Origin of the sequence: Streptococcus suis (genome assembly GCF_002964045.1) — a bacterium.
GTDB classification, from domain to species: domain Bacteria; phylum Bacillota; class Bacilli; order Lactobacillales; family Streptococcaceae; genus Streptococcus; species Streptococcus suis_U.
This window is the reverse complement of the sequence record NZ_POPB01000581.1, coordinates 1-40924: the sequence shown is the minus strand read 5'-3', so window position 1 is coordinate 40924 and position 40924 is coordinate 1. Positions and strand designations below refer to the sequence as shown.

The following is a 40924-nucleotide window of genomic DNA, read 5'->3' as shown; positions in this document are numbered from 1 at the left end:
TAAGGTAAATATGATAGAATTATTTTAGAAATGATAGATTATTCAAGTTAAGGTGAACGTTTTGTGAATACCTTTATAAGATACACACAGATAGGAAGATAGTTACATACATTTTCTATATGTGTCTAGTTATAAGCGTAAGCTGTGTACCGAGAATGTCTATACTTGACTTTTTATCAAAGCACTGCTATACTGATAGTATTTGTGCTTGACCTACTGGCCAAGCACTTCAAGTGAACTAAAATTTAGTCATAAGTAAATGGTATATAGAAGATGAGAACAATCAGCCTATGAATTGTTTTTTGTATTTTAGACCACAGATATAGAAGGGTTGGAATTGATGGCATATACATTTAAAGTAGGAATCGCTGCAGATGAGCATGATGAATTTATAAAGAACTCTTCATATACTAATCTTTTGCAAAGTAGCCAATGGGCACATGTAAAAAGTGATTGGGAAAATGAAAGGATTGGATTTTTCAAGGATGAAGAGTTAGTTGGAGTCGCTTCTCTTCTTATTAGAAGATTGTTTCTACCAATTGGATTTACTATGATATATATACCAAGAGGTCCAGTAATAGATTATCAAGATAAGGAATTAGTCAAATTTGTATTAAAGACTATCAAAGAAATTGGTAAGAAGAAACGAAGTATTTTTATTAAATTTGATCCCTTTCTTAAAGTTTCAACACAAAAGATTACTGGAAATTCAGAGGAAATTCCATCTACACTAGCAATTAAAGATCTGATGGAGGATATGGGGCTTGTTTGGTCAGGACGAGTTCAAACTATATGGGATACAACTCAACCAACTTTTAATGCAGTATTGAAAAGCAAGGATTTTTCGGAGGAGTTGTTAAGTAAAAGAGTTCGTCAAAATATCCGGACTGCTCGAAATAAAGGAATTGAAATTCGAATTGGTCGGGAAGATCTATTAGATGATTTTTCTGATTTATTGAAAAAAACTGAAGAGCGGAAGTCTATTCATTTACGAGGAAAGGAATATTATCAAAAAATATTAGATTCCTATCCTAACGATTCGCATATTGTAGTGGCCTATTTAGATTTGTTAAAGAGAGACGAGTTGCTATCCCAAGCAGTTGATAAATTAAATAAGGAAGCAGCAAGCTTTACATTGAGTACTAGACCGTCTAAAGTCGATAATTACCAGAAAGAACTCCATAGAATACAGGTGGAAAAAGAATTTATCAAATCCAAGATTGAATCTGGGGTAACATATGCACCGTTAGCTGGAACTTTATCCATTGATTTTGGAGGGACGTCTGAAAATATTTATGCGGGGATGGATGATTCTTTTAGTCACTACCAAGCTCCGCTATTAACTTGGTTTGAAACTGCAAAATATGCATTCGATCGTGGAGTGAAGTGGCAAAATTTAGGTGGGGTAGAGCCATTGTTAGATGGTGGTTTGTATCACTTTAAATCACGATTGAATCCAGTTATTGAAGAATATATAGGAGAATTTGATTTAATTGTTTCACCAATTCTCTATAAGATTTTTCAAGCAATGTTAAAAAATAGAAAACGACTTCAAAATAAAAAATAAAGCTAATCTATATAAAAAATTTAGATATATTTTTGTTTAAACTCCAATTTGTCATAGGCATCAAGAATTTAAAAGGGAGACACCCCATGATTCAACCTATTATGAAAGACATTTTCTTCCTACAACAGAAATCTGAACCTGCGACTCAGCTAGATGTGCAGGTCGGTCAAGATTTGCAGGACACTTTAGCAGTTAACGCTCACGCCTGCGTGGGCATGGCGGCCAACATGATTGGCGTCAAAAAGCGGATTATCATCGTCAACATGGGTTTCACCAACCTGATCATGTACAATCCCGTCCTCATCAGCAAGGCCAATCCCTATCAGACAGAGGAAGGCTGCCTATCACTGGAAGGTAGCCGTCCGACGACACGCTATCAGGAGATTGAAGTGGAGTTTTTTGATGCTTCATGGAAAAAGCAGAGCCTAAAGCTGACAGACTTCCAAGCCCAGATTGTTCAGCATGAACTAGATCATTTGGAAGGGATTATCATCTAGTAGTTACCGAATCTACCGTCAGGTAGATTTTTTTATAGTCATTTGAATTAACTTTGATACATCGTCACTTTCGCCTTGCCATACTTTAGTATAGCCTGCGTCTCAGTTCCTTGTCTGAAAGCTAATTCATTCGACTATAAAAAAGTCTAAAAAGGTCAAACAAAACTATTGACTTTTACTGACCAATGATGTAAAATAAGATTCGTAAGGTAAAGGACCTTACGAATTCTTTGAATAAAAGGTCAGTATAGGTCAAACGAGAACGGTTTGACTTACTCTAGTACCTATTGGTCAGTAAAAGACAAAATTCTAAAGAGGTTAATATGAAAGACAGGATTATACCCTACTAGCGTCATTTAGTTTATCTTTTATTACTGCAGCGAATGAGGAAACTTCGTTTCCTTATTTCCAACTTCAAATAATCTCATGATTATTTGAACTCGCTTTGCTGTACCTTGCGAATGTTACTTACTATCGTAAGTGCGATTTCCAACCTTTAATAGTCCACTGGACTATTGAAGCTACCTGCAGCTTTTGATGCGAACTTTGTTCGCTCTATTTCCCACCTCCAAAGGTTCCCCAAACCTTTAGAGCTAGTACTAAAAGTAAACTAAAAGACTATATCAAAAAGTCAAAAAAGGTCAAACAAAACTATTGATTTTTACTGACCAATGATGTAAAATAAGATTCGTAAGGTAAAGGACCTTACGAATTCTTTGAACAAAAGGTCAGTTTAGGTCAAACGAGAAGGGTTTGACTTACTCTTGGGACTATTGGTCAGTAAAAGACAAACTTCTAAGGAGGTTATTATGAAAGACAGGATTGTTCCATACTAGCTATTATTTTTTTAAAACAAAAGTCAGTAAAAGTCAAAAAAGTAAATTATAAACGAGGTAAAAACTATGAACAACAATTTCAATAATTTTAACAATATGGACGATATTTTCAATCAACTCATGGGCAACATGGGAGGTTACAGCACAGAACGTCGCCGTTATTCTATCAATGGGCGTGAAGTGACACCGGAGGAATTTGCCATTTACCGTCAGACTGGTCGCCTGCCGCAGACAGAAGAAGTGGCTCACACCCAGGCTAAAGGTCAGATAAAGTCAGACGGAATTCTGGCAAAACTTGGTCGCAATTTGACACAAGATGCGCGTGAAGGGAAGTTGGATCCAGTCATTGGACGAAATAAGGAAATCCAAGAAACATCTGAAATCCTGGCTCGCCGTACGAAAAATAATCCTGTTTTGGTCGGTGATGCGGGTGTCGGTAAAACTGCGGTAGTAGAAGGCTTGGCTCAAGCCATTGTCAACGGCGATGTGCCCGCTGCCATTAAGAACAAGGAAATCTTCTCCATCGACATTTCAGGCTTGGAAGCTGGGACTCAGTACCGTGGAGCTTTTGAAGAAAATGTCCAAAATCTTGTGGATGAAGTCAAAAAAGCTGGCAATATCATTCTCTTCTTTGATGAAATTCATCAGATTTTGGGAGCTGGTAGCACTGGTGGAGACTCAGGTTCCAAGGGCTTAGCAGATATTCTCAAACCAGCCCTGTCACGTGGAGAGTTGACCGTCATTGGTGCGACCACGCAAGACGAGTACCGCAATACCATTCACAAAAATGCTGCTCTGGCTCGTCGTTTCAATGAAGTCAAGGTTCATGCTCCGTCCGCAGAAGATACCTACCAGATTTTGAAAGGGATTAAGCCGCTCTACGAAGCTCATCACAATATTGAATTGCCAGATGAGGTTTTGAGAGCTGCGGTTGATTATTCCGTCCAATATATTCCACAACGTAGCTTGCCAGACAAGGCCATTGACTTGATTGATGTGACCGCTGCTCACTTAGCTGCACAACATCCTGTTACAGATATCCAGGCTTTGGAGGCAGAGATTGAACAGGCTAAAGCTTTGCAAAGTCAAGCAGCTGAAAAAGAAGATTACGAAACAGCACTCAATGAAAAAGTCCGCATCGACAAGCTCCAAGAACAAATTGACAACCACACGGAGCAACAGAAAGTGGTAGCGACTGTTAATGATGTGGCTCAGGCGGTTGAGCGAATGACAGGAATTCCAGTTTCACAAATGGGAGCTTCTGACATTGAACGACTCAAGGAATTGAAACATCGCCTGGAGACAAATGTAATTGGTCAAGACGATGCGGTGGAAGCAGTATCTCGTGCCATTCGTCGCAATCGTGCAGGTTTTGATGACGGCAACCGTCCAATTGGTTCCTTCCTCTTTGTCGGTCCGACAGGTGTGGGTAAGACAGAGTTGGCAAAACAGTTAGCGCTAGACTTGTTTGGTAACAAAGATGCCATTATTCGTTTGGATATGTCTGAATACAGTGACCGTACAGCTGTTTCCAAGCTGATTGGTACCACAGCTGGTTATGTTGGTTATGATGACAATTCCCATACTCTTACCGAACGTGTCCGCCGCAATCCGTACTCCATTGTCCTCTTGGATGAGATTGAAAAAGCAGATCCACAAGTGATTACCCTCCTTTTGCAAGTGCTAGATGATGGTCATTTGACAGACGGACAGGGCAACCAAGTCAATTTCAAAAATACCCTTGTCATTGCGACTTCAAATGCAGGTTTTGGTTATGGAATGCCAGAAGTTGAAGAAAATCAAGACATCATGGACCGCATCGCACCATTCTTCCGTCCGGAGTTCCTTAACCGTTTCAACGCTGTTATCGAATTCAAACACTTGAGCAAAGAAGACCTCAAGGCAATCGTGGATTTGATGTTAGCCCAGGTCAATAAGACCCTAGCTAAAAAAGGTATTCACTTAGAAGTGACTGAGGCAGCCAAAGAGTTATTGATGGAAGAAGGCTATGATCAGGCTATGGGAGCTCGTCCATTGCGCCGTGTGATTGAAAATCAGATTCGAGACAAGGTTACGGATTACTATCTGGATCACCTAGATGTGACAAACTTGTTGGCTGATGTAGTGGAAAATGAGATTCAAATCAGCGAGCAAACCTTTTCATAAAATAATCGAATAATATTGAAATTCTGGGTTAAAATGCTCAGAATTTCTTCTTTTGTTTAATGGTAACAAGAGCAGTAGAATGTGCATTTATGGGAGATTTTGAGCAGTTTTACGTAAAAGTTTTAAAAAAAATTGTATAAATCCTTGACAAATGCAAACGTTTGCGTTAAACTATCATTGTACTTGAAAGAAAGGAAAACGTTTTTATGGCGAATCGTACCAGTGGAATTTTAATGCATATTACCTCACTTCCAGGAAAGTTTGGTATCGGTACTTTTGGAAAGCCTGCCTATGATTTTGTGGATTTCTTGGTCGAAACCAAGCAGACCTACTGGCAGCTTCTTCCTCTCACAACGACAAGTTATGGAGATTCTCCCTACCAATCGTTTTCAGCCATCGCTGGAAATACTCATTTAATTGATTTTGATTTGTTGGCAGAAGAAGATTTATTGGCCAACTTTGATTACCAAGATGTGAATTTTGGGGATAATTTAGAAAAAGTGGACTACGCCTTAATCTATGAAGCCCGTCGTCCGATATTGGAAAGAGCTGTAAAAAATTTCTTGACTGATGACAAGCGTAAAGTAGCTTTTCAAGAATTTGAAAAAGCTAATTCGTCATGGTTAAATGACTATGCGGAATTCATGGCTATTAAAGAACACTTTGGAAACAAGGCCCTACAAGAGTGGGATGACAAGAAAGTTGTTGCTCGAAATGAAGAAGCTCTTGAAAAATACCGCTTGGAATTGGCAGACCAAATTGATTACTTTAAAGTCACTCAATATTTCTTCTTTAGCCAGTGGAAACAGCTAAAAGAATATGCCAATCAAAACCACATTAAGATTATCGGAGACATGCCGATTTATGTCTCTGCCGATAGTGTAGAAGTTTGGACCAAGCCACAGCTCTTCAAATTAGATAGTGAGCGCAAGCCGCTTTATGTGGCAGGTGTGCCAGCAGATAACTTCTCTGCAGATGGCCAGCTTTGGGGCAACCCACTCTACGACTGGGAGCAACATGAAAAGACTGGCTACAACTGGTGGATCTACCGCATTCACGAGAGTTTCAAACTTTACGATGTCTTGAGAATTGACCACTTCAAAGGCTTCTCAGATTACTGGCAGGTAGCAGGAGATGCTAAAGTTGCCAAGGTTGGTACTTGGGAGCCAGGTCCAGGCTACAATCTCTTCAAGGCGGTCAAAGAAACCCTTGGTGACTTGCCAATTATTGCAGAGGACCTTGGAAATATTGATGCCAAGGCTCGTAAGTTGCTTGCAGATTGTGGCTATCCAGGGATGAAGATTCTAGAATTTGGCTTCTTCGATGTGACTGGACAGAGCATTGACATCCCACACCGCTGCGTACCAAACTCTGTCGCCTACACAGGCACACACGATAACGAGGTGGTCAATGGTTGGTATAACAATCTAGAGCCTGAACAACAGGAGTTTGTAGATGCCTATACCAACAGAAAGCCGATTGAACCAGTGACCCAAGCCATGCTTCGAACTCTCTTTGCCACTGTCAGCGACACAGCTATTGCGACCATGCAAGATGTTCTTGACTTGGGCGAAGAAAGCCGCATGAACATGCCTTCAACTGTCGGAGGTAACTGGGAATGGCGAATGAAAGCTGAAGATTTAACCCAGGAACGCAAAGACTTCTTAGTCAAAATGACAACACTATATCAACGAGGAAATGAAAATCATGATTAACTTTACAACATTTGCAGAAACAAATACTTCGAAAAAATTAGCTGATTTAACAAACGAAGAAATCTATCTTCAATTGTTAAACTACGTAAAAGAAGCTGCAGCTACAAAACCAAAAAACACAGGTAAACGCAAGGTTTACTACATCTCAGCAGAGTTCCTTATCGGTAAACTCTTGTCAAACAACTTGATAAACTTGGGTGTGTACAAGGACATTCAGGTAGAATTGGCAGCAGCTGGCAAGTCTTTGGCACAAGTTGAAGATGTGGAACCAGAACCATCACTTGGTAACGGTGGTCTTGGCCGTTTGGCATCTTGCTTTGTGGATTCTATGTCAACACTTGGTATCAACGGTGAGGGTGTTGGTCTCAACTACCACTGCGGTCTCTTCAAACAAGTCTTCAAGGACAACCAACAAGATGCAGAGCCAAACTTCTGGATTGAAAATGATTCTTGGTTGATTCCAACAACTATTAGCTATGACGTGCCATTTAAAAACTTCACTTTGAAATCTAAGTTAGATCGACTTGATATTCTTGGTTATAAAAAAGAAACTAAGAACTACCTTAACTTGTTTGACATCGAGTCTGTCAACTATGACTTGATTACAGATGGCATCTCATTTGACAAGACAGACATCAAAGAAAACTTGACCCTCTTCTTGTACCCAGATGATTCAGATAAAAATGGTGAATTGCTTCGTATCTACCAACAATATTTCATGGTATCAAACGCCGCACAACTCTTGATTGATGAAGCGATTGAGCGTGGGTCAAACTTACATGACTTGGCAGACTACGCTTATGTGCAAATCAACGATACTCACCCATCAATGGTGATTCCTGAGTTGATTCGTCTTTTGACTGAAAAACATGGTATTGAATTTGCGGAAGCTGTTGCGATTGTTAAGAATATGACTGGTTACACAAACCACACTATCTTAGCGGAAGCGCTTGAAAAATGGCCACTTGAGTTCCTTGAAGAAGTAGTCCCACACCTAGTTGGTATTATTAAAGAGTTGGATGCCCTTGTCGCACAAGATGTTCCAGATGTTGCCCTTCATATCATCGATGAGTCTGGTCGTGTGCACATGGCTCACATGGATATTCACTTCTCAAACTCAGTCAACGGTGTTGCGGCTCTTCACACAGAAATTTTGAAAAACTCTGAGTTGAAAGGCTTCTACGAGCTTTACCCAGAAAAATTCAACAACAAAACAAATGGTATCACCTTCCGTCGTTGGTTGGAATTTGCTAACCAAGACCTTGCTGACTACATCAAGGAATTGATTGGCGATGAGTACTTGACAGATGCAACTAAACTTGAGAAATTACTTGCCTTTGTAGATGACAAGGAAGTTCATGCTAAATTGGCTGAAATCAAACACAACAACAAATTGGCTCTTAAACGTTACCTGAAAGACAACAAGGGAATTGAGTTGGATGAAAACTCTATCATCGATACACAAATCAAACGTTTCCACGAGTACAAACGCCAACAAATGAACGCCTTGTATGTCATCCACAAGTATCTTGAAATCAAGAATGGCAACCTGCCAAAACGTAAAATCACTGTTATCTTCGGTGGTAAAGCAGCTCCAGCTTACGTGATTGCCCAAGACATCATTCACTTGATTCTCTGCTTGTCTGAGTTGATCAACAACGATCCAGAAGTCAGCAAGTACCTCAATGTTCACTTGGTAGAAAACTACAACGTAACCGTTGCTGAAAAACTTATCCCTGCAACAGATATTTCTGAGCAAATCTCGCTTGCTTCTAAAGAAGCGTCAGGTACTGGTAACATGAAGTTCATGCTCAACGGTGCCTTGACCCTTGGTACCATGGACGGTGCCAACGTTGAGATTGCTGAGTTGGCTGGTATGGACAATATCTATACATTTGGTAAGGATTCAGATACCATTATCGACTTGTACGACAAGGCTGGTTACGTATCTGCAGACTACTACAATGGTGATGCTAATATCAAACGTGCGGTTGACTTTATCGTCAGCGATGAAGTGCTTGCACTTGGTAATGAAGAACGTCTTGGTCGCTTGCACCATGAATTGATTTCTAAAGACTGGTTCATGACCTTGATTGACTTAGCAGAGTACATCGAAGTTAAAGAGCAAGTCTTTGCAGACTACGAAGATCAAGATTCATGGAACAAGAAAGTTGTTCACAATATTGCTAAAGCAGGATTCTTCTCATCTGACCGTACAATCGAGCAGTACAACGAAGATATCTGGCATAGTAAATAATCCAAAACAAAAGAATGTTTCCGAGTGGGAACATTCTTTTTTGGTATGTTTAGTTTTTACCGTTTGGCCATAGATACAAAGGTCACCTTGTCTGGTCGGTAGGTAATGGTGCCGTACTGGAAGGGACGGCCGTCTGCCAGATAGGTGGTGCTGGTAACGGAAACCACCATGTCGTAGCCTGCCAGGTCTAGCAGGCTTTTTTCTTCTTCTGTCGCAAAGCGGAAGGAGATTTCCCGACGGGAATGGGAAATTTCTAAGTCCAGGTCTTCTTCTAAATAGTGATAGATAGAGCTTTCAGCGACTTCCTTACTGAGATAGGGAACGATCCTGCGGTCGAAGTAGGAAATCTCATACTCTAATCGCTCACCGTCGATGGTCCGAACGCGGCTGACACGGTACAGATCCGTTTTTTCATCCACTTCCAATTCCTTCATGACCTCTGGCTGCCCTTGAACGATATAGAGGTTGGTCAATTCGGTCTGGACTTGATGATGGGCAGAGCGGTTGAGTTCACTGACGGTCTTCAATTCAGACACATACGGCTTTCTGATCAGGTTGTGGTCCAATATAATGGAATTTCTCCCTTGACGTTTTTGGATATAGCCATCCATCTCCAACAGCGATAGGGCCTTGCGGATGGTGTCCTTGGAATAGGAATAAATCTCCATCAGCTCATTCTCTGTAGGCATCTCTTGATTGGCCTGCCAGATATTTTGTTCAATTTTTTCCTTGATGTCAGCATAGACTTTCTTGTATTTACTCATTTGGGGTAACTTCCTAGCTTGCTATTTACCGCTAGTATATCATAAAAAATGCCAAAGGTCAGTATTCTAAGTCTAGACAAACTTTTACGGAAGACTGCAAAAATTATTCCGTAAAACTATTGACACTTGAAAACGTTTACGTTATAATAAGGCTACAAGTTGAAAAAGTTTTACGAAGTAAATAGAAAGGAGAGATATGAATTTACTAACAGTCAATGTTCATGCTTGGCTAGAAGATGACCAGCATGAAAAATTGGATATTTTAGCTCAGACCATTGCCCAAAAGCAATATGATGTGATTGCTCTTCAGGAAGTCAATCAGCTGATGACAAGTCCCTTGGTGACCAAAGACTTGCGCCAAGACAATTATGGTTTGGTTTTACTTGAAAAGCTGAAAGATCTTGGAGTGACAGGCTATTCATATTTCTGGTCCAATTCCCATATTGGTTACAATCGATACGACGAAGGAATTGCCTTCTTGACTAAACTACCTGTCTATGAAGTGGATGCCTTCTACTGTAGTCAGAACAAAGATTTGACATCAATCCTTTCTCGCAAGATTATAGGATTGACGGTGGCATATGGGAATGAGTTGATAGATTTGTATTCCTGTCATATCAATCTTCCTGACAGTAAAGAAGAAAATCAGTTGGAGAATATTCGCTCGATTGTGGAACGGACAAGTTCGGGACGTTTGAAAATTCTGATGGGAGATTTCAATACGGATGCCCTGTCAAATCCACAAGCCTATCAAGCAATCAAGGACTTAGGTTTATATGATAGTTATGATTTGGCTGAGAAAAAGGATAGGGGAATCACCGTTGAAAAAGCCATTGATGGGTGGGCAGGTCATAGTCAGGAAAAACGTCTGGACTATGTGTTCTTAAATCAGAAAAGACAGGTTCAATCCAGTCGTGTGATTTTCAATGGAGATAATCTTCCCATTATTTCAGACCACTTTGGTGTGGAAGTTAACATTAGTATTTAAAGGTCAACTGACCAAAAAAATTAGGAGAAACATATGAAAAAATTTCTTAGTTTCGAATTTTGGCAAAAATTCGGTAAATGTTTGATGGTCGTTATCGCCGTTATGCCGGCGGCAGGTCTGATGGTTTCTATCGGAAACTCGATTCCACTAATCAGTCCTGAATCAGAATTGCTCATTCGTATTGGGAATATCATTGCCCAAATCGGTTGGGGGATTATCGGAAACCTTCACTTGCTCTTTGCCTTGGCAATCGGTGGTAGCTGGGCTAAAGAGAAAGCTGGTGGTGCATTCTCGGCAGGTCTTGCTTTTATCTTGATTAACTTGATAACAGGTCACTTCTTTGGTGTGACGACTGACATGCTTGCAGATGCGACTGCGACTGTTAGCACAGTCTTTGGAACTCAAATTCCAGTATCTGGCTACTTTGTCAATATCCTTGGACAACCTGCTTTGAACATGGGTGTCTTTGTAGGGATTATTGCTGGTTTTGTTGGGGCGACTGCCTACAATAAATACTACAACTATCGCAAGTTGCCAGATGTATTGACCTTCTTTAACGGCAAACGTTTTGTACCATTTGTAGTCATCTATCGTTCTGTTCTTGTAGCGCTTGGTTTGGCAATCTTCTGGCCTCTTGTACAAACTGGTATTAACAGCTTTGGTAAATGGATTGCAACCTCACAAGACACCGCTCCAATTGTAGCCCCATTTGTTTATGGTACCTTGGAACGTTTGCTTCTTCCATTTGGTCTTCACCACATGTTGACCATTCCAATGAACTACACATCGCTTGGTGGTACCTATGACATCTTGACAGGTGCTCAAGCAGGTACACAAGTATTTGGTCAAGATCCGCTCTGGTTGGCTTGGATTACAGACTTGATTAACCTCAAGGATGCTGGTGATATGGCTCAGTACAATGACCTTCTTGCCAATGTAACGCCTGCTCGCTTTAAAGTAGGTCAAATGATTGGTTCCTCTGGTATTCTCATGGGCTTGACCCTTGCTATGTACCGCAATGTTGACCCGGATAAGAAGAAAAAATACCGTGGTATGTTCCTTTCATCTGCTGCAGCCGTCTTTTTGACAGGTGTAACAGAACCAATTGAATTTATGTTCATGTTTGCAGCAATGCCACTCTATGTCGTTTATGCTTTTGTACAAGGTGCTGCTTTTGCTATGGCGGATATTGTCAATTTGCGTATGCACTCATTTGGTAATATCGAATTCCTTACACGTACACCGATGGCGATTAAAGCTGGTATCGGTATGGATGCTTTCAACTTTATCTGGGTAACAGCCCTCTTTGCAGTTGCAATGTACTTTATTGCCAACTTCATGATTCAAAAATTCAACCTAGCAACAGCTGGACGCAATGGTAACTATGATACAGAAACAACAGATGTGGTTTCAAATTCAAACGTAGATACTGCGGATGCCAATTCACAAGTGGTACAAATCATCAACTTGCTTGGTGGTCGTGATAATATCGCAGATGTGGATGCTTGTATGACTCGTCTTCGCGTTAGTGTTAAAGATGTGGCACAGGTTGGAGATGAAAATGCTTGGAAACAGGCTGGTGCTATGGGCTTGATTATCAAAGACTCAGGTGTTCAAGCAGTCTACGGACCAAAAGCAGATGTTCTCAAATCAGACATTCAAGACTTGCTAGAATCTGGCGTAGCCATTCCTCGTACGGAAATTGTTGCGACAGAAGAAGTTGCTCCTGAGACTCAGTTCAAAGGTGTGACGGAGATAGTTTACGCAGTTGCTGAAGGTCAAGCCATTGCCATCACAGAAGTGAAAGATCCGGTCTTCTCACAAAAAATGATGGGTGACGGTTATGCAGTTGAGCCTAGCTCCGGCAATGTTTACGCACCAGTTTCAGGTATTGTAACCAGTGTCTTCCCAACCAAGCACGCTGTTGGTATTTTGTCTGACAAGGGTGTAGAAGTCTTGGTGCACGTCGGCCTAGATACGGTTGCACTAAACGGTGCTCCATTCTCAGCTAAGGTAACAGATGGCCAACGCGTTGAAGCAGGAGACTTGCTCCTTGTCGCAGATCTGGATGCCATTCGCTCAGCAGGACGTGAAACAACCATCGTCGTTGCCTTTACAAACACAGCTGAAATCAAATCTGTCAGCCTTGAAAATCTTGGACAAGTAAGCAAAGATAGTCAAGTTGCGACAGTTGAGTTGTAAAAAGTAAAAGACAAGTTCATGCGAGCTTGTCTTTTGCTTTTAAAAATCTTCTCAATCCTTGCCATTTATGGTATAATAAATCGATTTTATAAAATGTAGGAGGTTCCCCATGGGACGTAAATGGGCCAATATTGTAGCCAAGAAAACCGCAAAAGACGGTGCTAACTCAAAAGTTTACGCCAAATTTGGTGTTGAAATCTATGTAGCAGCGAAAAAAGGTGACCCAGATCCAGAAACAAACTCAGCGCTGAAATTTGTTATTGACCGTGCTAAGCAAGCGCAGGTTCCAAAACATATCATTGATAAAGCCATCGACAAGGCAAAAGGAAATACTGACGAAACCTTCGTGGAAGGTCGTTACGAAGGCTTTGGACCAAATGGTTCTATGATTATCGTCGATACTTTGACATCAAACGTAAACCGTACCGCAGCTAATGTTCGCTCTGCCTTTGGTAAAAACGGCGGTAACATGGGTGCATCTGGTTCAGTATCATTCATGTTTGATAAAAAAGGTGTGGTTGTCTTTGCTGGTGATGATGCAGATGCCATCTTCGAATTGCTCCTTGAAGCAGATGTCGAAGTCGATGATGTAGAAGCAGAAGACGGCACAATCACTGTCTATACAGCCCCAACTGATCTGCACAAGGCCATCGTGGCACTTAAAGAATCAGGAATCCAAGAGTTCAATGTCACTGAACTTGAAATGATCCCACAATCAGAAGTATCACTTGAAGGCGATGACCTCGCAACATTTGAAAAACTCTACGACGCCCTCGAAGACGACGAAGACGTCCAAAAAATCTACACGAATGTAGATGGCTTCTAATAAAAATGACTGTCCGGGGGACAGTCATTTTTATTAGAAGGTTGGAAATAGAAATCGTCGGCAGACGATTCTCATTGTACGTGGGACGTCCTAAAAGGTTGGAGATTGGAACTGCCGGTAGGCAGTTTTCTTTTTATCGAAAAATCTAGTAGCACTTTTTTTATATTAAAAGGTTGGAAATAGAAATCGTCGGCAGACGATTCTCATTGCACGTAGGATGTCCTAGAAGGTTGGAGATGAGAACCAGCGGCAGCTGGTTTTCTATTTATCAAAAAATCTAGTAGCACTTTTTTATATTAAAAGGTTGGAAATTCCGAGGGAGTGAAACAGTTCAGTGAACTGTTTCAGCCTGAACCTAGAAATAAGAGAGTGAGGGTGAGAGTGAGGGGGAGATGAGATTGAAATCGTCGGCAGACGATTCTCATTGTACGTGGGACGTCCTAGAAGGTTGGAGATGAGAACCAGCGGCAGCTGGTTTTCTTTTTATCGAAAAATCTAGTAGCACTTTTTTTATGCTAAAAGGTTAGACATTTCGGGGGAGTGAAACAGTTCAGTGAACTGTTTCAGCCTGAACCTAGAAATAAGAGAGTGAGGGGGAGATGAGATTGAAATCGTCGACAAACGATTCTCATTGTACGTAGGACGTCCTAGAAGGTTGGAGATGAGAACCAGCGGTAGCTGGTTTTCTTTTTATCGAAAAATCTAGTAGCACTTTTTTATATTAAAAGGTTGGAAATTCCGAGGGAGTGAAACAGTTCAGTGAATTGTTTCAGCCTGAACCTAGAAATAAGAGAGTGAGGGGGAGATGAGATTGAAATCGTCGACAAACGATTCTCATTAACTTTGCTTTCATACTTTATTGAACACGATTTAAAAGAGGTATAAAGTTGTCCCAATTATATTTAGTTATAAGGTAAAACTATAGCAATCCTTAGTAATTAGCTATTTGAAAGCCTCTATGTTTTCTGATATGATAGAACAGTATTATTTTTAGGAGAAACTATGTCAAATAATTTACTTGTTTTACAATCTGACTTTGGTCTAGTAGATGGTGCCGTATCAGCCATGATTGGTGTGGCTCTTCAGGAGTCACGTGACTTGGTCGTCCACAACTTAACGCACGACATTACACCTTACAATATTTTCGAGGGTTCTTACCGTCTCTTTCAGACCGTAGAATACTGGCCAGAAGGTACAACCTTTGTCTCAGTTGTTGACCCAGGAGTTGGTTCGAAGCGTAAAAGTGTCGTGGCCTTGACGGAGCAGAATCACTATATTGTCACACCAGATAATGGAACGCTTTCCTTCATCAAAAAACATGTTGGTATCAAGGCGGTTCGTGAAATTTCAGAAGTGGCCAATCGCAGAGCCAATACGGAGCATTCCTACACCTTCCATGGTCGGGATGTTTATGCTTACACAGGTGCTAAATTGGCATCAGGTCATATCAGCTTTGAAGAAGTAGGGCCAGAGTTGGATGTAGCTTCTATCGTTGAAATTCCAACTGTTCCGACCGAAATCGGTTAGGACTTTGTAAAAGGTGCCATCGATATTTTGGATGTTCGTTTCGGCTCACTTTGGACCTCCATCACCCGTGAGGAATTTTACACCTTGCATCCTCAGTTCGAGGACCGTTTTGAAGTGACCATTTACAATAACGATATGTTGGTCTATCAAAACCAAGTGACCTACGGCAAGTCCTTTGCGGATGTGCGAATCGGTCAACCCTTGCTCTATATCAACTCGCTCTATCGAGTGGGATTGGCTATTAACCAAGGTTCCTTTGCCAAGGCCTATAATGTTGGTGTCGGTCAAAACTGGCATATTGAAATCAAACGCATTAGTAATTAAAGAATTGTAAGGAGATACTTATGAAAAATAATTCAATCAGAACTGTCGTTGCGACCGGTATCGGTGCTGCCCTCTTTGTTGTTATTGGTTTGCTGATTAGCATTCCTACCTTTGTTCCGAACACCTATATTCAATTGCAATATGCGGTTCAATCGCTCTTGTCAATTGTTTTTGGTCCAATTGTTGGTTTCTTTGTAGGACTAATTGGTCATGCTTTTATTGATGCACTTAGAGGAGGATCACCTTGGTGGTCTTGGGTACTAGCTTCAGCAGTTTTTGGATTGGTGCTAGGTTTTGCCAAAAATCGTCTTCGTGTTCAAGAAGGAATTTTTGAAGGGAAAGATATTTTGGTTTTCAATATTTTTCAAGTTGTAGCTAATGTCATTGCATGGGGGATTATCGCTCCAGTTTTGGATATTGTCATTTACAGTGAAGCTGCCAATAAGGTTTTCACTCAAGGCTTGGTAGCAGGAATTGTCAATAGCATTACAATAGCCATTGCTGGTACAATCCTTCTTGGAGTATATGCTCGTTCGCAAACTAAAACAGGTAGTTTGTCAAAAGATTAAATCATACTAACCTCAAAATTTTTTGAGGTTATTTTTTTATTTCATAACTTATATTATGATATAATAATACAAAAAGAGAAAGTTTAGGAGGTGATTCGCATGGAATGGACAGAAGAATCCTTGCAACCAATTATTCATTCGATTCTAAACCCGGGTGAAGAAGTGCTTTACACGTATCAATCTGAGACAACCCAATCTATTTATGTCTGTATCCTTCTGAATGACTATTACTATAAAGTATTTCGTGTTAGTAATCACCCTTCAAAATCAACTTATAAGCAACCGACTTTCTATGATTTTCATGGTGAATTTTACATGAAGGGGGCTATTCGGAAATTTTTATATCAGGATGGTTCTTGGTATGAACTTAGTAAGCAGAGATATTATATATTAAAATTTCTTCAGAGAGTATGGGAAGAAAATAAGACTATTTTTGCTAGCTGGCAAAAAGAGAAATTTGAAGTACGCTTGCTGATGGAGGAAGAGGATGACTGCTTGGTTCAATATCGATTTCCTGACAATCAAGCCAGGGAAGTCGAACGCTTGCTAGCATCTGGCTTACTCACCTCAATAAGACTGTCGAAATCGACCTTAAAAATAAGGGTGAGTCGATTTGTTTTGCCCTTACTAGAAATGGTAGAAAAACGACAGCTTTATCGGAAAAAACCGAGCAAGTCAATGCTGCAATGGGAACGGTATAAAAGTCAATTAATTGAGTTGCAAAGAACCTATCGAGTGGTTGAAGATGGAAGAGCCAAGACATTTTGGGGTAGAATCGAACTTGGATTAGAGAAGTATTTAACTTCTGGTTTGATTTACTATTGGCAAAGAGTGCTAACAGGTGTCGAATGGCAAGAGGAAAAGAAAGAGATCGAAAAGGTCGTCGTTAAATCATCAGATCCGATTGAAGATAAGTGGAGGAAAAATATAGCTAAAAGACATAAGCGAAAGGTTGGTCAGTTAGTTGAAAAAGAAACACTTGAAAAGTTGGAACAATTAAAATCTGAACTGGATAAATAGAAGTGATTCTTCCATAAGGACACTCAAATTTCCGGTTCAGATTTTTGTTTTTTGACGGTGTAAGCGATATAATGGAAGGTAGCTTTGACTAGAAAAGTCAAAATTCTATCATCTATTGCAAAGATTGAGAAGGAGAAATCATGTCAAAAGACATTCGCGTATTGTTATACTATAAGTATGTTCCAATTGAAAATGCCAAAGAGTATGCTGCAGAGCACTTGGCTTTCTGTAAGTCTATCGGACTAAAAGGACGTATCTTGATTGCTGATGAGGGAATCAACGGTACTGTTTCTGGTGACTACGAAACAACTCAAAAATACATGGACTATGTTCATGCTAATCCATTGTTCAGTGATTTGTGGTTCAAGATTGATGAAGAAAATGAGCAAGCTTTCAAGAAAATGCATGTTCGTTATAAGAAAGAAATTGTTCACCTTGGTTTGGAAGACAACGACTTCGACAGTGACATTGACCCACTTGTAACAACAGGTGCCTACCTGTCACCAAAAGAGTTCAAAGAAGCTCTCTTGGACGAAGATACAGTTGTTTTGGATACCCGTAATGACTACGAGTACGACCTTGGTCACTTCCGTGGTGCCATCCGCCCAGACATCCGCAACTTCCGTGAGTTGCCACAATGGGTTCGTGATAACAAAGAAAAATTCATGGACAAGCGCGTGGTTGTTTACTGTACTGGTGGTGTTCGCTGTGAGAAATTCTCAGGCTGGATGGTTCGTGAAGGTTACAAGGATGTCGGTCAGTTGCACGGTGGTATCGCAACCTATGGTAAAGATCCAGAAGTTCGTGGTGAACTATGGGATGGTAAGATGTATGTCTTTGACGAACGTATCGCGGTTGATGTCAACCATGTAGATCCAGTTGTTGTTGGTAAGGACTGGTTCGATGGTACACCATGTGAACGCTATGTCAACTGTGGCAACCCATTCTGTAACCGCCGCACCCTTATGTCAGAAGAAAACGAGCACAAGTATGTTCGTGGTTGCTCAGCAGAATGCCGTGCTCACGAGCGCAACCGTTACATCACTGAAAACGGCTTGACCCGTCAAGAATGGGCAGAACGCTTGGAAGCGATTGGGGAAACCTTGGCTCCAGCAAATGCCTAATAAAAGAAACATTGCATTGAGAAATCAGTGCAATGTTTCTTTTCTTTTCTTTTGCTGTGTTGGCTGTTGCTTGGTGGGAGCTAGGAACGAAAGAGTTAACCAGTATTTTCCAAGCTAATCCGAATGAATAGAAATAAGTAGTTCACGAAGAAGCGTCCCCTTTAATCGTTCGTCATAGCTCATGGATTGGGAGAATCTGAGGATTCTTCCTTTTTTTCATGCTGGATTTTGATATAATAGGAATTATGAAAAAAGTCATCGAATTCAAGAATTTTTCCTTTAAATACAATGCGCAGACGGATGCGACCTTACACGGTATTGATTTGACCATTTATGAAGGAGAGAAGGTGCTGATTATTGGACCATCTGGTTCAGGCAAGTCCACTCTCGGTCAGGTCTTGAATGGGATTATCCCTGCCATTCATAAGGGAACCCATACAGGGGATTTTGAACTGATGGGGGTCCCTGCCTTTGACCAGTCTATTTACCAAAAATCTCTTATGGTCAGCACCGTTTTGCAAGATACGGATGGTCAGTTTATTGGGCTTTCTGTAGCAGAAGATTTGGCTTTTGCCTTGGAAAATGACATGGAAACCTTGGTGACCATGAAGGAGAGAGTTCATGACTGGGCAGAACGATTGGACTTAAAAGAACTGTTGGACCATCGTCCTCAGGATCTCTCAGGAGGTCAGAAGCAACGGGTCAGTCTTGCGGGGGTCCTAATCGATGAAAGTCCGATTTTGCTATTCGATGAACCCTTGGCCAATTTGGATCCAAAATCTGGACAGGATACCATTGACTTGATTGATCGCTTGCATGCACAAGAGGGAACGACGACTATTATTATTGAACACCGCTTGGAAGATGTCCTCTATCGTCAGGTAGATAGGATTGTACTGATAAACGAAGGGCGGATGTTGTTTAATGGTCATCCAGATCAGCTCCTGCAGACCAGTCTTCTCAAAGAAAATGGCATCCGTGAGCCGCTCTATATTTCCACCTTACGAGCCTTGGGTTATCCCATCCAAACAGCGGCCCAGCTCTCTTCTGTCTGGGATATTGATTTGAAACCATTAGCGATATGCAAACTCCCTGAGGTCAACTTGGACGAAGTGGAAAAGGAGGTTTTGCTTGAAGCCCGCAATGTACAATTCGCCTATTCGGATAGGGTTATTCTCTCAGATATCCATTTGAAGATACATAAGGGTGAGCGTTTGGCCATTGTCGGGAAAAATGGTGCAGGAAAATCAACCTTGGCCAAGGCCTTGTGTGCCTTTATTCAACCCGATGGGGAAATACTGTGGCAGGGGCAATCGATCAAGGATGATTCTGTCAAGGAGAGGGCTGAGCGGATTGGCTATGTCCTTCAGAATCCAAATCAGATGATCAGTCAGACCATGATATTTGATGAAGTGGCCCTTGGCTTGCGAATGAGGGGAGTGGCTGAGAAGGAAATTGAAGCCAGGGTCTTTAAGATTTTAGAGGTCTGTGGTTTGTACCAGTACCGCAAATGGCCGATTTCAGCCCTGTCCTATGGTCAGAAGAAGCGGGTAACCATAGCTTCTATCTTGGTGCTCAATCCTGAGATTATCCTATTAGATGAGCCTACGGCGGGTCAGGACCAACGTCACTATCAGGAAATGATGGACTTCTTGGACCAACTAAATGCCCAGGGGCACACCATTGTGATGATTACCCATGACATGCAGTTGATGTTGGATTACTCGGATAGGGCTATTGTTGTGGTGGATGGACAGATTATTGCGGATGCTAGTCCTGCTGAAATCTTGTCAGATGCACAAGTCATAGAAGAGGCTAATTTGAAAGAAACATCCATATTCCACTTGGCAGAACGTTTAGGCGTTAACCCACTAGAATTGACTTCGTTTTACATGCAAGCAGAAAGGAGGGGGCAATGAGTCAACAACATTTAATTGGTTATCATAAGGGAACAGGCTTTATTTATGATTTGTCTGCTGTGAGTAAGCTCTTATTTTTCTTGATTGTGACCATTCTTGCAATGGTGACCTACGATACACGATTGATTGCCTTTATTGCTCTATTTTCGCTTTCCTTGTTTAAATTGTCTGGCATTCGTTATAAGGATGTTTCCTTGGTCTTGTTGTTGACCATTGTCTTTGCCTTGCTTAACGCTTTGATGGTGCATCTTTTTGCTCCAAGATACGGAGTGGAGCTCTATGGTGCAGAGACGGTTTTGATCTCTGGTTTGGGGCCCTATTCCTTGACTAGTCAGCAACTCTTTTATCTTGTCAATTTACTACTGAAGTATTTTTGTACAGTACCCCTAGCTCTTGTCTTTTTGATGACTACTCACCCAAGCCAATTTGCTTCAAGTTTAAATCAGATTGGTGTTTCCTATAAGGTTGCCTATGCGGTTAGTTTGACCATGCGGTACATTCCGGATATTCAGGAGGAATTCTATACCATTCGGATGTCCCAGGAAGCGCGTGGTTTAGAGTTATCACAGAAGGGCAAGCTAATGGATAGGATCAAGGGGAATCTAGCACTGGTCATTCCCTTGATCTTTAGTTCTTTAGAGCGGATTGATACCATTTCAACGGCTATGGAGCTGCGTCGCTTCGGGAAAAATAAAAAACGGACATGGTACACCTACCAAGCTCTGCAAAGGGTAGATTATCTTGTTCTAGCCCTTATTGTAGTTCTAGTTCTAATTACAATCGGTCTGTTCGTTGTAAACGGTGGTCGTTTTTATAACCCATGGAGATAGAAAAAGGAGTTTCAGTCGAAACTCCTTTTATAGCGGTCGTTTATTAGGCATACCAGCCTTACGTGGAAACTTATTGGGAGTTTCCTTTTTCTTTTCCACAATGGTTAGTGTGCGTGGATCGCCGTTTGGCAATTGATAGTCAACGTTTTCAATGACCTTACCAAAAAGGAGAGTCAAGGCGTTCTTAGCTTGAGCCAATTCGTCCTCAGCGCTAGAGGCTTTGAGGGCAATAAGTTTACCATTGAGTTTTAAGTATGGAATGGTCAATTCTGATAAGATTTGCATACGTGCAACTGCCCGAGCGGTGACAAGATCAAATTTGGCGCGAAATTGCTTGTCTTGGGCAAAATCTTCAGCCCGCCCATGATAGAAATGAACATTCTCCAAACCCAAATCCTCAGCCAACAAATGTAAGAAATTAATTCGCTTGTTGAGAGAGTCAATGATAGTCACATCTAATTGAGGATAAATGATTTTCATAGGCAAACTTGGAAAACCGGCACCAGCTCCGATGTCTAGTAGGCGGAGGGGTTCGTTTTGAATATGCCCTTGCAGAATGGGAGCGATAGAGTCATAAAAATGCTTGAGATAAACATCTTCTTCTTCTGTAATGGCTGTCAAATTGATTTTTTCATTCCACTCCACTAAAAGTTGAAAGTAGCGGTGAAATTGTTGTTTTTGCCGATCAGTTAGTTGAATGCCTTGGTCCGCCAAGGTCTTATAAAATACTTCAGGTTTCATAGCTTTATCATACCATATTTTTTAGAAAGTGGAAAAATTTTTAGCTAATGCTATTCTATAAGCAATAGTCATAAAATGTTTTGAAGGGAAAATTAGTTGAAATTTGGAGTATTACTGAGATGCATACCTTCCGATGTATTTAGTTGCCATCGAATTCGGATGAAAACAAAAGAGAGGCTGGCTGACCCAGTCTCTCTCGTATATTATTGACCATTTGATTGATTCGATGAAGATGTCTCTGTTCCAACAGATCTGTTAATGTTTGAGCTTTCACTTGAAGCTGTCTCTGAATTTGTTGAACTTCCAGATGTATTTGATTCATCGGTAGTTTGGCTAGAAGCTTCAGTTGAAACAGAAGTCTCTGTTTGATTATCTTCCGATTGACCATTTTGAGTGTTGTCATAATAATAATAATAAGTTGTGGAACTTGTTGAGTTATTGAAATTGGAAAGAGATTTACTACCTTTAAGATAGTAATTTGAACCATATTGGACCAATCCACTCGGCATTTCCCAATCAGTAGCGCTATAGTCAGAGTGCATATAAGTCATCATGCTTCGATAGACATCCGACGCTACACGCATACCGTTATCTAATACTGGAGTCATTCGATTTGTGTACCCTGTCCATACAGCCATTGCGTATTGATTAGAATATCCAACAAAGTTTTCGTCAGGTACAACAATGGAACTGTAATTCGCCTCAGGTATATTTGAGAGAATTGTAGTAGTTTCTGAATCTGTATAGTTAGAAGTACCAGTTTTTCCGGCCATTGGAATACCTCTTACAGAAGCATTAAGTCCATATCCCGAAGTCATAACAGATTTCATAATATTTGTCATCATGAAAGCAGTCTCTTCTGTCATTACTCTTGTTCCCTCAGGAGCAAATTCTGTTACAGTACCATCTGAGAATTCAATTTTATTGACATATTGTGGAGCGTAGTAAGTTCCACCATTGGCAAATGAAGCAAAGGCAGCGGCCATTTTTTCACTACTTGCCCCATATTTACGGTCTGAATCAGAAGTATTACTTGAAATGGCATTAGAATAGTGCATTTCAGGATAATCAATTCCCATTTTATTCAAAAACGTGAGAGCTTTGTCAAGACCAGTGGCCTCAAGTGCTTTTACAGCTGTGGTATTTCGTGAATATAACATAGCTGTTTTCAAGTCAATTGTTCCATAATATTGTCTATCCCAGTTATTAACAGGAGTAGTTGTTCCTGGGTAGTTATATGGAGCATCAACAACTGTATCTGCAGTTGAAGTGAAAACGCCATTTTCCAGTGCAGGAGCATAGTCTGTAATTGGTTTCATTGTGGAACCAAAGTCTCGGTTAGTCTCAACTGCTTGGTTTATTCCCAATGAGACATTTGATTCTTGCTTTCTGCCTCCCAACTGAGCGACCACTTTACCATTGGAAACGTCAATTACAGTTGAAGCAACTTGGAGAAGATCATCAGGATAATTGACATACCAATCAGTGTTGTAGATGTTCCATAGTTCTTGCTGTGCTGCGGGGTCTACATTTGTATAAACATCCATGCCTGTTGTCATAAGATTATAACCAGTTTTGGTTTCAACTTCTTCAATAACTTGTTTTATATAATTATCCATGTAGTCTGGGTAAGCAGCGGTATTTGATAAAGGTTGTAAACCATCAGTCACGGGCGTTAATACGGCTTGCTCATATTGAGAATTATCAATATACTTTTCTTCAAGCATTTCAGCCAGTACCATATCGCGACGATTTTTTGCTTCTTCAGGATATGTATATGGATCATATTGATTTGGAGCTTGTGGCATACCTGCAAGTAAGGCTAATTGAGGAAGAGTTAAATCTTTCAGTTCCTTACCAAAGAATGCATTAGCAGCTGTCTTCATTCCATAATTCCCATTGGACATATTTACTTTATTGATGTAGTAAGTTAATATTTCCTGTTTGGTATTTCTACGTTCTAGCTGCAAGGCTAACCAAGCTTCTTGAATTTTCCGTTTGATATTTTGGTCCTGAACGGATGTTGAAAAGTAAGTCAACTTTATGAACTGCTGATCTAATGTAGAACCTCCTTGAAGTCTGCCACCAGTCAGATTATTTACTAAAGATCCAGCAATACGAATCACGTCAACACCACGGTGGTTAAAGAATCGTTGATCTTCGATTGCAACGATGGCGTTTACTAAATCAGTAGGAATTTCCTCTATCGATGCGTTTGATCTTTTTTCTGCTCCTAAATCCGCAATTAGGTTTCCGTTCTTGTCGTAAATTTTACTGGAAACTGTAGCGGTTAAGGATTCTTCGGATAGTTTTGGTGCTGTCGATATATAATAGACAGTTAATAAGGAGCCTGCAATGATAGCTAAGATAGCTCCAGAAAGTAAGATATTTGAGGCAATTAGAAGAGCCTTTTTAATAGTTGTAGTTTTCAAAAGAGTCACCACCTAATAATTTTTTTTCAACAATATCTAGATAAGGGATGCTTGGAAAGCTTCCCATTTTTATCTCAAAGCCGTGTTCTTTAATGTATGCCAAGGGCATGGACTTGCTCCCTTTATCTATTTGATAGAAATGAATGAGGGGAGTGGCGGGTAAAAGATAGGTTTCCTTCAAAGTTGAAAAGTGAAGAAGGACAAAACAAATGCCACCTTGTTTAACAACCTGTTTCATATGCTCAATTTGATGCTCATGAAAGTTTTTCATGGGCATAGATGCCTTTTGCCGTGTTTCTTTAGCTTCGAAATCGATATACCGACTCTTAAAAACACCAGAGTAGTCTGTAGTTGATGCCTGTCTAAAATAGGCCTCGATAATTTTCGCACGACTTCGTTTTGGGTAGTCAACTTTGACAATCTGCACAGGGGTCGGTTTTTTATGGATCACCGCGATTTCATGCGCTAAATAATAGTGATTGCTATCGTTGATAGCCGCTTCAAAAGTCATTCCACGATTTGCAAAATTTACCTGTTGAGCTGGAACAGAACTGGTTCTATTGATTTTTTTGGATACCTTATGGGGATAATTGACCATAGAACTCCTTCTTGATAAAATAAATATCAGCATATTATACCATAATTAGAGAAAAGAGTACAAGAAATGGATACTAAGAGCTTATTGATAACAGGGTATAGACATATTGATTTGGGAATTTTTTCAGAAAAAGACCCACGTTTAATAATTATTAAAGCAGCGATTCGAAGGGATCTTGTTCGATACTTGGAGAGCGGTACAACATGGTTTGTCCTGACAGGACAACTAGGATTTGAGTACTGGTGTTTAGAGGTTTTGGAAGAGTTGAAATCGGAAGGATATGATTTAAAGATTGCGACCATATTTCCTTTTGAAAATCATGGTGAACAGTGGAGCGATGCAAGTCAGGAAAAACTCAGTCGCTTTAAACAAGTTGATTTTGTTAAGTTTGCTTACCCGTATTTTGAACATGCTGGTCAGTTTAGAGATTATAATCAATTTTTAATTGAAAATACAGATGAGGCATATTTATTTTACGATCCTGAAAATGAAACAAATTTGAAATATCTGTATCATCTGATCTTAAAAAAAGAAGGATATAATAAAAAAACGCTTACCTTTGAAGACCTTAACGAGGTAGCTGAAAATTTTTCAAATTCCGAGTAATTTGACTTGATTTTTCCCTATTTTTTTTAATATAATAGGACTAGTGACGTTTTAGATTAGGGAGAGAGAGATGGCCAGTATTAAATTTACAACTAAAGATATTTTTGAGCAAGATTTCAAAATCGGATTTCGTGGATATGACCAAGATGAAGTAAACGATTTTCTTGATGATATTATGAAAGATTATGATGCTTATGAAGCAATTATAAAGGAGTTAAAAGCTGAAATTGCTCGTTTAAAAGCGAAAGTAGCAAGTGGAACGAAAACGGCAGAAATTGAAGAACAACGAGATGCACTTGTGGCAGAGCGTCCTCAATCAGCTACAAATTTTGATATTCTTCGTCGATTAAATCGATTAGAGAAGGAAGTTTTTGGGAAACAAATCGTTCAGGATTAAACAATAGGTAAATGTGCAATTTTTGGATAATCGCGTGGTAGGATTCTATCATGAGGAAAGTCCATGCTAGCACTGACTGAGATGTCAGTAGTGTTTGTGCTAGGCGAATCCATAAGCCTAGGGACGTCTTTTGGCGTTACGGCGGTCGAACGGGCTAAGTCTTCGGATACGTTCTATTAGGCCTGAAAGTGCCACAGTGACGAAGTTTTCAGGGAAACCTGAAAAGTGGAACGCGGTAAACCCCTCAAGCTAGCAACCCAAACTTTGGTCGGGGCATGGGATAGACGGAAATGAACGAATATCCTGACTGTGAAAGCGGTAGACAGATGATTATCGAAGGTGGTAGAACCTAGTATCACCGGAACAAAACATGGCTTATAGAAAATTGCATAAAATAGGTAGCTAGCTTTGCTAGCTTTTATTGTAGAGGAAAATGATGAAAAAACAGTTTGAATTGATAGCGACAGCTGCAGCTGGCTTGGAGGCAGTTGTTGGTCGTGAAATTCGTAATCTTGGCTATGATTGCCAAGTTGAAAATGGTCGTGTTCGATTTCAAGGAGATGTGAAATCTATTATCGAAACCAATCTTTGGCTTCGTTCAGCTGACCGAATTAAAATTATTGTAGGGCAGTTTTCAGCAAAGACTTTTGAAGAATTGTTTCAAGGTGTCTTTGGATTGGATTGGGAAAATTACCTACCACTTGGTTGTAAATTTCCTATTTCAAAAGCAAAATGTGTTAAATCGAAACTGCATAATGAACCAAGTGTCCAAGCTATTTCTAAAAAAGCAGTAGTTAAGAAATTGCAAAAACACTTTTCTCGTCCAGAAGGGGTTCCATTGCAAGAAGTTGGAGTAGAGTTCAAGATTGAAGTGTCTATTTTAAAAGATATTGCAACGGTCATGATTGATACAACTGGTTCTAGCTTGTTCAAACGTGGTTACCGGGTTGAAAAAGGTGGAGCTCCGATTAAAGAAAATATGGCGGCGGCCATATTGCAGTTGTCAAACTGGTATCCAGATAAGCCCTTGATTGATCCGACCTGTGGTTCAGGGACTTTTTGTATTGAAGCTGCCATGTTGGCCAAGAATATTGCACCTGGTTTGAAACGTGATTTCGCATTTGAAGAATGGCCGTGGGTTGATGACCAATTGGTCGCGGATTTACGAAAAAAAGCCCAAGCAGCGATAAAAACAGATTTGGTCTTAGATATTGCTGGATCTGATATTGATGCTCGAATGGTGGAAATTGCTAAGAAAAATGCTTTTGCGGCCGGTGTTGACCAAGATATTGTTTTCAAACAAATGCGTGTTCAAGATTTACGAACGGATAAAATTAATGGTGTTATTATTTCTAATCCACCTTATGGTGAATGTTTATTGGATGATGATGCGATCATAACACTTTATCGTGAGATGGGTCAGACCTTTGAGCCGTTGAAAACTTGGTCAAAATTTATTTTAACAAGTGATGAACAGTTTGAAAAACGCTTTGGTCAGCAGGCTGATAAAAAACGCAAATTATATAATGGTACCTTAAAAGTTGACTTGTATCAATTTTTTGGTCAGCGTGTTAAAAGAGAAATAGTAACAGAACAGTAATAGGAGTAAGTTGTGGTAGAAAAAAATAATAAAAATGTGCCTCAAGATGACGAGAGAGTATTGGATTTTGAGGATGCGAAAGAATTGACAATTGGTGAGGCCGTTCGGAAACATAAAGAAATTGAAGCTGGAGTGACAGATGATGACGGATTGTTAGATCGGTATATTAAACAACATCGAGAGGAAATTGAAGCGCAAAAATTCGAAACGAAGTCTATTCATTTACCGTTAGTTGAGTCAACCCCAGCAGAAGAGGAGGAAATTGAAGCTGAACATCGGGATCGTCCAAATGAGGAAGACCGATTAAAGCCAATTTCAGCGATGGAATTGTTATCAACTGCTGAAAAAGGTAGTGTGACTCCACCAGTTGGATCAATCGAGAAGTCTCTTGACTCTAATGTAGTTGCTCAGGGTGATAAAATTGAATTTTCGGAAATTGTTGAACCTTTGGATGAGCAGATAGAAGACGTAGCTGATGACGATTGGGGACAGGCCGAGGAAGCCGCAAAAGATCGTAAGAAAAAGATGATTTTTTGGTCTGCAGCAGGTCTCTTACTCATTGGTTCAGTTGCTACTGCATTGATGTGGATGAACTCTATAAATAACTCCAACTCCAACACAAGTACTACCTCAACTACAAGTCAATCCACTTCAACATCATCGAGCTCGACAGATGCAAATGTAACGGCGTTTGAACAACTCTACTCAAGCTTTTTCACAGATTCAAGCTTAACGAAATTGAAGAATTCCGAGTTTGGTAAATTGTCGGAGCTCAAAGCCTTGTTAGATAAAATTGATACAAAGTCAGAAAGTTATCAAACTGCCAAGGAGAAGTACGATAACTTAGAAAAAGCAATTGCGGCTATCCAGGCTATCAATGGTCAATTTGATAAAGAGGTTATTGTAGACGGAGAAATTGATACGACAGCCACTGCCAAAGCAGATGCGAGTCTTACTGCTACCAATACAGGGATTAGCTCAGTGGATAGTTTATTAGCATCTGTCGTCAATTTTGGACGTTCTCAACAAGAAGTTGCAGCTGGTTCTGCAGTTACTACAGAGGCAACATCAGACAGTACCCAAGTTGCTTCAACGGACACGGGGGCTAGCACTTCCACAGAAGTAACGGTGGCTAGTGATGCCTCAACTGGCGTGGTTACTGGTTCCTCAACTTCTTATGGCATTCCTGTTTCGGCTGGTGTTACCCTTCAACGTGATCGTAGTCGCGTACCATACGATCAAGCAAAAATCGATGATGTGAATAATGAAGCATGGATATTTACTCCAGGAATCTTGGAAAATATTGTTGCTATTTCACAACAACGTGGCTACATCACAGGTAACCAATACATTTTGGAAAAAGTTAACATTATAAATGGCAATGGTTACTACAATATGTTTAAACCAGATGGAACCTACCTCTTCTCAATCAACTGTAAGACAGGTTATTTTGTTGGTAATGGTGCTGGCAACTCAGATGCCTTGGATTACTAAGCAAAACAAAAAAGCGGCTTGACCGCTTTTTTTGTGTCCAATATTTAAATTGGTTTTCTTTCAAAGGCATCGCTTGAAATACCTTGTGAAACAATCAATTTTGCCCATTCTTTAGCTGAATGTAGGCTGTGGTCCTTGTAGTTTCCACAGGATTCAATGGTTGTTCCAGGGACATCCTCCCAAGTAATTCCATCTGCGATTTCTTCCAAACTTGCCTTGATGACTTGAGCAATTTCTGCAGGGTCTTGCTTGCCCCACATGATCATATGGAAGCCAGTTCGACAGCCGAATGGTGAGCAATCAATCAGGCCATCAATACGCTGACGGATGAGTTTTGCCAAGAGATGCTCGATAGTATGCAGACCAGCTGTATCCATGGCATTTTCATTGGGTTGGATAAGTCGGATATCAAAGTTTGTAATAATATCCCCTTTTGGACCAACTTCTTCTGAAATCAAGCGGACATAGGGTGCCTTAACAATGGTGTGGTCCAATTCAAAACTTTCAACGGTAACTTCTTTTTTCATGTGTTCCTCCAAACTATTTAATGAATTTATTATAACATATTTGTCGATTTGGAATTGTGAAATCGGTTCAATTATGATAAAATAGAAACAGATTTTGTGAAAATCGAATTTTAAAAAAAGAGGTAGAAATATGGGAATCATTGCATTTGTAGTGGCTCTTGTTTCTGCTCTCATTGGTTTAGTAATTGGCTACTTTGCCATTTCTTTGAAGATGAAATCTGCAAAAGAAACTGCAGAATTAACCCTTTTAAATGCAGAACAAGAAGCAAGTAATGTTCGTGGTCGTGCGGAAGAAGAAGCAGAAGCTATTTTGAAGACAGCTGAGCGTGACCGTCAGACCTTGAAAAAAGAATTACTCTTGGAAGCTAAGGAGGAGGCTCGTAAGTACCGAGAAGAAATCGCAGAAGAATTTAAGTCAGAGCGTCAGGAGTTGAAACAGATTGAAGTGCGTTTAACCGAACGTGCCAGCAATTTGGATCGAAAAGATGACAATTTGACCAATAAAGAAAAGACTTTGGAGCAGAAAGAACAAAGTCTAACTGATAAATCTAAACACATTGATGAGCGTGAGCAAGAGGTTGCTAAGTTGGAAGAGCAAAAAGCTCTCGAATTAGAACGTGTAGCAGCACTCAGTCAAGAAGAGGCTAAGGATATTATCTTGACCGATACTCGCGACAAGTTAACGCATGAAATCGCAACCCAAATCCGAGATGCTGAACGTGAGGTCAAAGAGCGTTCGGACAAGATGGCCAAGGACCTGTTGGCCCAGGCTATGCAACGGATTTCAGGTGAATATGTAGCTGAGCAGACTATTACCTCTGTTCACCTGCCAGATGATGCCATGAAAGGTCGGATTATCGGACGCGAAGGACGTAACATTCGTACCTTTGAAAGCTTGACTGGTATTGATGTTATCATTGATGACACGCCAGAAGTCGTTGTCTTATCAGGGTTTGACCCAATTCGTCGTGAAATTGCTCGCATGACTATGGAAACCTTGCTTCAAGATGGTCGGATTCATCCGGCTCGTATTGAGGAATTGGTTGAAAAACACCGTGTGGAAATGGATAATCGCATCCGTGAATATGGTGAGGCTGCTGCTTACGAAGTTGGTGCACCAAACCTTCACCCAGATTTGATCAAGATTATGGGACGTTTGCATTTCCGTACTTCTTATGGTCAGAATGTACTTCGTCACTCGATTGAAGTTGCCAAATTAGCTGGAGTGCTCGCTGCTGAGTTGGGCGAAAATGTCAATTTGGCTCGCCGTGCAGGTTTCCTCCACGATATTGGTAAGGCAATCGACCGTGAGGTGGATGGTAGCCACGTTGAAATTGGTACAGAATTGGCTAAGAAGTACAAGGAGCATCCGATTGTGGTTAACACGATTGCCAGCCACCACGGCGATGTAGAACCGACAAGTACCATTGCCGTTATTGTAGCAGCTGCGGATGCCTTGAGTGCGGCTCGTCCAGGTTCACGCCGTGAGTCTATGGAGGCCTACATCAAGCGTCTACAAGACTTGGAAGGAATTGCCAATAGCTTTGACGGGATTAAACAATCCTATGCTATTCAAGCAGGTCGAGAAGTACGAATTATTGTTCATCCGAATAAGATTTCAGATGATCAAATTACTATCTTGGCCCACGATGTCCGTGAGAAAATCGAAAATAACTTGGATTATCCAGGAAATATCAAAATTACTGTCATCCGTGAAACAAGGGCAACCGATGTTGCCAAATAAGTTAGGGGGGGGCTAGACTAGCTCCTCTTTCTTTTTGAAAAAATATCTTGCTCATTTAAAATCAGTTGAAATTCCTAGGGATTTTTGTTACACTAGAATGAAAGATTTTAAAGGAGATATCATGAAAGAGCGAGGCTTACTCATTGTATTTTCCGGCCCGTCGGGAGTTGGGAAGGGAACGGTTCGAAAGGAAATTTTTGAAAGTTCGGATAACAAATTTGAATATTCAGTGTCGATGACGACACGCCCACAAAGACCTGGTGAAGTAGACGGAGTGGATTATTTCTTCCGTAGCCGTGAGGAATTTGAAGACTTGATTCGTCAAGGGCAGATGTTGGAATATGCTGAGTACGTTGGCAATTACTATGGAACTCCTTTGACCTATGTCAACGAAACGCTTGATAGGGGAATTGATGTTTTCTTAGAAATTGAAGTTCAAGGTGCTCTTCAAGTTAAGAAAAAGGTTCCAGACGGTGTCTTTATCTTCTTGACGCCACCAGATTTGGAAGAACTACAAGATCGCTTAGTTGGTCGAGGAACGGATAGCGAGGAAGTCATTGCCCAGCGTATCGAACGTGCCAAGGAAGAAATTGCCTTGATGCGTGAGTATGACTATGCGGTTGTCAATGATGAAGTTCCATTGGCAGCTGAACGTGTGAAACGCATTATCGAAGCGGAGCATTTCCGAGTGGACCGTGTGATCGGACGCTATGATGAAATGATTCGTGATGTAAACAAGTAACAGAACCTTTATAGAAAGTAGAGAGAATCCTATTATGATGTTGAAGCCATCTATTGATACCTTGTTGGATAAGGTACCATCTAAGTACTCATTGGTTATTCTTGAGGCCAAACGTGCCCATGAATTAGAAGCGGGAGCAAAACCAACTCAAGAATTTACTTCTGTAAAATCAACCCTTCGTGCCTTGGAAGAAATTGAATCTGGTAATGTGGTTATCCACCCAGACCCAGAAGCAAAACGTGAGGCAGTTCGTCGCCGTGCTGAAGAGGCTAAACGTTTGGCGGAAGAAGAAGAGAAGAAAATCAAAGAACAAATCGCTAAAGAAAAAGAAGAAGGCGAAAAGATTTAATAAAAAACTCGGTTGGGATTACCATCCGGGTTTCTTTTCACTTACGGATTGATAGAATATTTACAGAAAGGAGGCAGTATGTTAGCACAGGTTATTGTAGACGTCCCTTTGATGCAGACAGATCAAGCTTATTCCTATCGCGTTCCAGCTGAGTTGGAAGAGGGGCTCAAGGTTGGCGTGCGTGTCCATGTACCCTTTGGTAAGGGAAATCGGCTGATTCAAGGGATTGTAGTTGACTTGATTGATGAAGATGACGAAAATAAGCTACAAGACTTGAAAGAGCTTGCCGAAGTTTTGGACTATAGCCCCGTTCTCAATCAAGAGCAATTTTGGTTGGCAGACCAGATGAGGAAGTCGGTCTTCTCCTATAAAATTACCCTCTTAAAATCCATGTTGCCCAGCTTGCTCAATTCGACCTATGACAAATTGCTCCGTCCAGGGCTTGGTTTGGAAATGGCAGAGCAGATTAGTCTATTTGGTGATAAGGACCAGATTCGTTTTTCTGACTTGGACGTGACAGAGCAAGGGAAAATCATGCGTCTGGCCCAGTCAGGAAAAATATTGGTAGACTATGTGGCCAAGGATAAGAAGCAAATCAAAACTGAAAAATGGTACCGGGTTTGTCTGGAGAAATTACGAAAAGCAGACATTAGCAATCGAGCCAAGAAACGCCAGCAATTAAGGGAATTTCTTCTGGAACACTCGGAAGACCAGCTCCTTTCAAACCTAAAATCGGACTATTCAGCTGATACGCTCCGCTATTTCCAAGAAAATGGCTATATAGAAATCTGGGAAGAGGAAGTGTCGCGGACTCAGGGTGTTTTTGATAAGGTGAAAAAAACGCAGGCCTTGGATTTGAATCCAGAGCAGGCGATTGCGGTTCGTGAGATTGTGGCCTCTATCGGTCAGGAGAGTCAGACATTTTTACTGCAAGGAGTGACAGGTTCTGGGAAGACGGAGGTTTATCTCCAGGTCATTGATCGGGTTTTAAAAATGGGGAAAACGGCCATTATGCTGGTGCCTGAAATTTCCTTGACCCCTCAGATGACCAATCGTTTTATTTCTCGATTTGGTCAGCAGGTTGCTATTTTGCATTCGGGCTTGTCTGACGGCGAGAAGTATGACGAGTGGCGCAAGATTGAGGCGGGGAATGCCCAAGTAGTTGTCGGGGCTCGATCAGCTATTTTTGCACCATTGACAAACTTAGGTGTTATCATTATTGATGAAGAGCATGAGGCGACCTACAAGCAGGACAGCAATCCACGCTACCATGCGCGTGATGTGGCAAAGTTGCGGGCTGATTATAATCGAGCGACCCTGGTCTTGGGTTCTGCTACGCCAAGTCTTGAAACACGGGCTCGGGCTAGTCGAGGAGTCTATGGAAGACTGACTCTTAACCAGAGGGCTAATCCCTTGGCTCGAATTCCAGAAGTGGAAGTTGTGGATTTCCGTGATTATATCGGTCAGCAGGAGGCTAGTAATTTTACGCCTGTTTTAATTGATAAGATTAAAGAAAAGCTAGACCGCAATGAACAAGTTGTCCTTATGTTAAACCGCCGAGGCTATTCTTCTTTTGTCATGTGTCGTGATTGTGGGAGTGTTGATCAGTGTCCCAACTGTGATATTTCCCTGACGCTCCATATGGACACAAAGACGATGAATTGCCACTACTGCGGTTTTCAAAAGGGGATTCCTCAGACCTGTCCAAACTGTCAAAGTCGTTCCATTCGTTATTATGGGACGGGTACGCAAAAGGCCTACGATGAATTGCAGGAGCTCTTGCCAGAAGCTAGAATATTGCGTATGGATGTGGATACTACCAAGAAAAAAGGTACTCATGAGGACTTGCTCGAACGGTTTGGTCAAGGCGAAGCGGATATTCTTCTGGGAACCCAGATGATTGCCAAGGGCTTGGATTTTCCAAATGTGACGCTGGTTGGGGTGCTCAATGCTGATACGGCTCTCAATTTGCCTGATTTCCGTTCTTCTGAGCGGACCTTCCAGTTGCTTACTCAGGTAGCCGGTCGGGCTGGACGGGCTGACAAAGAAGGGGAAGTCCTGATTCAGACCTATAACCCCAATCATTATGCCATTGCCTTTGCCAAAGAGCAGGATTATGAAGGTTTCTATCGCTATGAGATGGGCATCCGGAAAAATCTTGGCTATCCACCTTACTATTTTACAGTTGGCTTAACCTTTTCGCACAAGTCGGAAGAATTTGTCGTGAAAAAAGCCTATGAAACTGTAGCCTTTCTACGTCAACACTTAACAGATTCAATTCAAATCCTGGGACCGACGCCCAAGCCCATTGCCAGAACCCATAATCTCTACCACTACCAGATTATCTTGAAATACCGGCATGAAGACCGTTTGGAAGAAGTCTTGAACCAGATTTTGGATTGGACACAGGAGAGAGAAAATCAAGATTTGCGGCTGATTATTGACAATGAACCACAGAATCTGATGTGAGGTCGTGAGAGACCTTGCATTTTTTTATTTTATTCGGCTGATATACCCTTAATTAAGGAAAAAATAAGCAAAAATGGTATAATTAAGGGATAATAGAATTTGTAAGAATCACGTAAAGGAGATGAGAAAGCAAGTATGACCAAGTTGATTTTTATGGGAACACCAGCATTTTCAGCGACAGTCTTAAAAGGACTTTTGGCGGATGACCAGTATGAAATCCTTGCTGTTGTCACCCAGCCAGACCGAGCTGTTGGACGAAAAAAAGTCATTCAAATGACACCTGTGAAAGAAGTAGCCTTGGAATACCAATTACCAGTCTATCAACCTGAAAAGCTATCTGGTAGCCAAGAACTAGATGAGCTGATGAATTTAGGAGCAGATGGGATTGTAACAGCAGCTTTTGGGCAATTCCTACCAACCAAATTATTGAACTCAGTTGACTTTGCAGTCAATGTTCATGCTTCTCTTCTTCCTAAATACCGTGGTGGTGCCCCTATCCATTATGCCTTGATTAACGGTGATGAACGTGCCGGAGTAACCATCATGGAAATGGTCAAGGAGATGGATGCCGGCGACATGATTTCCAGCGATAGCATTGCTATTGAAGAAAGTGACAATGTCGGCACCTTGTTTGAAAAGTTGGCTGTTGTTGGTAGGGATTTATTATTACAAACCTTACCAGCCTATATTGCTGGTGACTTGAAACCAGTCGCTCAAAATCCAGAACAGGTAACCTTCTCACCAAATATTCAGCCAGAAGAAGAGGTACTGGATTGGAATAAGACAGCTCGTCAACTATTTAATCACATTCGTGGTATGTATCCGTGGCCAGTTGCCCACACCTATTGGCAAGGGGAACGGTTTAAAATTCAAGAAGCTGTAGAAACAGAAGGTGAAGGACCAGTCGGTCGGGTTATTGCTCGAAGCAAGAAAGAATTGGTCATTGCGACAGGTCAGGGAGCACTTTCTCTGAAAACTGTCCAGCCAGCTGGTAAGCCAAAAATGACCATTGCAGACTTTTTAAATGGTGCAGGTCGAGATATTGCAGTAGGAGATCAATTTGGTGATCAATAAACATGAAACAGCAAGAAGTCTAGCCTTATCTGTATTGGAACAAGTATTTGATCAAGGAGCTTATTCCAATATCGCACTCAATAAGGCCCTAGAATCTTCTCCTTTATCAGCACAGGACAAGGGCTTGGCGACCGAGTTGGTCTATGGGACAGTCTCTCGTAAAATTACCCTAGAGTGGTATTTGGCACATTTTATCGAAGATAGGGAAAAGTTGGACACTTGGGTCTACTATCTCCTCATGTTGAGCCTCTACCAGTTGGTATATTTGGACAAATTGCCCCCCCACGCAGTTGTCAATGAGGCAGTTAATATTGCCAAGCGAAAGCCTGGTACTGACAAGTTTGTCAACGCTATTTTGCGTAAAATGAGCCAATCGACCTTGCCCAATCCTGCAGAAATCAAACGAAAGAACAAACGTCTATCCGTTCAGTATTCTGTGCCAGTTTGGTTGGTCCAAACCTTGATTGCAGAATATGGCGATGAACGTGCAGAGAAGATTTTCCAAAGCTTACATGATCGGAATAAGGCCAGCGTACGTGTGACGGATGGTCAACGAGTGGAGCAATTGGCAGAGGAGTTAGATGCCCAACGCTCTCAGTTATCGCCTGTCGGTCTAGTTAAATCCCATGGACACTTTGCGGGGACAGATTATTTTAGGGAAGGGCTCATCACCATTCAAGATGAAACCAGTCAATTAGTGGCGCCAACTTTGGATATTCAAGGGAATGAAATCATCTTGGATGCCTGTGCAGCTCCAGGTGGAAAGACCTGTCATATGGCAAGCTATCTTACGGATGGAAAAGTTTATGCGTTGGATTTATATGATCATAAACTAAACCTGATTGAAGAAAACGCACTTCGTTTAGGTCTAGAAGATAAGATTGAGACCAAACGTCTGGACGCCAGTCGTGTTCATGAAACATTTGGACCTGATACCTTTGATAAGATATTGGTAGACGCTCCTTGTTCAGGTATTGGACTCATCCGCCGTAAGCCAGATATTCGATATAACAAGGCAGCCATGGACTTTGATTCTCTAAAGACTATCCAGTTGCAGATACTGGAAAGTGTTTGTCAAAGCTTGAAAATCGGTGGTATAATGACCTATAGCACTTGTACGATTATTAAAAAGGAAAACCAAGAGGTTATTCAAGAGTTTTTGCTTAAGCATCCCAATTTTGAACAGGTAACATTAGAACACCCCAAAAAGGATATAATGGTAGATGGGTGCTTGTTGATTACACCGGAACAATACCAGACTGATGGATTTTTCATCGGTCAATTTAGAAGGAAATTTTAGAAGTAAGAGGAGGAAGTTGCTTAGCAACGAAAAAAGTATGGAAATTGCATTATTAACTGATGTTGGACAAAAACGTTCGAACAACCAAGATTATATTAACCGCTATAAAAACAGAGCAGGTATTGATTTAGTCGTATTGGCTGATGGAATGGGTGGTCATCGTGCGGGCCATATTGCCAGTGAGATGGCAGCGACAGATTTAGGGGCTGCTTGGGTTGATACCCAATTAGTGACTTTAAACGAAGTTCGTGAGTGGATGGTTGCCATCATTGACGCTGAAAACCAAAAGATTCATGAACTTGGACAGACAGAAGAATACAAGGGGATGGGAACAACGCTTGAAGCAGTTGTTGTCATCGACAACCAAATGATCTATGCCCATGTTGGAGATTCACGAGTTGGATTGATTAGAGATGGCGAATATACACGTCTAACTAACGACCATTCGCTGGTAGGTGCCCTTGTTCGAGCTGGTCAGCTTACAGAAGAAGAAGCGCAACGTCATCCTCAAAAAAATATCGTGACACAATCAATCGGTCAAGCTGAGCCAATTGAACCAGATATTGCTTTGAAAACTCTTGAAGTTGGAGACTATATCCTAATTAATAGTGATGGATTGACAAATATGGTACCAACCGAGGACATTCGTGATATTGTATTGAGTGATGTTTCCATTGAAAGCAAGGTAGAAACACTTGTACGTTTTGCAAATAATGCAGGCGGTCTAGATAATATTACAGTAGGTTTGCTTCACATTACGGAGGAGGCTAGGTAATGATTCAAATCGGTAAGATCTTTGCCGGTCGGTATCGAATCGTTCGGCAAATTGGTCGAGGCGGTATGGCAGATGTTTACCTAGCAAGAGATTTGATTTTAGATGGAGAGGAAGTCGCGGTCAAGGTTCTGCGGACAAACTACCAAACAGATCAAATTGCTATCCAGCGTTTCCAACGCGAAGCGCGTGCTATGGCTGAACTAGATCATCCTAATATTGTTCGCATTTCAGATATTGGCGAGGAAGATGGTCAACAGTATCTGGCAATGGAATATGTCAATGGCCTTGATTTAAAACGATATATTAAAGAAAACGCCCCGTTATCCAATGATGTTGCGGTACGTATTATGGGACAAATTTTACTTGCCATGCGTATGGCGCATACCCGAGGTATTGTCCATCGAGATTTGAAGCCTCAGAATGTCATTTTGACTTCAAATGGGATAGCAAAAGTTACGGATTTTGGTATTGCAGTAGCCTTTGCAGAGACTAGTTTAACTCAAACCAACTCAATGTTGGGTTCCGTTCACTATCTTTCTCCGGAGCAGGCGCGTGGTTCAAAAGCAACTATTCAAAGTGATATCTATGCGATGGGGATTATTCTTTTCGAGATGTTGACCGGTCGAATTCCATACGATGGGGATAGCGCTGTGACCATTGCACTACAGCATTTTCAAAAACCGATTCCTTCTGTTCGAGAAGAAAATGCAAATGTTCCTCAGGCATTGGAAAATGTTGTGCTAAAAGCGACCGCTAAGAAATTGAATGAACGGTATAAGTCGGTTGCTGAAATGTACGCAGATTTGGCTTCAGCTCTGTCAGTAGAACGCAAAGATGAGCCACGTGTTGTTTTGGAGGGGAATAAAATTGATACAAAGACCTTGCCAAAACTTTCTCAGGCTAATGTAGAGTCTAAGTCACCTTTGGCTGCAGACGCAGTTCGTAAAGCTACAAATAAGGGAAGCAATGATAAGAATGAGAAAGCTAAGCAGACTGCTAAACCAGTAACGAAACCCAAACATAGAATACGAACTAGGTATAAGGTATTGGCAGGGGCAATTTTATTAACTGTTATTGCGATAGTGCTGATATTTTTCAACTCCCCCCGAACAGTAACAGTTCCGGATGTTGTAGGTCAGACTCGTGATAAGGCAGTCGAAATGATTGAAGTATCTGGTTTAGAAGTTGGCTCAATTACTGAAGAAGCTACGAATGAAGTTGCCGAAGGAACTGTTGTTCGAACTAAGCCAGGAGCGGGAACTAGTCGACGTCAAGGTAGTAAAATTGACATTGTCGTTGCGTCAGCCGCTTTGGTTTCTATACCTGATTTGAACGGAATGGATTCTGAAACTGCAAAGCAGGAACTTGAAAATCTAGGTTTAAAAGTTACAGTAAAAGAAGAGTATAGTGAATCAGTTAGCAAAGGTTTAGTGATAAAAACAAATCCCCAAGCCAATGCTTCAGTTGAAAAAGAAAGTAGTGTGACACTATATGTTTCTAATGGAGTTGCACCTCAACTAGTTCCAGATGTAGTTGGAAAAACTCAAGATTCTGCTAGCCAGATTTTACAAGCTTCTGGATTCTATGTTGGAACTATTACACAAGAATTTAGTGATTCAGTTGAGTCAGGACATGTTATCAGTACAGATCCGATTGCCCATACAGAACTTGAAAAGGGTTCTGCAATCAGTTTGGTAGTCTCAAAAGGTAAAGCAATAGTTATGCCAGACCTGACCTCAGGTCAATTGACATATTCTGAAGCAAGTAGCCATTTGCAGGCACTCGGTGTTAAAGTTGCCAATATCGAAAAACAAGAAGATAGAAGTTACTATTCAACGACAAGTGATATTGTAGTTAGTCAATATCCTGCAGCGGGTTCAACCATTGAGGGAACTGTAACCTTATATGTTTCAGTTGCATCGTCAACTTCAAGTAGTGAAAGTTCAACAACTTCAACTTCCACTACAAGTACGAGCACTTCGACCACTACATCAGATAGCGGACAATAATTCAAAAGAAGCTGGGTAAAAAGCCCAGCGGCCATTACTCAGAGTTCATGTCAACATCTCAGCGCAGTGGTTGATTGGCTTTAACAGTCCAGTGGAGTGAAACAGTTCGGGGAACTGTTTCAGACTGAGCCTAAAAATGAAAAAGCGAGGTAAAAAGGTTGGAGATAAGATTTGCAAAGCAAATCTCAGCAATTTGTGTTTCACACTCCAAATCTGACCTTTACTATTGTTGCAAACGGAGTTCGCTTCATTTCCAACCTCCAACTGTCTCCCAGACAGTTGGAGCTGTACGGGGGTGGGAGGTCAAACAGTCAGAGTAGTGACTGTTTGAGTGAGGAAATAAAACAAACGAAGTTTGTGTCAAAATAGTCCAGTGGAGTGAAACAGTTCAGGGAACTGTTTCAGCTAGTCACCTAAAAATAAGAAAGTGACCATAGTAGCCCGAACCTACTGTTTGGAAGTGAGGTGAACTCTTTTTTGACCAGTCGAGCTCTTTCTCACTACCTTTTTCTGCACGCCAAACGCATGAAGAAAATTTTGTTTTCGGAAAACTCACTTTCATATTTTATACAGTTTTTTAGCAAAAATTTATGCTATAATTAGTCTGAATTTGAGGAATTATTCATGACTAAATGTAAAAACTATGAAAATAAATTGAAAAAATGCATGTAACAAGAAAATGGTTACATGCATTTTCTTCAGGCTCTTTGTCAACTGTAGTGGGTAGATGAAAAGCTAACACCTAGAGAGGACGAAATTGGTTCTCTCTTTCTTTATGTTCAAGGCAATCAAAATCCGTTTTCTAAAGTTTTCAAAGTTCCTAAAACCAAAGGCATTTCTTTTAATGACTTTGATGAGATTATTGGTAGCTTCCAGTTTGGCGTTGGAATAAGGCAATTCCATAGCGTTTAAAACCTTGTCTTTATCCTTTAGAAA

At 41.0% G+C, this 40924-nt stretch carries 31 protein-coding genes, 1 other RNA gene and 1 pseudogene; 27 read left to right on the top strand and 6 right to left on the bottom strand.

Annotated elements, in window-relative coordinates; all coding sequences use genetic code 11:
- Positions 1-340: 340 nt before the first annotated feature.
- The 5 genes from C1E99_RS12980 to glgP all read left to right on the top strand — a co-directional run bounded on the left by C1E99_RS12980 (position 341) and on the right by glgP (position 9038).
- Entirely contained in the window at positions 341-1567 is a 1227-nt protein-coding gene (locus C1E99_RS12980; protein WP_105207743.1) for a peptidoglycan bridge formation glycyltransferase FemA/FemB family protein, read from the top strand.
- Between the two features lie 86 nt (positions 1568-1653).
- A complete protein-coding gene (locus tag C1E99_RS12975) occupies positions 1654-2064 on the top strand; it encodes a peptide deformylase (RefSeq protein WP_105207742.1) in 411 nt (136 codons plus the stop codon).
- Positions 2065-2966: 902 nt separating this feature from the next.
- A complete protein-coding gene (locus C1E99_RS12970; protein WP_105108512.1) occupies positions 2967-5066 on the top strand; it encodes an ATP-dependent Clp protease ATP-binding subunit in 2100 nt (699 codons plus the stop codon).
- 206 nt (positions 5067-5272) lie between these two features.
- Positions 5273-6781: a 4-alpha-glucanotransferase gene (gene malQ, locus C1E99_RS12965; RefSeq protein ID WP_105207741.1), complete on the top strand. Its 1509-nt coding sequence runs from the start codon at positions 5273-5275 to the stop codon at positions 6779-6781.
- A complete protein-coding gene (glgP, locus tag C1E99_RS12960) occupies positions 6774-9038 on the top strand; it encodes a glycogen/starch/alpha-glucan family phosphorylase (RefSeq protein WP_105207740.1) in 2265 nt (754 codons plus the stop codon). The genes malQ and glgP overlap by 8 nt, the downstream gene beginning before the upstream one ends.
- 56 nt (positions 9039-9094) lie before the next feature.
- Here glgP and C1E99_RS12955 read toward each other — a convergent pair whose 3' ends face one another.
- A complete protein-coding gene (locus C1E99_RS12955; protein WP_105207739.1) occupies positions 9095-9802 on the bottom strand; it encodes a GntR family transcriptional regulator in 708 nt (235 codons plus the stop codon).
- Between the two features lie 196 nt (positions 9803-9998).
- Here C1E99_RS12955 and C1E99_RS12950 point away from each other — a divergent pair, with 196 nt between their 5' ends.
- The 9 genes and pseudogenes from C1E99_RS12950 to C1E99_RS12910 all read left to right on the top strand — a co-directional run bounded on the left by C1E99_RS12950 (position 9999) and on the right by C1E99_RS12910 (position 21131).
- Entirely contained in the window at positions 9999-10790 is a 792-nt protein-coding gene (locus C1E99_RS12950; RefSeq protein ID WP_105207738.1) for an endonuclease/exonuclease/phosphatase family protein, read from the top strand.
- Positions 10791-10823: 33 nt separating this feature from the next.
- The gene (locus C1E99_RS12945; RefSeq protein ID WP_105207737.1) at positions 10824-12992 is read left to right on the top strand and encodes a PTS transporter subunit IIBC; all 2169 of its coding nucleotides are present in this window, start codon (positions 10824-10826) and stop codon (positions 12990-12992) included.
- 109 nt (positions 12993-13101) lie between these two features.
- The gene (locus tag C1E99_RS12940; protein ID WP_004194195.1) at positions 13102-13818 is read left to right on the top strand and encodes a YebC/PmpR family DNA-binding transcriptional regulator; all 717 of its coding nucleotides are present in this window, start codon (positions 13102-13104) and stop codon (positions 13816-13818) included.
- A gap of 1002 nt (positions 13819-14820) precedes the next feature.
- A pseudogene (locus C1E99_RS12935) lies at positions 14821-15669 on the top strand (SAM hydrolase/SAM-dependent halogenase family protein).
- Positions 15670-15689: 20 nt separating this feature from the next.
- On the top strand, positions 15690-16238 hold the full coding sequence (locus C1E99_RS12930) for an ECF-type riboflavin transporter substrate-binding protein (RefSeq protein WP_105106885.1): 549 nt from the start codon (positions 15690-15692) through the stop codon (positions 16236-16238).
- 99 nt (positions 16239-16337) lie between these two features.
- Positions 16338-17258, top strand: coding sequence for a hypothetical protein (locus tag C1E99_RS12925; protein WP_105207736.1), 921 nt, complete (start codon positions 16338-16340; stop codon positions 17256-17258).
- A gap of 140 nt (positions 17259-17398) precedes the next feature.
- A complete protein-coding gene (locus C1E99_RS12920) occupies positions 17399-18382 on the top strand; it encodes a rhodanese-related sulfurtransferase (RefSeq protein ID WP_105207735.1) in 984 nt (327 codons plus the stop codon).
- Positions 18383-18627: 245 nt separating this feature from the next.
- Positions 18628-20301: an ABC transporter ATP-binding protein gene (locus C1E99_RS12915; protein ID WP_105207734.1), complete on the top strand. Its 1674-nt coding sequence runs from the start codon at positions 18628-18630 to the stop codon at positions 20299-20301.
- A complete protein-coding gene (locus C1E99_RS12910; protein ID WP_105106889.1) occupies positions 20298-21131 on the top strand; it encodes an energy-coupling factor transporter transmembrane component T family protein in 834 nt (277 codons plus the stop codon). Before C1E99_RS12915 ends, C1E99_RS12910 begins: the two co-directional genes overlap by 4 nt.
- 27 nt (positions 21132-21158) lie before the next feature.
- Here C1E99_RS12910 and rsmG read toward each other — a convergent pair whose 3' ends face one another.
- From rsmG to recU, 3 genes are all read right to left on the bottom strand, one after another.
- Positions 21159-21872 carry a 16S rRNA (guanine(527)-N(7))-methyltransferase RsmG gene (gene rsmG / locus C1E99_RS12905; protein ID WP_105207733.1) on the bottom strand — a complete coding sequence of 238 codons (714 nt, stop codon included), beginning with the start codon at positions 21870-21872 and terminating at the stop codon, positions 21159-21161.
- 203 nt (positions 21873-22075) lie between these two features.
- Positions 22076-24304, bottom strand: a complete 2229-nt coding sequence (gene pbp1a / locus C1E99_RS12900; RefSeq protein ID WP_161951214.1) for a penicillin-binding protein PBP1A — start codon at positions 24302-24304, stop codon at positions 22076-22078.
- Positions 24285-24902, bottom strand: coding sequence for a Holliday junction resolvase RecU (gene recU / locus C1E99_RS12895; protein ID WP_099831462.1), 618 nt, complete (start codon positions 24900-24902; stop codon positions 24285-24287). Before recU ends, pbp1a begins: the two co-directional genes overlap by 20 nt.
- 66 nt (positions 24903-24968) lie before the next feature.
- Between recU and C1E99_RS12890 the strand changes: the two genes are divergently transcribed.
- The 5 genes from C1E99_RS12890 (at position 24969) to C1E99_RS12870 (ending at position 28999) form a co-directional block, all read left to right on the top strand.
- Positions 24969-25508 carry a DUF1273 domain-containing protein gene (locus C1E99_RS12890; RefSeq protein WP_105207731.1) on the top strand — a complete coding sequence of 180 codons (540 nt, stop codon included), beginning with the start codon at positions 24969-24971 and terminating at the stop codon, positions 25506-25508.
- Positions 25509-25578: 70 nt separating this feature from the next.
- Entirely contained in the window at positions 25579-25905 is a 327-nt protein-coding gene (gpsB, locus tag C1E99_RS12885; RefSeq protein WP_105106893.1) for a cell division regulator GpsB, read from the top strand.
- 18 nt (positions 25906-25923) lie between these two features.
- Positions 25924-26288: RNase P RNA component class B (gene rnpB, locus C1E99_RS12880), an RNA gene on the top strand.
- A 53-nt stretch (positions 26289-26341) separates the two neighbouring features.
- The gene (locus tag C1E99_RS12875; RefSeq protein ID WP_105207730.1) at positions 26342-27505 is read left to right on the top strand and encodes a THUMP domain-containing class I SAM-dependent RNA methyltransferase; all 1164 of its coding nucleotides are present in this window, start codon (positions 26342-26344) and stop codon (positions 27503-27505) included.
- A 12-nt stretch (positions 27506-27517) separates the two neighbouring features.
- Positions 27518-28999 carry a cell division site-positioning protein MapZ family protein gene (locus C1E99_RS12870; protein WP_105207729.1) on the top strand — a complete coding sequence of 494 codons (1482 nt, stop codon included), beginning with the start codon at positions 27518-27520 and terminating at the stop codon, positions 28997-28999.
- 44 nt (positions 29000-29043) lie between these two features.
- Here C1E99_RS12870 and C1E99_RS12865 read toward each other — a convergent pair whose 3' ends face one another.
- Positions 29044-29526 (bottom strand): S-ribosylhomocysteine lyase, encoded by a 483-nt coding sequence (locus tag C1E99_RS12865; protein ID WP_105207728.1) that lies wholly within the window; start codon positions 29524-29526, stop codon positions 29044-29046.
- A gap of 130 nt (positions 29527-29656) precedes the next feature.
- On the opposite strand from C1E99_RS12865, the gene C1E99_RS12860 reads away from it, so the two are divergent.
- The 8 genes from C1E99_RS12860 (at position 29657) to pknB (ending at position 39988) form a co-directional block, all read left to right on the top strand.
- Positions 29657-31270 (top strand): ribonuclease Y, encoded by a 1614-nt coding sequence (locus C1E99_RS12860; protein ID WP_105207727.1) that lies wholly within the window; start codon positions 29657-29659, stop codon positions 31268-31270.
- A gap of 121 nt (positions 31271-31391) precedes the next feature.
- Positions 31392-32012 carry a guanylate kinase gene (gene gmk / locus C1E99_RS12855; protein ID WP_105106898.1) on the top strand — a complete coding sequence of 207 codons (621 nt, stop codon included), beginning with the start codon at positions 31392-31394 and terminating at the stop codon, positions 32010-32012.
- A 34-nt stretch (positions 32013-32046) separates the two neighbouring features.
- On the top strand, positions 32047-32361 hold the full coding sequence (rpoZ, locus tag C1E99_RS12850; RefSeq protein ID WP_004195201.1) for a DNA-directed RNA polymerase subunit omega: 315 nt from the start codon (positions 32047-32049) through the stop codon (positions 32359-32361).
- 78 nt (positions 32362-32439) lie between these two features.
- Positions 32440-34830, top strand: coding sequence for a primosomal protein N' (locus C1E99_RS12845; protein WP_105207726.1), 2391 nt, complete (start codon positions 32440-32442; stop codon positions 34828-34830).
- A gap of 135 nt (positions 34831-34965) precedes the next feature.
- Positions 34966-35904 carry a methionyl-tRNA formyltransferase gene (gene fmt / locus C1E99_RS12840; RefSeq protein ID WP_105207725.1) on the top strand — a complete coding sequence of 313 codons (939 nt, stop codon included), beginning with the start codon at positions 34966-34968 and terminating at the stop codon, positions 35902-35904.
- On the top strand, positions 35891-37204 hold the full coding sequence (gene rsmB, locus C1E99_RS12835) for a 16S rRNA (cytosine(967)-C(5))-methyltransferase RsmB (RefSeq protein WP_105207724.1): 1314 nt from the start codon (positions 35891-35893) through the stop codon (positions 37202-37204). Before fmt ends, rsmB begins: the two co-directional genes overlap by 14 nt.
- A 37-nt stretch (positions 37205-37241) precedes the next feature.
- Positions 37242-37979 (top strand): Stp1/IreP family PP2C-type Ser/Thr phosphatase, encoded by a 738-nt coding sequence (locus C1E99_RS12830; protein WP_105106902.1) that lies wholly within the window; start codon positions 37242-37244, stop codon positions 37977-37979.
- A complete protein-coding gene (gene pknB, locus C1E99_RS12825) occupies positions 37979-39988 on the top strand; it encodes a Stk1 family PASTA domain-containing Ser/Thr kinase (protein ID WP_105207723.1) in 2010 nt (669 codons plus the stop codon). The genes C1E99_RS12830 and pknB overlap by 1 nt, the downstream gene beginning before the upstream one ends.
- Positions 39989-40723: 735 nt before the next feature.
- Here the strand turns inward: pknB and C1E99_RS12815 are convergent.
- A partial coding sequence (locus C1E99_RS12815; protein ID WP_161943210.1) for a transposase occupies positions 40724-40924 on the bottom strand: 201 nt, incomplete at its 5' end.

Bases quoted from the DNA above. Each gene is read 5' to 3' on its own strand.
- C1E99_RS12865 (WP_105207728.1), bottom strand. From the start codon at position 29,526: ATGAAAAAAGAAGTTACCGTTGAAAGTTTTGAATTGGACCACACCATT.
- C1E99_RS12925 (WP_105207736.1), top strand. From the start codon at position 16,338: ATGGAATGGACAGAAGAATCCTTGCAACCAATTATTCATTCGATTCTA.
- rsmG (WP_105207733.1), bottom strand. From the start codon at position 21,872: ATGAAACCTGAAGTATTTTATAAGACCTTGGCGGACCAAGGCATTCAA.
- glgP (WP_105207740.1), top strand. From the start codon at position 6,774: ATGATTAACTTTACAACATTTGCAGAAACAAATACTTCGAAAAAATTA.
- fmt (WP_105207725.1), top strand. From the start codon at position 34,966: ATGACCAAGTTGATTTTTATGGGAACACCAGCATTTTCAGCGACAGTC.
- C1E99_RS12970 (WP_105108512.1), top strand. From the start codon at position 2,967: ATGAACAACAATTTCAATAATTTTAACAATATGGACGATATTTTCAAT.
- recU (WP_099831462.1), bottom strand. From the start codon at position 24,902: ATGGTCAATTATCCCCATAAGGTATCCAAAAAAATCAATAGAACCAGT.
- pknB (WP_105207723.1), top strand. From the start codon at position 37,979: ATGATTCAAATCGGTAAGATCTTTGCCGGTCGGTATCGAATCGTTCGG.
- C1E99_RS12860 (WP_105207727.1), top strand. From the start codon at position 29,657: ATGGGAATCATTGCATTTGTAGTGGCTCTTGTTTCTGCTCTCATTGGT.
- C1E99_RS12980 (WP_105207743.1), top strand. From the start codon at position 341: ATGGCATATACATTTAAAGTAGGAATCGCTGCAGATGAGCATGATGAA.
- malQ (WP_105207741.1), top strand. From the start codon at position 5,273: ATGGCGAATCGTACCAGTGGAATTTTAATGCATATTACCTCACTTCCA.
- C1E99_RS12945 (WP_105207737.1), top strand. From the start codon at position 10,824: ATGAAAAAATTTCTTAGTTTCGAATTTTGGCAAAAATTCGGTAAATGT.
- C1E99_RS12875 (WP_105207730.1), top strand. From the start codon at position 26,342: ATGAAAAAACAGTTTGAATTGATAGCGACAGCTGCAGCTGGCTTGGAG.
- C1E99_RS12950 (WP_105207738.1), top strand. From the start codon at position 9,999: ATGAATTTACTAACAGTCAATGTTCATGCTTGGCTAGAAGATGACCAG.
- C1E99_RS12930 (WP_105106885.1), top strand. From the start codon at position 15,690: ATGAAAAATAATTCAATCAGAACTGTCGTTGCGACCGGTATCGGTGCT.
- C1E99_RS12845 (WP_105207726.1), top strand. From the start codon at position 32,440: ATGTTAGCACAGGTTATTGTAGACGTCCCTTTGATGCAGACAGATCAA.
- gpsB (WP_105106893.1), top strand. From the start codon at position 25,579: ATGGCCAGTATTAAATTTACAACTAAAGATATTTTTGAGCAAGATTTC.
- C1E99_RS12940 (WP_004194195.1), top strand. From the start codon at position 13,102: ATGGGACGTAAATGGGCCAATATTGTAGCCAAGAAAACCGCAAAAGAC.
- C1E99_RS12890 (WP_105207731.1), top strand. From the start codon at position 24,969: ATGGATACTAAGAGCTTATTGATAACAGGGTATAGACATATTGATTTG.
- C1E99_RS12975 (WP_105207742.1), top strand. From the start codon at position 1,654: ATGATTCAACCTATTATGAAAGACATTTTCTTCCTACAACAGAAATCT.
- C1E99_RS12920 (WP_105207735.1), top strand. From the start codon at position 17,399: ATGTCAAAAGACATTCGCGTATTGTTATACTATAAGTATGTTCCAATT.
- rpoZ (WP_004195201.1), top strand. From the start codon at position 32,047: ATGATGTTGAAGCCATCTATTGATACCTTGTTGGATAAGGTACCATCT.
- C1E99_RS12910 (WP_105106889.1), top strand. From the start codon at position 20,298: ATGAGTCAACAACATTTAATTGGTTATCATAAGGGAACAGGCTTTATT.
- C1E99_RS12830 (WP_105106902.1), top strand. From the start codon at position 37,242: ATGGAAATTGCATTATTAACTGATGTTGGACAAAAACGTTCGAACAAC.
- C1E99_RS12955 (WP_105207739.1), bottom strand. From the start codon at position 9,802: ATGAGTAAATACAAGAAAGTCTATGCTGACATCAAGGAAAAAATTGAA.
- C1E99_RS12915 (WP_105207734.1), top strand. From the start codon at position 18,628: ATGAAAAAAGTCATCGAATTCAAGAATTTTTCCTTTAAATACAATGCG.
- gmk (WP_105106898.1), top strand. From the start codon at position 31,392: ATGAAAGAGCGAGGCTTACTCATTGTATTTTCCGGCCCGTCGGGAGTT.